The following is a 43,469-nucleotide window of genomic DNA, read 5'->3' on the forward strand; positions in this document are numbered from 1 at the left end:
TGTAAGCCCCGCGCAGCGCGCGCAGGCGCAGCACATGCTCGATGCCGTCGGCCAGACCCGATGGATCGATGACGAACAGCTGATGGATACCGTCACCGGCCTGTCCGGTTCCGGCCCAGCCTATTTTTTTGCCTTGGTCGAGGCCCTGGAAGATGCCGCCGTGGCGCAGGGACTTCCGCGCGAGGTGGCGCGCACATTGGCCGCCCAGACCTGTCTGGGTGCGGGGCGCATGATGGTGGAAAGCGGCGAGGATCCCGCCGTGCTACGCCAGCGCGTGACCTCCCCCAATGGCACCACCCAGGCAGCGCTCGATAGTTTCGCCGCCGACGGCCTGGCGCGAGTCGCCGCGCGCGCCGTCGCTGCCGCTACCCGCCGCGGCCAAGACATGGCCGCCGCGCTGGACAAGGAGCTGGGCGCGTGAGCTACCTGACCAATGCCATCCTGTTCCTGCTGGAAATTGTCTTCAGCGCCGCGGTAACCCTGATCGTCCTGCGCTTGCTCGCCGAAGCCTGCCGCGCCGACTTCAACAATCCGCTCAGTCAGTTCATCTATCGCTATACCAATCCGGTGCTGTCGCCGATCCGGCGGATCATTCCCAATTGGCGTCGAATCAACCTCGCTGCCGTGCTGATCGCATGGCTGCTGATGCTGCTCAAGCAGTTGCTGTTTTTCGTCCTGCAGGGCCGCATCCCCGGCATCGCTGGCCTGCTGGTGCTTTCGCTGGCCGATCTGCTCGATTTTGTCCTGGTGTTCTACCTGGTACTGATCTTCGTCTGGTCACTGATGAGCTTGTTCCAGGTCGATCGCTACCATCCGGTGCTTCGCCTCATGGGCAGCCTGATCGAACCGGTGTTGCGCCCGGTACGCGGTCGCCTGGTCGCCGGCGGCCTGGACTTCGGCCCTTGGGCCGTGATGATCGTGCTGGTGCTGTTACGGCTTCTTGTGGTTGCGCCGTTAACCGGTTTCGGTATGCAATTAGCTGTTTCCGGTTAACGATTCAAAACCGCACAAGCACAAGGGGCATTGACGTATGTCGGGTATGGCATGGATGGTATTGGCCGGTGTTCTGGCTGCGACGGGCGCGGACGATTCGGCGCAAACCATCGTGGAAGGCAAGCTCACGGTATCCGACGGCAGCGAACGGCCCGCGCAACTGGTCGTGATGTGCACGCCCGGCTCGGCCGGCGTGCTTTCGTTACAGTTGCAACTGCTCGATGTCCGTCGGCTCAATTTTGACCTGGACGGTTTCGACGGCTTGCCTACCGCCAGCCAAAGCGGCAGTCGGCGCGGCAAGCCGGCAGCCGCCACCAACAACACGCATCTGCGCGCGGGTGCGCAGGAAGCGGCCGTGGCCACACGTGGCTGGTATGGCGGCGATACGACCAAGGTGCCCTACACCTTCAGCGTGTCGCAGGCCGCCGGGCAAAAGGGCCCGTTGATCGCAATCGTCACGGCACTGAGCACGGCCGGCAATGAATTGGCGTGGACGCAGAACCCGGCGCGCACCAATAGCGGCCAACCGCTGGTCGCGCATTTTGTTCCTGACGTGAACCAGACCTACGCCATCGCGCAAGAGATCAAACCGTGCCTGCCGGTTCCGGAGGCGCCCGCCAAGGCTGGGCGGAAGCGTTCGCGCGCGAAGGGCTGATGGGGCATGGCTCGAGGGAACCTGCAAGACCTCTCCCGATCATCATCCCAGCGCATGCTGGGATCCCGTGCCCGGGCACTTCAACGCGTTAGAAGCACCAGGCCCCGGATCCGCTGAGGCAACGGTGAAAACGAGGTTTTTTAGAGACGCCCATTAGTTGCGGCATTCAGCGCGGCACGGCTCGACTCATCGATGGATGCCGAAAACTAAGCCGGCTGCTTCTCTGCCCAGGCGCGTATGACCGCATGGATGGCATCCAGCCCATCGAACAGCGCAGCCGGCCCTGGCTGCAAGATGAGCGGCGATTTGATCTCATGGAGCTCACCGTCGCGAACCGCGGGAATCGCACCCCAACCAGGGCGGGCAGCAACTTTTTCAGGACGAAAGCGCTTGCCGCACCAGGAACCGAGAATGATGTCCGGCGCCTGTGCAACGACTTCGGTCGGATCGCCCAGGATGCGATGTTTAGCCAATGACTGGCCGGCCTGTTCGGGAAACACGTCATCGCCGCCAGCAATGCGCACCAGCTCGGCTACCCAGCGAATGCCGGTGATCAACGGCTCGTCCCATTCTTCGAAATACACTTTGGGGCGGCGCGGCAACCGCGCGGCGCTGGCCTCGATGGCGGCAATGTGCTGCTCGGCTTTTTGTGCATAAGCCTCAGCCTTTTCCGCCACACCGACCATCGCACCCAGCCGGCGGATGTAGGCGAGAATGCCTGCCACGCTCCGGTGGTTGCTGATCCATACCTCAACGCCGGCCTTGATCAGATCCCTGGCAATGTCGGCCTGGATGTCGGAAAAGCCGATCGCCAGATCGGGCTCGAGCTTGAGGATTTCGCCGATCTTGGCACTGGTGAACGCCGATACTTTGGGCTTTTCCTTGCGCGCACGCGCAGGACGCACGGTGAACCCGGAAATGCCCGCGATCCGGTCCTGCTCGCCCAGTGCGTACAGCACCTCGGTGGGCTCTTCTGTCAGGCAAACGATACGTGTCGGATATGGATCTACTGACAGCATTTCCATCTTTACGCCATAGAGCAAACGAATCTACCCAGATTATAACGTCACGCAAAGAGGACATCCGCCCGAGAGCCCCACTGACAAGGATGGTTCATGAAGTACTACCTGCGCCCACTCAGCTTCTTATTGGCCTGCGCGTTTGCAACGGCTCACGCGACCGAGTTCCGAACCGATTTCGAGTCCGGCAGCATCGGCACCGTCACTCCCCTCGACACCGAAGGGCTGCGATGGCAGCTGGCATTGCGCGACGACAACGACGACGCCAGCCTACCGAACAACTTTCGCACCTGGTGGTATGTACGCGCCCTGGATATAAGCACTACGCAGCCGACCACGCTGTCCTTCACGCGGATTGGCTGGAACTACGATTTCCGCCCTGTTTATTCCTACGACAATAAGCATTGGCAATATTTCGCGGACGACGAGGCGCAGTTCGCACCGGGATGCAACGTCGCCGTTCCAGACAGTTGTCGCATGACGATCACAAAAACCTTCGATCGTCCCGAAGTCTGGATCGCACGTACGTTTCCATACCCTTATTCACAGATGCAGGATTACGTAAACACGTTATTCCGATCGCCTTATGTCTTCCGACGAAACATTGGGATGTCGCCGCTGCTACAGCTACCCATCCCAGCGTTGACGATTTCCGCTCCCAGCCAGCTCCCGCGGCAGCGCGTAGTCATTCATGCTCGCACGCATCCGGCAGAGACGGGACCGTCCTATGTTCTAGAGGGACTGATCGACGCTGCGATCCGTGACGACGAACTGGGACGGCGTTTGCGTTCGCGTTATGTGTTCGAGATCGTGCCGATGCACAACGTCGATGGCGTGCAACTGGGTAACTACCGCACGAATGCGACCAGCCTGAATCTGGAAAACAGATGGTTTGTGGAAAGGTACAACCATCTTCCGCTTTATCTCATGCCAACGGCTCCTTTGGAGAACCGCATTCTCAATCACCAGGTTTTTGCCCCACTAGCGATCGATCAACGCATGCCGACCGTGCTCGCACTGAATCTGCACTCGAGCAACTCCGCACCGAATACCCAGGCGTTTTTCTTTCCGCATTTCGGCAGCGACCCCGTGCGGTACACGCCACAGCAGATCGCGTTATGGCACAAACAGTTGGACTTCATCCGCGGCACTGCCCTCCATTACGACGGCCGAGTCGAACAACCGCCTGCCGATGGCGGCAGCGGCTTTCTCAACTCCTCCTTCATCGAAACGTGGTGGTGGCAGCTTCGCCAGGACCAGGTCAATGCGATCACGCTGGAAACCACTTATGGACGCGCTGGCTTCGATCACTGGATTACCCAGGACGATCTGCGCGAGCTAGGCGTCGCGCTGGCCAAGGCTATCGACGATATGGGCCGACCCGCCATGCGTCTGGCCGATCCTGCACGGGCCAATGATGTCTTCAGGGCGCCTTTCAAGCCGGAGATCTATACGGACGAGCTCGACCACTAAACCGACGCTAGTGTCCTAGCACCGTCACGGTGATCTGCCGCTTGTGCGCGTCGTGACGGTGCTCCCATAAATAGATGCCCTGCCACCGTCCCAACTGCAGCTTGCCGCCATGCACCGGCACGACGAGGCTGACGCCGGTCAGGATGGCTCGCACGTGGGCCGGCATATCGTCCGGCCCTTCGGCGTCGTGGCGATAAATCGGATCGCCGTCGGGTACGGCCCGGGCAAACCATCGCTCCAGATCGCCGCGCACTGCCGGATCGGCATTTTCGCTGATGATCAGCGAGCAGCTCGTATGTTGTACGAAGATGTTGACCAAGCCCGTGTGCACGCCCGCCGCAGCGACCGCGTCGGCCACTTGCTGAGTGACCTCGACAAAGCCACGCCCCAGGCTATGGATCGATATCGATGCCTGGGCGACGTGTTCGACGGGCTTGGCGCGGGTAGTCATGGATAGAGCAGCCGGTGAGTCCAGGTTTGACCATGGCGGTTCCAGCGCACCCGCTCGTGCAGGCGGTATTCGGCGCCGTACCAGAACTCGACCATGTCCGGTTCCACCACATACCCGCCCCAGTGTGGAGGCCGCGTCACGTCGCGCTCGGCGAACTCGTGCTCATAATGGGCTACGCGTTGCTCGAAGGTCGCCCGGTCCGGGAGGGTCTGCGACTGCAGGGAGGCCCAGGCGCCGATCTGGCTCAGCCGTGGACGACTGGCGAAATACGCATCCGATTCGTGCTCCTGCAACTTGCGGGTGGTGCCCTCGATACGAACCTGCACGCCGTCGCGCAGCGCCTTCCAATGGAAGCACAGCGCGGCTTGCGGGTGTTCCGTCAACTGCTGGGCCTTGTCGCTGCCATAGTTGGTAAAAAAACGGAAGCCGCGCTCATCGACGCCTTTCAGCAGTACGATGCGCGAACTGATGCGACCATCGGCATCGACGGTCGCCAGGGTCATGGCGGTGGGTTCGCGCTCGCCTGCCTGGCCGGCTTCGTCGAGCAGTCGCTGGAAACTACCGAGAATTTCTTGATTGAGCATGGCGTTATAAGGAACTGAAACTCTTGATTCGTGGCCGTCTCGCGCCATCATGGCGCGCATGAATATCGATGCTAGCACGCAGAATTCGGCACTGGCCGAACACCTGCTCGACCAGTATGCCGGCCGCATAGCACGAGCCCGGCGGCCTTACCTCCTGGGCCTCTCGGGCCTGCAGGGCAGTGGCAAGAGCACCCTGGCTCGGGAAATGAAGGCGCAGGCCGAGGCTCGCGGCTGGCCGACCGAAGTGCTTTCCCTGGACGATTTCTACTACTCGCGCAGCGAACGCGAGGCGCTGGCGCATCAGATCCATCCGCTGCTGAAGACCCGCGGCGTGCCCGGCACCCACGAAATCGAACTCCTGATGTCGGTGCTGGCCGCACTGCCGCATGCGTCGGAAAAGCTACCGGTGAGCTATCCGCGGTTCGACAAGGGACGAGATACCCGGGTTCCGCCTTCGCGCTGGCCCAAGGTGACGCGAGCGCCGAAGCTGATCGTCCTGGAGGGCTGGGCGCTGGGGATTCGTCCGCAGCTGCAGGCCGCTCTGGATATCCCGGTCAATGCGCTCGAACGCGAGGAGGACCCGGAAGGCATCTGGCGCCACTGGGTCAACAAGCAATTACGCGGCTACCAGCCGCTATGGCGCAAGCTGGATGCGCTTATCGTGCTGCAAGCGCCCAGCTGGGACATTGTCCGGCAGTGGCGCAGCCAGCAAGAAGAAGAACTGCTGGCCCGGCACGCCCCGCTAGCTATGGACGCCAAAGCGATGGTGCGTTTCCTGGCTCACTATGAGCGGCTTAGCCGGCATGCTTTAAAGAGCTTGCCTGCGCTAGCCGACAGCACGGTCGAATACGACACCCAACGTCATGTTACTGGCGTAACGCACAACTAGCGTGCCTAGGCCGAGCATTTGAAGGCCTTCGATGGCATATACGCCGCACCGACCAACGCGCCAATCCGCGTTGGGCGCTCCCCGCCGGCAGCCCTGCGACAAAATCACCGGCACCGCCGATCCAGCCGACGCCATCTTCGAGCTCGTCGGGCTGACGATCCTTGCACCGGGCTGGGGTACACCGCTGCCGGCCGACGCCCAAAATCTCAAACCTTAGCCAACGGGTTCAACCCATACGGCCGTGCCATAAGCCAGGACCTCGGTCACGCCTTCGGCGACATCGTTGGCATCGTAACGCATCGCGACCACCGCATTGGCGCCGTGCTCGGCTGCGTGCTGCAGCATGAGCTCAAAAGCCTCCTCCCGCGCCTTTTCGCACAATTCGGTGTAGATGGTGATGTTGCCGCCGACCAGGGTCTGCAATGCCGCGCCGAGATTGCCGATTACGCTGCGCGAGCGCACGGTGATGCCGCGCACAATGCCAACCGGACGGACGATGCGAAAGCCGGGAATCTCGTTGCCGGTGCTGACCAGGTGCGGCTGAATACGCAAAGACATGGGGCAAGCGCTCCTTGTTGGGAATGGACATCGTATACGCCGGCCACACGGCAGTCGCCATGTGTCTTCCGTGCTACGTGCTCTCCTGACGCAACAGTGCGGCGTAGCCCGCGCGCGCATCCGGCCAGTTCGGCGCGAAACCGCTTGCGCGCAGAAGCGCGTTGCTGAGCCGCTTGCTGCCGACACCCGCCGGTGCCGGGCCATCGGGCGGCCGAGGCACACCCATCCGATCGGCCAGAAAGCCGTAGAGCACATCCAGCGGTAACGGTGTGTCGTCCACACCGAGATAAAGCGGCAAGACCTCATTTCGCATCAGCAAGTGAACGATGGCGGCTGCCGCGTCGTCGACATGGATGCGATTGGCCCAATGCGGCACCTCGCGCGGCGCCTTCGCTTGGCCCTGCCGCAGACGGTCGATCAGGTGCAAACGCCCTGGGCCGTAAATGCCCGCAAGCCTTAACGTCACCGCCTCAGGCACATGTGCCGCCAACCAACGTTCCGCCTCCAACAGCACGCGACCGTTGAAGCCGGGCGGGTCGGGCGGCGTGCTTTCGTCGACCCATGCATCACCATGCTCCCCGTACACCGCGCTGGACGAGACAAATACGATGCGGCGGCAAGCGGCGCGATCCAACGCGTCGAGCAGGTGCCCAAGCCCATCGAGAAATACTGCCCTGTAGCTTGCCTCGGTGCGCGCGTCCGGTGCGGGCGAGAACACGACCCGGGTAATTCCGGAGGGCAGGCGCAGGCTGGAGGGGTCGGCCAGGTCGCCCTGGAGCCACGATAGCGAACGGTCGCCGGCGGGCGGGTGCCGGCGCAAGGCTAGGACACGCGCGCCAGCGGCGGAAAGACGTTGCGCCACACGCTGTCCCAAATCGCCGCAGCCGGCGATCAGGACGCATTCGCTGCTAAAGTCCACGCAATGAACCCCTCGTGTAATCTCTTCATCGTCGGGCCGACCGGTGCCGGCAAGACCTCGGTCGGCCGACGTCTTGCCTCGCATTATGGGCTGCACTTCATCGATCTCGATCAGGAGATCGAACAACACTGCGGTGTCGATGTGAGCACCGTCTTCGAAATCGAAGGCGAAGCCGGCTTCCGCCTTCGCGAATCGACGCTGCTGGAGGAGTTCAGCCTGCGTCAGGGCATCGTGCTGGCTACCGGCGCCGGTGCCGTGCTGGCGCCGGATAATCGGCGCATTCTGTGCGAGCGCGGCTTTGTCGCCTGGCTCCAGGTCAGCATCGAACAGCAGCTGGATCGTCTCGCACGCGATACCAAGCGGCCGCTGCTGGCCGGGGTGGACCGTCGCGAGCGCCTGGAAAGCATGGCGCGGATCCGCTCAACGCTTTACCACGAGGTAGCCGACCTGGCCGTTCCGGGAGAATCCGAAGGCGTGCCGGCCGCGAGCGAGCGTTGCATCGCCCTGCTCGACCGGTACTGGCAACGCCCGCCGCTTGCGGCCGATGCCGGCAACGGCATGTAACAACCCAACTTTACGATGACCATGTCCGATTCCATCCGCCATATCGACGTCGCACTCGGCGACCGCTCTTACACCGTCTCCATCGGCCCGGGCCTGATCGACGATACCGCACAGTGGCGCAAGGCATTGCGCGGCCGGCACGCGATGGTCATCAGCAACTCGACAGTGGCACCGCTCTATCTGGAACGGGTCACGCGTGGCCTGGATGGGCTGAGCTGGTCTTCGTTCCTGATCGACGATGGCGAGACACACAAGAGCTTCGCCAATGTCGGCCGCGCGCTCGAAGCGCTGGCGCACCTGGGCGCCACACGCGATGCGTGCATTATTGCCCTCGGCGGTGGCGTGGTCGGCGACCTGGCCGGTTTCACCGCGGCCTGCTGGATGCGCGGCATCGACTTCATCCAGATGCCCACCACCCTGCTGGCGATGGTCGACTCCTCGGTCGGCGGCAAGACCGGCGTCAACCTGCCGGCCGGCAAGAATCTGGTCGGTGCGTTCCATCAGCCGCGCGCTGTGATGGCAGACACTCATACGCTCGCCACATTGCCCGAACGCGAGTACCGCGCCGGCCTGGCCGAAGTCATCAAAGGTGCCGCAATCGGCGATCGCGCCTTCTTCGAATGGCTGGAGCGGCATGCCGACGCCCTGGCCGCGCGCGATAGCTACGCCCTTATCGAAGCGATCGCGCGCAAAGTTGCCTATAAGGCCGGCGTGGTGTCGCGCGACGAAACCGAGCAAGGCGAACGCGCCTTGCTCAACCTCGGACATACCTTCGGCCATGCCCTCGAGACGGCGGGCAATTACACCGCCATGCTGCACGGCGAAGCGGTGGCGATGGGCATGCTGTTGGCCGCGCGCCTGTCCGAGCGGCTGGGCATGAGCGAGGCCATCGATACCACGCGCCTGCATGCACTGCTCGAACGGGTCGGCCTGCCCACGACGATCCCCGCCGGAATGCAGGCGGACGTGTTGCTGGCTTTGATGCGCCTGGACAAGAAGACGCTGGCCGGAAGCCTGCGCCTGATCCTGTGGCGCGGCATCGGACGTGCCGAAATCGTCGCTGGCGTGGACGAGGCCGCCGTTACCGCCGTGCTGACCGAAGCCTGCACGCACTGACGGGGCGGCGCGGCGCACAACCGGCTAAACTGTCGACCCTATGCGTATCTATATGCAAACCGTGCCAGGCTCCGCCGAAGCGCCACGCTATGTCCAGATCGCGCTCGAGCAGGATTTGCTCGGCGGATGGACGCTTTACCGCGAAACCGGCACCCAGGGTGGCCGCGCCACACTCAAGCGCGACCAGTTCCTGGAACGCGAAGAAGCGATCGCCGCCTTCGAAAAAGCACGTGACGCACAACTCAAGCGCGGTTTCCGCGTGATGTTCAGCCAGGGCCAGGATGGTCCTTACGGACGGTGATATGACCGCAGTGTTGAAGAACGACCGTTTTTTGCGCGCCCTGCGCCGCGAACCGACCGATACCACGCCCATCTGGGTCATGCGACAAGCCGGGCGTTATCTGCCCGAATATCGCGCTACCCGCGCTCGCGCAGGTAGCTTCATGGCGTTGGCGCAGAACCCAGAGCTGGCCTGCGAGGTGACCTTGCAGCCGCTGCAACGCTTCGAGCTGGACGCCGCAATCTTGTTTTCGGACATCCTCACCGTGCCCGATGCCATGGGTCTGGGGCTGTCTTTCGCCGCCGGCGAAGGTCCGCAGTTCGCCCGTCCCGTGCGCACTCGCGCCGATGTCGAACGACTAGGCGTGCCGGACATGGAGGGCGAGCTGCGCTATGTCATGGATGCGGTCCGGGTTATTCGCAAAGAACTGAATGGGCGCGTGCCATTGATCGGCTTTTCCGGCAGCCCCTGGACTCTGGCCTGCTACATGGTAGAAGGCGAAGGCTCGCGCGATTTCGCCACGCTCAAGGCCATGTGCTGGAACGAGCCGCAGATAGCGCATCATTTGCTGGACGTACTGGCACGCTCCGTGGCCGCCTACCTCTCTGCCCAGGCTGCTGCCGGCGCGCAGGCTTTGATGATCTTCGATACCTGGGGCGGCCTGCTCGGGCCTGCACCTTTTCGCGAATTTTCGCTGCGCTATATGGCGCAGGTAGTCGACGCGCTCAAGGCAGACGCGCATGCTCGTGACCTGCCAGTGATCCTGTTTGCCAAGGGCGCCGCGCAACACTTATCGAACATGGCCGACACGGGCTGCACTGCGCTTGGCGTCGACTGGACCTGCGACTTGGCCGATGCGCGTCGCGCAGTGGCAGACATGGTGGCGCTGCAAGGCAATCTCGATCCGGCAGTACTACGTTCCAATCCGGAAACCATCCGCCGCGAAGCACGCGCCGTACTGGATAGCTATGGCAATTCCCCAGGCCACATCTTCAATCTTGGCCATGGCATTACGCCGGAAGTCGATCCGGAGCACGTCAAGGTGCTGGTCGACGAAGTGCATGCGTATGGGCGTAGTTTGCGCGGCGCAGTTTCTTGAGAAGTGAGCAGGAGGAATGAGGAACAGAGAGGGCGAGCCCCTCCGCTCAGGAGCGCTTTACCCTATTCTCGCCACTAGCCTTCCTCGAGCGTGGCCTCTTATATTTCCCTCTAGCCGGTACTTGGACCGGCCACAGGGGAAAGCATGGAAGACTATTCGCCGTACGAACGGCCCACGAGTGCCGTGGCCGAACAGGAACCCGCGCGACGCTTTCGCGATCCGCAAGGTATGACGCGGTTCTTGCAGCTGATGTTGGTTGTGTATGCCTGCCTCTATGCCGTGTTGGGATTGCTGGACCTGACCGATGTATCTGTCGCTTCGGGTTCATACGTACTGTGGGAATGGCGCAATTGGATGCTCAACCCGCTCTATTTCCATTTGTTTCGCACAGCGAAATTCTTGACGATACCCACGCTGTGCGCCTGGCTATGGCTCGTCGACGCCAACCAGCGGGCACTGCGCCGTCGCTCGGCACATCACTTCATCTTGCTCGTCCTGACCGGCGTGTGCGTCACCAGCCTGGACACTGTTCAAACGCTATTGCAACCCGTACCGGAGTTGCGGGCCATTGCCGCCATCGCCTTGGCTGGTACCGGTTATCTCGCATGGTTTATGTATCACGCACTGCGCAGCACGTCGCCCGATCGGCAAGCGCCGCTTTCTTTTCGCCTTTGGTGCGCGGCTCTGCTGGCCGAAGCGCTGGTGCCCTTATGGTTGAGATGGATCTACACACGTACGAGCGATCCTGACGACATTTATTTGAGCAAGAGCGCCTCCGGACTGTTGACCGCCACGGCCATCCTGATGCTCACCGCTGTCGTGGGCCAACTGGCCCGGCAACAACGGCTCCGCACTCGGCGAGCGCGCGTAGGGTCGATCGGCAACTGACGCGCTTGTATCCATAGGGAGAGCGGCGCATGATTAAATAATCGCCAGTCACAAAAACAGGCGAATTAAACGACCGGTGTTACGCGCCGGCAGGGGACCGACAAAGGGGATGTCGACTATGCAGACGGAAAATCCGTACAGCGCGCCCGACAGCGCGTTGAATGGCAGTGAATTGTTGAACGAAGTAAGCAGCCGTTACCCGTTTCGCCCGGCCGATGCCTTGGCCAAGGGCGTCTATATCGCCGTCGGCGTGCATATTCTTGGATTACTTGCGACGACTGCCGTAACTATTTACGAACGCAATATCCTCGGACAGGTGCAGAGCGGAGCGGCGGCGCTCGAAGCGGTTCGGCTAAGCCTGCTGGCGGGAGACCGTTGGCTGGTGCTCGCCAACGCGCTGCAAATGCTGGCACTGTTGGTGTGCTATGTGATTGGCGGCATGTGGATCTACCGCGCAGCATGCAATGTGCGCTCGCTCGGAGCACGTGGTCTGGACGACAGCCCCGGCTGGGCGGTCGGCTGGTATGCCGTGCCGTTTGCCAATCTGGCCATGCCGTTTCGCGCCATGAAGCAGATCCGGCTAGCGAGCGAATCACCTCACGGGTGGCGCTCGCGCAATACTCCTGTGCTGTTGACTACTTGGTGGACACTGTTCCTGATCAACGGACTGGGCGGTTACGCGGTCGCACGGCTTGGTGCCGAGAAAACGGTCGCGGCTCTTGCAATCATGCAAACCTGGCTGATCGTCTATCACGTGTTCAGCATCCTGGCGGCGGTCTCTTTCATCAAGGTGGTGAGCGAAGTCACCGGGCTGCAAGCCAGCACCCATGCCAATCCGCCATCGGCGCCCGCGGCACTGTCCGACAATCCGTTGTTCGCCAATCCCTAAAGAACCGGGAGTTCTGCACGGAGCGCCACGGCTACGGCCGTGGCGCTCTGTTTTTTGCTCGCCGCAGGCTGACCGTGCCGAATGTTTTCGATGCAGCGCAGCAGGCGGGGTCGCCCCGACTGCACGAACGCTTGGAATAACGACGTACCCCTTCCATGCCGCGCCCCAGCAGGCCTTGCGGGTGGGCACCACTTTCCGGTCCCCGTTCAAATGGACTTGAATCGATCCAAATAGCACCGCGATTTTATTGCGCCGCAAAATCACCCCTTCAAAACTTCTCACAGAAAATCAATGCATTAAACGCTAAGCAAGTTTTTTAGATCGAGTGAATTTTTTATTGACAACGTTGTCGGGCGCCTTCAAGAATGACGCCGCCGGTGGCGTTCGACGTATGCCGGACCGCGGTCAGGATCGCCGCGATGCCCTCCCTCTTAAGTTCGCGCGGCGCTCCCCCACCCATCGCGCGGCGAACCCGGAGAGTTGAGAGCAAAACTTCAGGGGAATGCCGATCCCTCTCGCTGGACGCGAACACCAGATCGACTGCAAGCGAACGAAAACACCGCCGCAAGGCAGTGCGGATTCGCTCGTCAAAAAAACGGACACGCGCACAGCGCGATGTTCTTCCGATCAGTCAGTTGCACGCACGTCTTATAAGTTAGGGAGGTTGGCGTGAATTACCGTAAGAGCGCTCTTTCGTTGGGCATTACCGCAGCATTGTGGTTCAGCGGCGTCGCCATCGCCCAGGACGCCAACAGCAACCCGCCGGCCGCCGGCCAGGCCAAGAGCGATACGCAAGCTCCGAACCAGGACAAGGCGACACAACTGGAAGGCGTTACCGTGACCGGCATCCGCGCCAGCCTGCAGAAGTCGCTGGACTTGAAGCGCAATGCCGACTCCATCGTCGATGCAATTTCCGCCGAAGACGTAGGCAAGTTCCCCGACACCAACGTGGCTGAATCGCTGTCGCACCTGCCGGGCATCAGTGTGGATCGCAACTTCGGCGAAGGCGACAAGGTGTCGATCCTCGGTACCGATCCGGCGCTCAACCGCCTGCTGCTGAATGGCCAGACGCTGGCTTCGACTAACTGGACGTCCGATCCGAACAATCCCGATAGCCGCTCGTTCGACTACAGCCTGCTGACCTCGGAAATCATAGGCACCGCCGAGGTCTACAAGACACCGCAGGCACGCATCGACGAAGGCTCGATCGGCGGCACTGTGATCATCAACACCCGTCGACCGCTGGACCTGCCGGCAAACACGCTGACCGGCAATGTCAGCTACGGCTATAACGACCGCGCCGACAAAGGCAAGCCGAACGCTTCGGTGTTCTACAGCTGGAAGAACAACGACAACACCTTCGGCGTGCTGGGTTCGGTGATGCATTCGGACAAGGTGATCGATCGCGAAGGTACCGAAATCTTCGGTTACCAGCGCGCCGGCGATCCGACCGATACCGATCCGAACCACCAGTTCCCCACCAGCGTGCTAGCCCCGGGCAAGACGGCGGTGTACCCGACCGCGATCAATACCGCGCTGTTCCAGCAGGAGCGCAAGCGCGACGGCGTATCCACCGGCATCGAGTGGGCACCGAACAAGAACTTCGAGTTGAACTTCACCGGCCTGTATGTCACGGAGAAGTTCAACAACTTCAACCAGAGCCATTATGGCGACTGGTCCGGTAGCGCGCCTTACGCCACCTCGTTGAACGTCAACGGCAACGGCCTGGCCACCAGCGGTTCGTACGGCGCCAACGCACCCACCTACCTGGACGGCTATGAGCGTTTCTCCAAGGTCAACACCGGCGCCGCGCAACTGCGCGCCGACTGGCACGGCGACGGTTGGAACGCTTCGAGCCAGGTCGGCTATACGGGTTCGACCGGCGGCTCGCAGGGCATCTATAACGTGCAGTTCCAGGGCTTTGGCGGCTACAACTGGAACCTCGCCGGCGAGCATCCGCAGATCAACTTCAACAGCCCCAACGATCCGACGCAGATGCTCGCGCACGGTGCCGGCTTCAGCTATGCGCCGAGTTTCGACCGCGAACGGTACTTCCAGGCCGATTTCAATCATGACCTGGCCCTGGGGCCGCTGAACGAGATCGAGTTCGGCATCAAGTCGAGCAACCACTACAACGGCCAGACCGGCTATGCGGCACTGATTCCCTCGCCGGATGGCAGCGGCGTTTCGCTCGCCGACCTGGACGGCGGCGGTACGCCCAGCGGTTATCTCGACGGGCTCAACGCCACCCAAAGCATGAGCAACTGGACGCAGATCAGCCAGGGCGCGCTGAAGAACTACGTGCAGACGCTGTACACCAGCGCGCCCATGGATCCCAAGGCGACTTACAGCATTGCCGAACAGAATCGTGCTTTCTATGTGCAGGGCGATTTCGGCGGCGATCATTACCGCGGCAATATCGGCGTGCGCTACTTCCACACGCGCGACACAGTCAGCGGTTACGAAAGCATCGGCGATAACCAGTACGCGCCGATCAACAAGCGCAGCAGCTACAACGACTGGCTGCCGTCGTTCAACATTGCCTATGACCTGCGTGACGACCTGACGCTGCGCTTTGCCGCAGCCAAGACGATCGCTCGCCCGCGCTTCCAGGAGATGACTCCGTATGTCGCGCTGGACGATCGCACCCTGACCGGCTCGGGTGGCAATACCGACCTGAAGCCCTACAAGTCGACCAACTACGACGCGACGGCCGAATGGTACTTCACGGATAACAGTCTGCTGTCGGCAGAGTTGTTCTTCCGCCGCATTTCCGGCTACATCCTCAATACCAATGTCCAGCAGACGCATTTCGATCTGACCGAGCTGCAGGACGAGGTGTACTCGATGGAGATCCCGGTCAACGCCGGCGTCGCCAAGGTCAAGGGTTTGTCGCTGACGTACCAGGGCAATTTCGGCCATGGCTTCGGCATGCTGGCCAACTACACCTACTCCGATGCCGATACCAGCAACAGCTTCCCGCTGCCGTATAACTCGAAGAATGCGTTCAACCTGACACCTTACTTCGAGCAAGGCCCATGGAGTGCGCGCGTAACCTATAGCTGGCGTTCGAGCTATTTCACCCAGATCGCGCAGCTGCAGTCCTCGCAGATCACCGGCATCTTCCGCGAGCTGGATGCTTCGATCGGCTACCAGATCAACGACCATATGCGCATCTCGCTCGATGGCACCAATCTGCTGGACGAAACCTATTTCGTCTACAACAACGTGCCGAGCGAGCCGTTGAACGCGTACAAGAACGGACGGACGTACACGATCAACCTGGGCCTCAAGTTGTAACCCCTCCCGGGCGCGTAATGCGCCCGGTTTTTTTTGTGCATGGTGTGGCCGGAGGGGTACACCGAAGTAAGTTTCATGCGATAAACATCTTTTCAGCTGGATGCGGAGCGCCAAGCCTTGTCACCCATGACACGCCTCTCCATCGGCCTGCTGGCCGCCCTCGTCTTCACCACGGGCGGCAGCGCCCTCGCCGCCACGCCGACGACGCGTGTGCTCGACAGTGGCTGGCAGTTCCGGCTGGCTCCCGCCAGCGAGCAAGCCAAGCAGCATCCGCAGCAGACGGCTTGGCTGGAGGCGAAGGTTCCCGGGAGCGCGCAGACCGACCTGCTCGCCAACGGCAAGATCGGCGATCCGTTCTATCGCGATAACGAGGCCAGCCTGCAATGGATCGGGCTGGCCGACTGGGACTATCGGCTCAGTTTCGATGTCGATGCGGCCGCACTCAAGCGTGACCACGTCGATCTCGTCTTCGACGGCGTGGATACCTTTGCCGACGTCGAGCTCAACGGCAAGCCACTCGTCAGTACCGACAACATGTTCCGCCGCTGGCGCCTGCCGGCAAAGGAGCGCCTGCATCCCGGCACGAATACCTTGGTCGTACACCTGCATTCGCCCATCGGCCGCCTGCTGCCATGGTTGCTGAAACAGCCTTATGCCCTGCCTGGCGAATTCGATACCGTGTTCGGCGATGAACCCAAGGGCAAGCAGACATCCAACTACGTGCGCAAGGCCAATTACCAGTACGGCTGGGATTGGGGTCCGCGCTACGTCACCGTCGGCATCTGGCAGCCGGTCAAGCTGGAAAGCTGGGACGCGCTGCGCCTGGCGGATTTCCATATAGCCCAACCGCACGTCGATGCCGACAAGGCCGAGCTCGCCGCGCAATTCCTGGTACATGCCGACAAAGCCGGCAACGCCAAGATCGACCTCACCTGGACGGCTCCGGACGGCACTCATGGCCAGGCTAGCCAGGATGTCACGCTGAAAACGGGCGACAACGCGCTGACCCTGCCATTGACCATCGCTCATCCGCAACGCTGGTGGCCTGCCGGCTACGGCGCACAGAATCTCTACCGCTTCCACGCCGACATCGTTGCCGGCAACGAGACCCTGGCCAGCAGCGATCGCGATACCGGCCTGCGCAGCGTGGAACTGCGCCGCGACCGCGATCGGTGGGGACGCGGCTTCGCTTTTGTGGTCAACGGCGTGCCGATCTTCGCCAAGGGCGCGGATCTGATTCCATTCGACAATTTCCCTGAGCGCGTCACCAACGCTCGCATCGAACAAATCCTCACTTCCGCGCGCGATGCCAACATGAACATGTTGCGCATGTGGGGCGGCGGGTACTACCAGACCGACGACTTCTACGCGATGGCCGATCGTCTCGGCATCATGATCTGGCAGGATTACATGTTCGGCGGCGCCATTCCGCCCTATGACGAAGCTTTCCGCAAGAACACCGAGATCGAGGCCACCGAGCAGGTAATGCGCCTGCGCGATCATCCCAGCATCGTGCTTTGGTGCGGCAACAACGAAGTCCAGACCGGCTGGGAATCGTGGCCGGATCGCGAAACCTTTCGCCAGTCGATCTCCGCCGAGGAACGCGCCAAGGTCGAACAGGGCATGAAAGAATTGTTCGGGCACACGCTGAGGAATGTGACGAACAAGCTGGCACCGGAAGTACCGTATTGGGCCAGCTCGCCTAGCACCGATTTCGACGGCCCGGCCAATGTGGTGACCGATGGCGACTATCATTACTGGGACGTCTGGTCTGGCTCCAAACCGATCGAGAACTACCTGGAAACCACACCGCGCTTCCAGTCCGAGTACGGCTTGCAGTCGTTCCCTGTGCTCGCGACGATCGACAGCTTCACCCGACCGGACGACCGCTCGCCGAACTCGCCGGTGATGCGTGCACACCAGAAGTTCGCCAATGGCAATGGCAACGACCGCGCTTTGCTCTACATCCGTGCACGCTATGGCGAGCCGAAGGATTTCGCATCGTTCGTGTACCTGAGCCAGATCATGCAAGCCGAAGGTATCGAGCTGGCGGCCGAGCACCTGCGCAGCGCGCGTCCGCAGAGCATGGGCTCGCTGTACTGGCAGCTCAACGATGTCTGGCCAGGTCCCTCATGGTCGAGCATCGACTATTTCGGCCGTTGGAAAGCGCTGCAATACCACGCGCGCCGCTTCTACGCGCCCGTCAGCGTGGTGCCGATACGCCGCGACGGCAAGACTTCGGTCTTCGTCGTATCCGACCGCACCGGCGCCTTCGACGCGCAGCTGCGTACTCGCGTCTACGACATGGACGGCAAGCTGCTGCATACGTCGACTGAGCCGGTGAAAGCCGCGGCGTTGGCGAGCACTGCGGCTGGCGCGTTCAGCGATGCCGAGCTCCTCCGTGGCGCCGATCCCAAGCACACCGTCGCGGTGTTCGAAGTGATCGAGGGCGGCAAGCCGATCGCGCGTCACTTGGTGTACTTCGGTCTGGCCAAGGATCTCGCCTTGCCTGCCAAGCCGGAGCTCAAGGCGGAATGGTTGGACGGTGGCAAACTGCTGCGCGTCAGCGCCAAGCGCCTTGCACGCGGCGTCTGGATCGACACAGGCGATGCCGACGTACAGCTCTCGGACAACGCCTTCGACTTGCTGCCCGGTGAGCAGGTGGATATCCGAGTCGATAGCAAGACCGCTGGCGACGTGCATAAACAGCCCACGCTGATCTCGCTGGTCGATGCCATCCAACCCGCCAGCGGGGGAGCCAAACCATGATGACTTCGCGTCGCAGCCTGCTGAAATTCCTGGCGCTGGCACCGGTGGCCGCCACTTTGGCGGGGACTGCTTTCGCCGTGCCTGCCAGCGGTAAGGCATCCTTCGCCAGCAGACGTCCGCCGGTCGGCAAACGCAAATTCGTCAGTCCCGCCGTCGAGCGCGCGATCGCACAGACCAAAGCGCGCATTGCCGATCCTGAGCTGGCCTGGCTGTTCGAGAACTGTTATCCCAACACGCTCGACACCACCGTCGAGGTCGGTACGCTCGACGGCCAACCGGACACTTTTGTCGTCACCGGCGATATCGACGCGATGTGGATGCGCGATTCCTCTGCGCAAGTCTGGCCTTATGTGTCGCTAGCGAAAGAAGACAAAGCGCTGCAGCGGCTGTTTCATGGCTTGATCCGTCGCCACGCGGTTTGCATCGGCATCGATCCGTACGCCAACGCCTTCATGCCCGACCCGAAAGCCAAGAGCAATCTGGACTGGGCACAGCACGACATCACCGATATGCGCCCTGGCGTTGCCGAACGCAAATGGGAGATCGATTCGCTGTGCTATCCCATTCGCCTCGCCTATGGCTACTGGCAGGCCACCGGCGATCGCACGCCATTCGATGACAGCTGGCACGCTGCCATGCGCAAGGTCGTGCAGACCTTTAAGGAGCAGCAGCGCAAAGACGGCCCTGGCCCCTATAAGTTCCAGCGGACATCGCAGAACCCGACGGAATCGCAGTTCCTGCAAGGCTACGGCAACCCGACGCGTCCGACCGGCATGATCCACGCAATGTTCCGTCCATCGGATGACGCCACACTCTATCCGTTCAATATTCCAGGCAATCTGTTTGCCGTGACTTCATTAGGACAACTGGCGACGATGCTGCGCCAACGCTTCCGCGACGAGACGCTGGCCGCCGAGTGCGAGGCCTTGGCCGCCGAAATCCGCCAGGCCGTGGAAACGCACGGTGTCATTCGCGATAGCCAGGGCGATCTATGGGCGTATGAAGTGGACGGTTACGGCAACCAGTTGTTCATGGACGATGCCAACGTACCGAGCCTGCTCGCCCTACCCTATCTGGGAAGCTGCAAGCGCGAAGACGCCCGCTATCGACGCACACGTGCGGCAGTATGGAGCGCGCGCAACCCCTATTTCTTCAAAGGGCGCGCTGGCGAGGGTATCGGCGGCCCCCACGAAGGCATGCGCATGATCTGGCCGATGTCGATCATGATGCGCGCTTTCACCAGCAATGACGAAGCCGAGATCGCGCAGAGCTTGCGCATGCTCAAGTCGACGCACGCCGACACCGGCTTCATGCACGAGGCATTTGACCAGGACAACCCGGCCACGTTCACGCGGTCTTGGTTTGCCTGGGCCAACACGCTGTTCGGCGAGTTGATGGTTCAGACTGTCCAGCATTACCCCGCCGCTTTGCGGCAGGTCTAACTCATATTTAGAGGAGTCACGCAACATGGTCACGCGTCGCCGCTTCATCCAAGGCATGGCCGCCCTCACCGTCATGGGCAGCCAGATCGGCGCGCTGCCCGCGTTCGCCGCCAAAGCAGCGGGCAAGAAGACCGCGCTGGCCGAAGGCGTATCGCGCCACGTCGATGTCTTCGTCGGCACGGGTGGCCATGGCCACACGTATCCTGGTGCGACGATGCCGTTCGGCATGGTGCAGCTCAGCCCCGATACCTATAGCGCGCAATGGGATGGCAGTTCCGGCTATCACCAGGGCGACGGTTCCATCATGGGCTTCTCGCATACGCACCTTTCCGGCACCGGTGCCAGCGACATGCTGGACGTGTTGGTAGTGCCGGCGATTGGCGAGGTGCTGCTGCAACCGGGCGATCGTGAGTACGACGGCGTAAACTATCATTCGCGCTTCGACGGCGTGCGGCCGGGCAAGAACGAGCCGAAGGGTTACAAGACCGGCGTCAAAGGGTACCGCTCGCGCTACACCCAGGAAGAAGCCCACCCTGGCTACTACCGTGTGCAGCTGACCGACAGCAAGGTCCTGGCCGAACTCACCGCCACCGAGCGTGCCGGCTTTCATCGCTACACGTTCCAGGAAGCCGATGCGCATCTGCTGGTCGACTTTGCGCACGGCTTCCATGACGATCCGAAAATACCTACCCGCGTTACCGATGCCAAGCTTCAGCTGATCGGCAACGACACCCTGGTCGGCTCGCGCGTGGTGCATCAGTGGGCAAACGGGCGGCACATCTATTTCGCGCTCAAGGTCTCGCGTCCGTTCCGCAAGGCATCGTTGTATTCGAACGATAAGGCGCTGACAGACGGCAGCACCCAAGCCGACGGTACCAACCTGAAGGCCGCACTGTTTTTCGACAAGGCCAATAGCGCGCCGCTGCTGGTCAAGGTGGGCATCTCCGGCGTGGATGTCGAAGGTGCGCTGCGCAACCTCTCCAAGGAAATTCCGGATTGGGATTTCGACGGGGTGCGCGCACATGCCGAAGCGAGCTGGGAGCAGGAACTCAGCCGCATTCACATCGACACCCGCTCGGACGATATCAAGCGCACCTTCTATAGCGCGCTATATCACACCATGCTGGCGCCGACGCTGTTCAGCGACACCGATGGCCGCTATCGCGGCATGGACATGCAGGTGCATCAGCTGCCGGCAGGCCGGCACAACTACAGCACCTATTCGCTGTGGGATACCTATCGCGCCGAGCACCCGCTGATGACGCTGTTCCAGCCCGAGCGCGTGCCCGACCTGGTCGACGGCTTGGTGCGGATGGCAGCCGAAAGCCCAGCCGGCCCACCCGTATGGCCGCTGCAAGGCATCGAAACGGTCTGCATGATCGGCTATCACTCGGCCGTGGTGATCGCCGAGGCACAGGCCAAGGGCTTCAAGGGTATCGACTACGCCAAAGCCTGGCCCATCTATCGCAAGCGCGCAATGGAAGACGATTACCTGGGCCTGGCCGACTACCGCAAGCGCGGCTATATCCCATCGGATCTGCACAACGAAGCTGTCAGCAAGACGCTCGAATATGCCTACGATGACTGGGTCATGGCTTCGATGGCCGACGCGGCCGGTGCGCATGACGATGCCGAACTGCTGCGCAAGCGTTCTCGCAACTATCGCAATGTGTTCGACAAGACGCAGAACTTTGTCCGTCCTCGCGGCAGCGACGGCAAGTGGCTGGAGCCGTTCGACCCGCGCGCCATGGGCCATTCGAAGAAGTGGCGCGATTTCACCGAATCCAATGCCTGGCAAGCGACGTTCCTCAACCAGCACGATCTTTACGCCTACATGACGCTGTTCGGCGGCGAAAAGGCGTTCGAAGCGAAATTGGATCAGCTCTTCACTACCGACTCCACGCTGCCTGCCGATGCGCCGCCGGATATCGCCGGCATGGTCGGCCAGTACGCGTTCGGCAACGAGCCGGCGCACCACATGCCCTACCTCTACGCATACAGCGGTTCGCACTACAAGACACAGGCGCGCGTGCGCATGCTGATGGAAACCATGTACCTGCCCGCCCCCGATGGCTTGCCCGGTAATGAGGACTGCGGCCAGATGAGCGCTTGGTACGTGATGAGTGCACTCGGCCTTTACGCGGTCGATCCGGTCAGTACCAACTATGTGTTCGGCAGTCCGATATTGGACCGTGCCGAGGTGCAGCTCGCCGGCGGCAAGCGCCTCGTGGTGGAGACCAAGGGCAACGGCAAGGGGCGTCCGTACATCCAGTCGGTCACCTGGAACGGCAAGCCTTGGACGCGTAGCTGGATCACGCATAGCGAGCTGGCTGCCGGGGGCACGCTGGTCTTCGTCATGGGCGATAAGCCCAATGTTTCGTTCGGTTCGGCCCTGACTGACCGACCGCCCGCCTTCGGGCTGCCCGCCGACGCCAAGGTCGACGTGACAGCTTGAGGACCGCGCCGATTGGCGGGCTGCCCTCACGGTCCGTCAATCGGCGTATTTTTTCAGCTTGCATAGCTATTGCCGCTGCCAAGGTCATGCATGAAGCCATCCATGGCTTTCCTTGAGGGGAAGCCTAATGAGCGAGCCATTCAATCCGTATTCGGCGCCGATGGCGCGCGTGGCCGATGCGCCGCGAGACGATGCCAATACCGAGCAGGTCCTGTCCGGGCAAAAATGGGTGATCTACGCGATCCTGCTCTATTTTCTGACTGCGGCTATACCGAGCCTGCCATGGGGGGCGCTTGGGGCTATCGCAGCGGACGCAATGCTTCTGATCGCGCTGATCATGGCGTTGATCGGTGTCCGGCGATTGCGTTCCGGGCTGGGGTTTCACCCCGCACTGAGCGTGTTCTGCCTGGTGCTCATGTTTGCACCTCTGCTCAATATCCTGCTGCTGGTCCTGAGCAGCCAGGCCAATAGCCGCCTGCGCGCCGCAGGCTACAAGGTGGGTCTGCTCGGCGCCAGGCGCTAGCTGGGGATGTCCGGGGCGGAGCGGGCCCTTTTTGGCAGGTCCGGCCCCAGCCTTTACAATGGGAGTTTGACTGCCCTTTCGCGCGCGCCGGACCGGTGCGCCCATCCGAGTCCCCCCATGGAAAAGAGTTTCGAGCCGCGCCCGATCGAATCCAAGTGGTATACCCGCTGGGAAGCCAGTGGCGACTTCAAGCCCCCGGGCCAAGGCACGCCCTACTGCATTCTGCTGCCGCCGCCGAACGTCACTGGCACGCTGCACATGGGCCACGCGTTCCAGCAGACCGTGATGGACATGCTGATCCGCTACCACCGCATGCGCGGCTTCAACACGCTCTGGCAGGTAGGTACGGATCACGCCGGCATCGCCACGCAGAAGATCGTGGAGAACCAGCTGGCAGCTGACGGCAAGACACGCCACGACCTGGGTCGCGAGCCTTTTGTCGAACGCGTATGGCAGTGGAAAGAAGAGTCGGGTTCGACCATCACCAACCAGATGCGTCGCCTGGGTGTCGCCGCCGACTGGTCGCGCGAACGCTTCACCATGGACGAGGGCCTGTCCGCCGCGGTACGCAAAGTGTTCGTGGAGTGGTATCGCGCCGGCTTGATCTACCGGGGCAATCGCCTGGTGAACTGGGATCCGGCGCTGCAGACCGCCGTGTCGGACCTGGAAGTCACCAACGTCGAGCGTGACGGCCACCTGTGGTCGATCCGCTATCTCACCGCCGACGGCAGCGACAGCGTCGTGGTCGCGACCACGCGTCCGGAAACCATGCTGGGCGACGTGGCCGTCGCCGTGCATCCGGACGATGAGCGTTATAAGCACCTTGTCGGCAAGATGCTGCACCTGCCGCTGTCGGGCCGGGAAATTCCGGTGATCGCCGACGATTACGTCGAGCGCGAATTCGGCACCGGTTGCGTGAAGATCACGCCAGCGCACGATTTCAACGACTACGCCATCGGCCAGCGCCACAAGCTCGCGCCGATCGAGATCTTCACGCTCGACGCCAAGGTCAACGACAACGCGCCCGAGAAGTACCGCGGCCTGGATCGCTACGAGGCACGCAAACATGTGCTCGCCGACCTGGAGGCTTCCGGCCTGCTGGTCGAGACCAAACCGCACAAATTGCAGGTGCCGGTAAGCCAGCGCTCGGATGCGGTGATCGAGCCGATGCTGACCGACCAATGGTTCGTCGATCTCACCTCCGACGCACAGGCCGATGGCCGCCCCGGCGGACGCAAGGCGATCACGGAGCCGGCGCTCGACGCGGTGCGCTCCGGTGAGATCAAGTTCGTGCCGGAAAACTGGACCACCACATACACACAATGGCTGGACAACATCCAGGACTGGTGCATCAGCCGCCAGCTTTGGTGGGGACACCGCATTCCCGCATGGTACGACGAGGCCGGAAATATCTTCGTCGGTGAAGACGAGGCCGATGCCCGCGCGCATGCCACCACCGCACCGGTCGGTGCGTTGCGCCAGGATGAGGACGTACTCGACACCTGGTTCAGCTCTGCGCTGTGGCCCTTCTCCACGCTCGGCTGGCCCGCCGACGGGCCGGTGAAGAACGAGCGCGGCGAGATCGTCGCCAACTGGGAGCACGACAAGCTGTTCCTGCCCAGCGCCGTGCTGGTGACCGGCTTCGACATCATCTTCTTCTGGGTCGCGCGCATGGTGATGGCGACCAAGTACTTCACCGGCCAGGTGCCGTTCCGCGAGGTGTACATCAACGCCATCGTGCGCGACGCCGAAGGCCAGAAGATGTCCAAATCCAAGGGCAATACGCTGGATCCGCTGGACCTGATCGACGGGATCGAGCTGGAGCCGCTGGTGGAAAAATCCACTAGATCGCTGCTGATCCCGCAAGTGCGCGAGAAAGTGGAAAAGCGCGTGCGCAAGGATTATCCGGGCGGCATCCCCGCCATCGGCACCGATGCGCTGCGCTTCACTTTCGCTGCGCTCGCCAGTTATAGCCGCACGATCAATTTCGATATCAAACGCGCCGAAGGCTACAAGGCGTTCTGCAATAAGCTGTGGAACGCGGCGCGCTTCGTCTTGATGAACCTGCCCGAAGGCGAGCTTGTCGCCACCGGCGCACCGGCGACCGAAGCAGAGCGCTGGATCCTCACACGCCTGAAGCGGACCTTGACCGAAGTCGAGCAACATTTCGTCAGCTATCGTTTCGACCTGCTGGCACAGGCGCTGTACGAATTCGTCTGGAACGAATACTGCGACTGGTTCCTGGAACTGTCCAAGCCGGCCCTGAGTGGCGATGACGCCGCTGCTTCCGCATCGACCCGGCGCACCCTGCTGGTAGTGCTGGAGACGATCCTGCGTGCGCTGCATCCGATCATCCCGTTTATCACCGAAGAGATCTGGCAGATCGTCGCACCCAAGCTCGGTTTGACTGAAAACGCTTTGCTGCGGCGTCCGTGGCCGCAAGCCGGGAATATCGTCGGCGACGATACAGCGACTGCCGAGATCGAGTGGTTCAAGAACGTACTGAGCGGTATTCGCCGCATCCGCTCGGAAATGAACATCGCTCCCGGCAAGACCATTCCGCTACTGCTGGCCGATGGCGACGCGACCGATCGCGCGCGCGCGACCAAATTCGCCGCTCAGATCGCTTTCCTGGCTCGTGTGGAATCGCCGCAGTGGATCGACGCCGGCGCTGACGAACCGGCGGCTGCGGCTGCGGTCGTCGGTTCGATGCGCGTGTTGATTCCGCTGGCAGGCTTGATCGACGTGGGTGCGGAAAAAACGCGCCTGGCCAAGGAGATCGGACGCATCGAAGGCGAGATCAAGAAGTGCGAGGGTAAATTGGGTAACGCCAACTTCGTGGCGAATGCGCCTGCCGCCGTGGTGGAGCAGGAGCGGCAGCGTATCGCGGACTGGAATGTGCAACTGGATGCGTTGCGGGAACAGGCAAGGAAGTTGGCCTAGCTGCCAGGGCTTGAAATGCCGAGGGCCTGCGTAGAGTCGCTGGGACCCAGCGACTTCCGGCTCACCTCGGTTACTCCTTGACTCCCTGCTCCCCCATCTCCAACGCCATCACAATCGCATCCTCACGCCCATCCTTGGCGGGGTAATACTTCGGCCGCTGGCCGATCTGCGCAAAGCCCATCGATCGGTAGAGCGCCTGCGCTACCGGATTGGATGGACGCACCTCCAGGAACACCCGTTCGGCCGCATGCCAGCGCGCAATGTCGAGCAAGCGGCGCATCAAGTGCCGCCCCAGACCCAGGCCGCGGTGCTTCTCGCCGATGCACACATTGAGGATATGCGCCTCGCCCGCACCGACGGAGAGGATGCCGTAACCGACCACCTCCTCGTCCAGGCACATCACCCAGCATGGGTGGCCCGCACGCAAGCAGTCGCCGAACACACCCGGCGACCAGGGAAATTCGTAGGACGCGCGCTCCAACTCGGCGACGGTATCCAAGTCGTCGCGTCGCATCGCGCGCACCTGCGCATGCGGCCGCGCGACCGCCACCATTACGGCTGGCCTCCGTCCGCCAGGGCACGACGCAAACTGCGTAGCGCGTTCCATAGCCGGCGCTTTCCTTCGCCGCTGGTGCGGATCGCATGCGGCTCGTCGGCCAGCACAATCTGTGCGCGATGCAGCACAGCCGCCGGCAACACGCGGCCCAACGCATGTGCCTGCGCTTGACCGAACACCAGATAGGCCCGCGCTTCGGGCACATGCCCGAGCTGGCCGTCCGCGCCCACTTCAATGCGCGCCGCCCGCGCCAATACCGGGCCATAGGCCTGGAACGCCCGTCCGAGCAAATCGAGTAACGGCACCGGGCAGCCCGCCGGCAGGAGCACGACACTGTCGGCACTGCCAGCATCGATCGCAGCGGGCGCGGCAACCGGCGCGGCATCGGTCAATCGATGGCGCCGCACCCACGGTGTGACCCCAAGCGCGCGCAGCAGGCGCGCCCGATGCTCAACCGGTACCGGCGCCGATCCGCTCATGCACCGCCTCGGCGGCGACGGCGCGTCGCCACGCCCCAGAGCGTTACCACCGGACCGGACAGGGCATAGAGAAGGAAAACCACAAAAAGCACACGCGGCGGATCGACGAAAAACGGGATCAACACCAGCACGCCGGCGATCATCCACAAGAACGACACCGGCCCGCCCTGCCCGGGCAGCGATTTGAAACTGAAATAGCGGAAGCGGCTGACCATCAGGAGGCCCACGATAACCGCCATCGGCAAGGTCAGCGGGGATACGTCCGCGCCGGCGACACCGAACTTGTCCATGCTCCAGACGAACGCCATGCAGACGGCCGCCGCTGCCGGACTGGCCAGGCCCTGAAAATAGCGCTTGTCGATCACTTTCACCTGGGTATTGAACCGCGCCAGGCGCAAGGCGGCGCAGGCCGCATAGATAAAAGCTGCCGCCCAGCCGATCTTGCCCCAGGTCGGCCCGAAATCCTTCAACGTGGACAGCGACCAGGTGTACATCACCAAGGCCGGCGCAAGGCCGAAGCTGACCAGGTCGGAAAGCGAGTCGTACTGCACACCGAACTCGCTTTGCGTGCCCGTGGCCCGGGCGACGCGCCCGTCCATGCCGTCCAGCAGGGCAGCAATGAAGACGGCAATGGCCGCATCGCTGTAGTTGCCGCCGATACTGGTCACGATCGCGTAAAAGCCTGCGAACATGGCGCCAGTGGTGAACAGGTTCGGCAGGAGGTAGATGCCTCGGTGCCGCGGCGTGCGAACGGGGGTGCTATCGCTCATGAATCAATCCGTGACGGGATACGCGAAGTTTAGAGCCTGAGGGAGTCCAGGTTCCAACCCGGCTTGAGTCGGGCCGGGGCCAGGGTGTTAACTTAGCGACTGCATCGCATTCCGCCCGGAGACCTCCATGCGCCGTCCGCTGCTCGCCGCCGCGCTGCTTTTGCTCGCACCATCGCTTTTCGCCCAAGCCTACAAATGGACGGATAGCGCCGGCACGGTGCATTATTCCGAAACGCCGCCGCCGACGGGGACGAAGTTCCAGAAGATCACCACGGTAGGCACCGCCGAGCCAGTGGCCCAACCGGCACAGAACACCGAAAGCCCGGCCGAGGCGACCCCCAAGCCTGCGCCGGCCGCCCAGCCGATGGCCGATACACCGGCCAATCGCGCCAAATTCTGCGCTTCGCTCAAGTCGAACCTGGACCTGCTGCAAGGCGAAGGCCCGGTCGCGGTACAGCAAGGCGATGGACAGCAGCAGAACCTCGACGACGACCAGCGCAAGAACCAGTTGGCGACCGCACAGGCCCAATACCAGAAGTATTGCGGCAAATAACCGGCAACCGACGGCTATAATCGAGGTTTTTATACGCCGGATCCGCTCAAATGCGCCTTAGTCAATTCCACCTGGCTACCGTCAAGGAAGTCCCCGCCGACGCGGAAATCGCCAGCCATCGCCTGATGCTGCGCGCCGGCATGATCCGCAAGCTCGCCGCGGGACTGTATACCTGGAGCCCGCTGGGGCTGCGCGTCTTGCGCAAGGTCGAGGCGGTGGTGCGCGAGGAAATGAATCGCGCCGGTGCCATCGAGATGCTGATGCCCTCGGTGCAACCCAAGGAGCTATGGGAAGAAACCGGCCGCTGGCAGAAATTCGGCGGGCAGTTGCTGAAAATCAAGGACCGCAAGGAACAAGAGTTCTGCTACGGCCCCACGCATGAAGAAGTCATCACCGATTTCGCGCGTAACGAGCTGAAGAGCTACAAACAGCTTCCGGTTAATTTCTACCAGATCCAGACCAAATTCCGCGACGAGATCCGCCCACGCTTCGGCGTCATGCGCGCGCGCGAATTCCTGATGAAGGACGCCTACTCCTTCCACCTGGACCCGGCCTCGCTGGCGGCCACTTATGATGTCATGTATCAGGCGTATTCGCGCATTTTCACCCGCCTGGGCTTGACCTTCCGCGCGGTGCAAGCCGATACCGGCGCTATCGGCGGCAATGCCAGCCACGAGTTTCAGGTGCTGGCCGATTCGGGTGAGGATGCCATCGCGTTCTCCGATCAGTCTGATTACGCAGCCAATATCGAGAAAGCCGAAGCGCTTGCACCGACTCACCCGCGACCGGCTCCCACGGCGCCGCTGGAACGCGTCGATACCCCGCGCGTGCGCACCGTCGAAGAAGTGGCCACGCATCTGGGCGTACCCCCTGGCCGCGTGCTCAAGACGATCCTGGTACGCGGCAAAGAAGGCCTGGTCGCCCTGTGCTTGCGTGGCGACCACGACATCAACGATGTCAAAGCGAGCAAGCTCGCCGAACTGCCGGACGAATCGGTGCTGGCCAGCGAGGAGGAAATCCTGGCCGCGACTGGCACACGGCCGGGCTTTATCGGCCCGGTGGGTCTGCCGGCCTCGATTCCGGTCATCGTCGACCGCAGCGCGGCCGTCATGGCCGACTTCGTCTGCGGCGGCAACCGCAACGACACGCACTACGTCGGCGCGAACTGGGATCGCGATGCCTATATCGCCCGTGTAGAGGACCTGCGCCAGGTGACCGCCGGCGACCCCTCCCCCGATGGCAAGGGCCAGTTGCGGATCGCACGCGGCATCGAAGTGGGCCACGTCTTCCAGCTAGGCCAAAAATACGCCGAGGCTCTCAAGGCGACCGTACTCGACGACCAAGGCAAGCCGCAGGTCATGTACATGGGCTGCTACGGTATCGGCGTCAGCCGCATCGTCGCCGCGGCGATCGAGCAGCGCCACGACGATGCCGGCGTGATCTGGCCGGAACCGATGGCCCCATGGCGCGTTGCCGTTTGCGTGATCAATCCGAAGAATGCACCGGACATTGCCCAGGCCGCGGAATCGCTCTATAACCGATTGAACGAGCTCGGTGTCGAGACGGTCCTGGACGATCGCGGCCTGCGCCCTGGCGCCATGTTCGCCGATATGGAGCTGATCGGCATCCCGCATCGCGTGGTGGTCAGCGAACGTGGCTTGGCCGCTGGCACCTTGGAATATCGTGCCCGCCATGAAAGCCAATCCAGCCAGGTAACCCAAGAGCAATTACTGGCTTTGCTAGGACATTAAGTCCGGCAACAATATCTTTCGCAAGTTTTACAAAGAGGCCGCTTATGCGGCCTTTTTTGCGCCGCATGCAACCCGATGATAATCAGAGCGATTACCTTACAGGACATTCTGGAACCGACCGACAATTATAACCTTCGTAGTAGCCAAAGGACTTGAAAGCCGACTTTACAATCGGGTAAGGGTTCGGGGAAAATCGACCCTGCAATTGGGACGCCAATTGCTTTCAATACAAATTAAATCAAAAAGCTGTTTTTCACTCACTCACCCGGGAGTTTCAATCATGGCCGTCGATATCAAGAGCCTCAACCACAGTCAGCTCAACGATCTGATCAGCAAGGCGCAGATACGCCAGAATGAGCTGCGCAAGGAAAAAGTCGGCAAGCTTCGCGAAAAAATCCACGCGCTGATCAAGGCAGAAGGCTACTCCTTCGACGATATTTTCGGCGGCAAAGTCGCCGGCAAGCGCCGCTCGGGCGGCATCGTTGCACCGAAGTACAAGAATCCGGCCAATCCGGAGCAGACCTGGTCCGGCCGCGGCAAGCGCCCACGCTGGTTCAACGATGCGCTGAAGGCCGGCAAGTCCGAAAAGAGCCTGTTGATCGGATAATCCCGCAAGATGCTCTGCAAGAACGCCGGCCCTGCGCCGGCGTTTTTTGTTGCATCGGGGCCGTTATCGAGCCGGCGATGGGTTCGATCAAAGCGATCGCCGCGGCGAGACCAGCAAATCGCCAAAAAGCAGCCCCGCAACCAACGACACAAGCAATGTCACCAGCAACAAGCCGGTGTCCATGCCCAACTCCGTATCCCGCTCCAGCAAATACGAAACGCTGCGAAAACCTACACTTCCCGGGACGAGCAGGATAATCCCCGGCTCGCGCACCACAGCACCGGGACGGTGCATGAAACGCGCATAGACGTTAGCGAGCGCGCTGAGAAGTAAACCGCCCAGGAAAACCCCGAACGGCGCCTTCGGCAACGAGCCGGCGATTTGCCCGCCCCAGCGCGTGGCCAAGTAGCCGGCGATCACCGCCCCCATGACGGTCAGCCAATCGCGGCGCGCCGCGCGAAATGCGATAGCCCACGCAAACGCGCCGACGATCAGCGCTACGGTTTCGGTCCATACAGGTAGCGGCGCCTGGGCAAAATCGCGCGCCTGAATGCCCAGGGCAGCGCAAAGCTGGGTGGCTGCCACGGTCCCGAAGGTGAGCTTGAGCAAGGTCGAAATCGCCCCGCCCATGCGCGCCATGCCGGCCACCAGGTGCTGACTGGAAATTTCGCGGACCGCCGTGGTCAGCGCCATGCCAGGAACCAGCACGATCAAGCTGGCCAGGATCACCGATTTCAGCGCCAGCGGCACAACGTAGGCACTGACCGTAATAGCCACGGTCGTTGCCACCAGGGCGCTGATCGCCTCGCTGGCGACAGCCAGACGCGGGCGCGTCGCCGACGAAACCATGATCAGGCCGATGATCGTGCCGATGACACCGGCGACGACCAGGTCCGTCCACGCAGCGCGCAACAGCAGCGCGACCACGCTGGCGGCGGCCAGGCCATACGTCGCGATCACAGTGGCCTGGGCCTTGCGCGTATCCGGCTTGCCCAACTCACGCAATAACCGGAACCCTTCGCGCATGTCCAATTCGCCAGCGGTCACCCGGTCGGCAATGGTGTCTACTTCGCATAAACGCGCCAGATTGACGTCGCCAGGCGACAAGCGCATGACCTGGGTGACTTGGGCCAGCGCCTCTTCGCCCTTGGAAATCTCGGCGAACGACATGATGATCGCGGTAGGGCTCGACCAGACATCGGCCTGCAGGCCGAAACGCTGCGAGACACCCGTAATCGCCATTTCCAGGCGTGGCGTGGAGGTGCCGTACTGATGCAGGCGCCGCGCCAGCTCCATGACGAAGACGATGCGTGTCTGCAGCTCAGTATCTTCGAAAGACGGTCGGAACGCCTGCGGTGGACGGGCGCTCCAAGGTACGTGGGTTGGCGAGGGAATGCGGTGCATACTGCATTGTTACCGGAAGGCGCGTGGTTTTGACACCGGGCCATGCCTTCGCAACCGTCGGCATGTGACGTATAGCATCGCCCCCGGGCGCCTGGCGGCGCTTTACGACACCGCCTTGACCCTGAGCACCGTGCCGTCGACAGATTCGACCTCCACGGTCGTGCCTTGCGGTAGATCCGGCCCGCTGACCAGCCATTGGCCATCGCCGACACGAGCCTTGCCGCGCCCATTGACGATCGACTCGATCAGCACATAGCGCTGGCCGATCAACTGCTCGCCGCGCCGGTTCAGACGCTCGTCGCCCGGCTCGACACGTTGCAAGCGAGGACGCACCGCATACCAGTACACGGCACAGGAAGCAAAAGCGAGCACAACGAAAATCACGGACTGCGCCAGCACCGAGCTTTCCGGCCAAGCCAACACCACCGCACCGGTCACGGCCGCGGCGATGCCGATCCACAGCATGAAATACCCCGGCAGGACAACTTCGACGGCAATCAATACCAGCGCAAGCATCCACCACAGATAATGTACGGCGACGTTAGCAAGCATGCGCTCCCCCTTGCGTTCTCAATAGTTGCCTGGCGCGGGCGGCGGCGTACGGCGGCCGGCCGCCAGCTTTTCCTGCTGCTGGCCCAGCGACTCCTTGGCCAGCTCCGCAATGCCTGCCAGCGATCCCAGGACTCCTGTCGCTTCCATCGGCAGCAACAGCATTTTCTGGTTCGGCGAATGGGCCATTTCCTTCAGCGCTTCGACGTACTTGTTGGCGATGAAGTAATTAAGTGCGTTGACGTCGCCGCTGGCGATCGCATCGGAGACGAGCTTGGTCGCCTGCGCTTCGGCCTCGGCCAAGCGAATGCGCGCCTCGGCTTCACGGAAAGCAGCCTCCTTCCTGCCTTCGGCGGCGAGGATCGCCGATTGCTTCTCGCCGTCGGCCTTGAGCACTGCGGCCTGGCGAAATCCTTCGGCCTCAAGGATATTCGCACGCTTCTCGCGCTCGGCCTTCATCTGCCGCGCCATCGAGTCGACCAAGTCGCGCGGCGGTGCGATGTCCTTGATCTCGATACGGTTGACCTTGACGCCCCAGGGGTGAGTCGCTTCGTCGACCACGGTCAGCAGCTTCGCATTGATCGCGTCACGCTGGCTCAAGGATTCGTCCAGGTCCATCGAGCCGAGCACGGTACGGATATTGGTCATGACCAGCGCAAGGGCCGCCTGCTCGAGGTTGGATACCTCATAGGCAGCCTTGGCAGCGTCCAGTACCTGGTAGAACACCACGCCGTCTACGCGCACTACCGCGTTATCCTTGGTGATCACGTCCTGGCTAGGCACGTCGAGCACTTGTTCCATCATGTTCATCTTGCGACCGATGCCGTGCATGATCGGAATCAGAAAGTGCAGGCCCGGCGAAAGCGTGCGGACGTACTTGCCGAATTGCTCGACCGTCCATTCGTAACCTTGCGGCACGACGCGAACCGCCTTGGCCACGATGATGACGGCGAGCACGGCAATAGCCAATGCAAAGAGCTGACCCATGGTACGACTCCGTTCGATAGTTATGATGGAGTATAGGAGAGCCGCCCGGGGGACGGGGGTTAAGCCGTTGTAAGGCGAAGCAATCAGGTCGCCGGCTGGGGCAACATGAGCGTCACGCGCAGCCCGCCTTCTTCCCGGTTCGCCAGCGTGATCCGGCCGCCGTGCGCTTCGGTAATCTCACGCGCCAGCGCCAGACCCAGGCCAGTACCCGAACGCTTGGTCGAATAGAACGGGAGCAACGCCTGCGCCAATACCGTTTCGCTCATACCGGGGCCGTGGTCGGCCACTTCGATGCGCAGCTCTTGCCCGACCAGGGACAGCGACAAGGTCACGCCGTCGTCGGCACTACCCGATTCGTGTGCGTTCTTGATCAGGTTGATCAGCACCTGTTCGATCTGCGCGGCATCGAAACGACCGGGATGCTTGGGCGGTTCGCCCACCAGATGAAACTGGCAGTGCAACGCCAAGCCCTGCAAAAACTGCGTCCATTCGATCTTGACCGGTTGCGGCGCCGGCAGCTTGGCAAAACTCGCATAACCCGCAATAAAGCCGTGCAAATGGCGCGCGCGTTCGCCGATGGTGGCGAATACGCCTGGCAGGCGCTCCGTGTCGCCACGACGTGCAAGCTCGGCACCGGAATGGGCCAACGAGGAAATCGGTGCCAGCGAGTTATTCAGTTCGTGACTGATGACGCGGATCACGCGCTTCCATGTCGCCACCTCCTGGCGTGACAACTCGCGTGTCATGCGGCGGAACAGCAGCAGCCGATGCGGCCTTCCCTGCAGGCGGAAGTTGCGCTGCGACAGATGAAAAGTCTCTTCGCTGCCATCCATGTCCACAGTCAGCAAGGCATCTTCGCCGCCCAGGGCGGCGCGGCGCAGCGTCTCGGGGGTGCCTTGCAGCAGGTCGGTGAAATCCAGCCCCTGCAACGATTTTCCTTCGTTGAAAAGATGACGCGCAGCGATATTGGCATAGACCACGCGATTGCTCGCATCGGTGAGCACCAGCGCCACCGGCGTGTTCTGCACCACGGTATCGAGCAGCAACTCGCGCTGCGCCAGATTCTGCCGTTGTTCGCGCAGGGTCTGGCCCAATGTGTTGTGCATGCGGATCAGGTCGCCCAGTTCGTCGCGTCGCTGGGCGGCGATGGAAAAACTGAAATCGCCGTCGCGGTAACTTGCTACCGCTCCTTCGAGCGCACGCAGCATGCGTGCGACCGGCGCCATCACAAGATGTCCCAGCCACAATGACAATGGCAGCAAGACGACGACAGTCACGATGAAGCCGCTGTAGGGGCCGGTAGGCATCGGCACCGTCAACGAAAGATCTTTCTTCATCCAGGCGATCCATTGCGGCAGCGGCCAATGGGTCACGCCGTAGTAGATCAAAGCCCCGGCGATACCGACCATGCCCAGCAGCACGGTCAGACGCACCTGCAGGGTCAAACTACGCGCCATGCCGTCCCCTTATCTAGGCGCAACGCGCTCAATGGCATTTGGACTGCCGCGGGTCGGTCGCGCAGTTGGCGGCCGGGCGCTCGTTATCGCCAAATACGCTGTTGTCGTTGATCGCCTGCGGACGGTTCGGATCGGGCCGCACGCCATCCTGCACATGCGGTTTGGAGTCCTTGAACTTGAACGGGCTCGATTGGGCCTGGCTACCGCCCCGGCTATCGCCGTATTTCACTGTGCTCGCGCTGGCCGGCTTGCTCCAGCTGTCGCTGGCCTGGGATGTGGATTGCGCGCTGGCGACTTGGGCCGAGGCGGCAAGTACAAGAGAAGCAAGCAGAATCATCGAACGACGCATGACCGGGCACCTTTCAGCGTTGCGGATGAGCCGATCTTAGAGCCAAGGCCGCGTTGGCGCATAGGCCACAAGGGCCGGCTCATTGGCACCGCATCAAGCTTGCGCAGCCAACCCGTAACGCTCCATGCGCCGATAAAGCGCCTGCCGCGACAGACCGAGCGCTTGCGCGGCACGGCTGACCACACCATCGGCTTTATCCAATGCAGCCTCGACCGCTTCACGGCTGGGTTCGTCCAGGTTGCGCGAAGGTGCGATGGCCTGCTGGGGCAGATTGAGCAGCTCCGGAGCGATGCGGCCATCGGGTGCTAACAGGGCCGCACGCTCGATGGCGTTTTTCAGCTCGCGCACATTGCCCGGCCAGGGATAGGTCAGCAGGGCTTCTCGTGCCGCATCGGTCAGCTCCGCGCGACCGTCGAGGAAATGCTCGGCCAGCGGCAGGATGTCATCGATACGCTCGGCCAGCGGCGGCAGGTTCACTTCGATGACGTTGAGGCGGTAGTAAAGATCTTCGCGGAAGGTTCCCGCACGAATCATGCTCTTCAGATCGGCATTGGTCGCGCTGAGCACACGCACTTTGACCTGACGCGTGCGCCCCGAGCCCAGGCGTTCGAACTGTCCGGTCTCCAGCACGCGCAACAGCTTGACCTGGCCAGAGAGCGGCAGGTTGCCGATTTCATCCAGGAACAAGGTGCCGCCGTCGGCCATCTCGAACCGGCCCTCGCGCGCCTTGTTGGCTCCGGTATAGGCACCGGCATCGGCGCCGAACAGCTCCGCTTCGATCAATTCGCCCGGCAGAGCACCGCAGTTGACCGCAATGAACGGACCGCGCTTGACCGGCGAATTGGTATGCACGATGGCCGCGATGCGTTCCTTGCCGGCGCCATTGGGTCCGGTGATCAGGACCGGCACTTCGGACCGGGCCACCTGACAAGCCAGTTCCAGGGTCCTGGCCATCGGTTCGGAAGCGAACACCAATCCGTCCAGGTCATAGCGGCGCTGAAGATCCTCACGGCGCTTGCGTCGCTCGTTGCGTGCCCGGCTGACCTCGCGGGTGGATTCGGACAGCTCCAGGAGGTTTTCCACCGTGGCAAGCAGCTTGGCATCGTCCCAGGGCTTGGCCATGTAATCGGCCGCGCCGGCCTTGACGAGCTCCACCGCGGTTTCCAGGTGAGTCCAGGCCGTCAGCAGAATGACCGGCAGATCGGTGTGTCGCTGGCGGATCGCCCTGAACAGCGCCACGCCCTCTTCGCCGGAAGTGGTATCGGCGGTGAAGTTCATATCCTGGATCACCACATCCACCCGCTCGCGCTCAAGCATCTCCAGGCCTTGTTCCTGGGTGAGCGCCACCAGCGGCCGAATCTCGTGCAGCGAAAGCGCCAGCGAGAGCGCCTCGCCGACGGTAGGGTTGTCATCGATGATCAGGACAGTTCGCATTCGTCGTCTGCACATGTGGGCATAGATGCGTACCTATGCCGAATGGTTTAAAGAGGAGGCCCATAACTGGACGACCGGTAGAGCGTAAAGGGAAAACTGCCGGAGAAGACCGAATCGGCGCGCCTTTCCGCTTTACTGGCCTCAAAGTAGCCGGCCTCGCCCTTTACGGACCACGCCGGCTACCGACTTTACCGCACTCTCAGACCGAACGCGTCGCCACCACAGGCGGCACCCGCGAAGCACGTAGCGCCGGGCCGAACACCGCGACCTGGCCCAATAGCCAGAGTGCGACGGCGCCGACCGGCAGATAGGCAAGCGGCATGCGGGGAACTTCGTAAAAGCGCATCAGCACGAGGTTGAGCACGAACGCCATAACCATGCCCACAGCGATACCGCCGCCGACAATCAGGAAGTTCTCAGTCTGGAAATAGCTCAGGATATCGCTGCGCCGTGCGCCGATCGCCCGGCGTATGCCGATCTGCCGGCGGCGCTGCTGCACCCAGAAGCTCGCCAGGCCGACGATCCCCAGCGCCGTGACGAGCATCATCGCCACAATAATGCCGCAAAGAATCCCTGCCATGGCGCGTGTGCTGGCGAAGTAAGCATCGCGCAACGCGCTAAGCGTATCGGTATAAGTCTCGTCGATCACGACCTCCGGAGCGAGGCGCTCCGTTGTATCGATCGCCGCGCGCAGTACTTTGTCCCGATTGAACGGCTCCGTACGCATCACGAAGACCGTTCCCACTACCTGCTCTCCGGTGATGAGCGCTGTATTGTACAAGGCCGTCGGTTCTGGATTGGGCCTTATCAAGTCGCCGATCAAGCCGACCACCTGCCGCTGCGCGCCATCGGTGTACAGCACCTGCCCGAGCGGCGCTTTTCCTGGCCACACGCTTTGCGCATACGAGCCTGTCATCAGGATAGATGGCCCGGAAGGCAGGAACGTGTCCGAGCGCGCCTCCTCCGCATCGCCTAGCCAGCGGCCGGCGACCAGATGCAACCCCATGGTCGCGACGAAATCGTTGTCGGCCACGTAGAAGTGACCTTCATGGTTATAACGCGGATCGTCCATATCGCTGCGAAATCCCATCTCGCCCGTCTGCGCGGTGAATGGCACCGCGTTGGTCATACTCACCGACTCCACACCGGCAATGCCGCGCAGCGCCTGTTTGATACGCAAAAGCGTATCGGGAAGCAAATCCTTACCATTACTCTTGAGTGTCAACACGACCAGATGCGTCTCGTCCACGCCCGATGCCTTCCGCATGAGATCCAGGCGGTTGCTCAGCATGAACAAGGCATTGCACAGTACCGCGCACGCCAGCGCGACCTGCAGGCCGATCAGCATGGTCGCGATGCGGTGACGTCGCAGCGCGGCAAGAATGGGTTTGACATGAATAGCCATCGTCAAGTCACCTTGATTTGCAGAGCTGGCGGAACGCGACTTGCGCGGATCGCGGGTAACAGGCCTGCCGCCATGCTGGCACCGATCGCGAGCATGAGCGTCAGCACGAGCATGCCCGGATCGAGCGTGGCAAGGTCCGCATAGGCCACCTTTTGCTGTCGCACCAGCCAAAGCCCGACCCAGGAGAGCAACAGACCGCCCAGTCCTCCTACCGCCCCCACCGTACCGGCCTCGACCAGGCATTGCATGAAGATGTCGCGACGCGACGCTCCCATGGCCCGGCGAATACCGATTTCCCCGCTACGTCCAAGGAACTTGACCAATAACAGGCCGACCGTATTGCAGATGCATATGGCCAGGAACCCGAAGGCCAGCCACGTTTGCAGCTGCACGTCCTGCGGCACCACACGGCTGAAGTCGAGCCATTCCATCAGCGACATCATCCGAATATTCGGAGCATGGTCGAAACGCCCCAAGGCGCGCTGTTCGGCATCGTAATGCGCCAGATATTCGCGGTAGGCGGTGCGCTGCGCCGGGCTGTCCAATTGCACCCATAATCCGACCCATTCGCACTTGGCGGCGTCCATGTGCTTCAGGTCGACATCGCCCCAGCAGTTGAACCAGTCGAATTGCGATTGCGCATCCAGGGCGGTGGGCAAGGGCATCATCACTCCTTGCGGCGGCTTGTAGAAATCGCTCGTATCAGCAGCGGCGTGCCCACCGGCGATGCTATAAAACCGCGGCGACGGACGCCATTTATCCAATACACCGACGATACGCAGGTCGTTACCGTCAATGCGGATCGTCTGTCCGACGCTATTGGCGCCTCCAAACAGATGCCGGTTGAGATCGGCATCGATCACCGCCACGCGTGCGCGCGCTTCTTCGTCTTCCGGTCTCCAACCGGCGCCGTACTTGAAAGGCACATCGAACATGGGAAAGAAGTCGCTGGTCGTCGCCAACGCTTCGATCATCATCGGCCGTTTGCTGGATTGCTCCGGCTGCAGCTTGACAATGGCTCCGGCGACCATCGTCTGCCGCGTGGCTTTGTGGCCGCTCCAGAGATCTCTTGCACTGATGTAGTCAAGAAGGTCGGCCGGATGGCTGCGCACCATGCTCTTGCCAGTCTCCGCATCGAGCTGCGGGTAATACAGATGCGAACTACGCCCAGGCAATGGATCGCCCGAGAGTAGGTACATCACCGTCATCGTCGTCATGCTCGCGCCGATCCCGACCGAAATGGCGACCACCATAAGGACGGTCAGCACACGGTTCCGCTTGAGGCTACGCAGTGCCAGTTCGAGGTAATAACCAAACATGCTTGGGTCTCTCCTTCTCAAGCGGCTCGGGTTGCCACAACAGGAGGGACTTCCGACGCGCGCATCGCAGGCCCAAGTACAGCCACCTGCCCCACGGTCCACAACGCCAATGCTCCGATCGGCAGATAGAAACCGGGCATCCGCGGCAATTCGTAATGCACCATCAAGAACAGGTTGATGCCATAGGCGAGCACCATGCCCAGACCAATTCCCATCGTAGCCAGCAAAAAGTTTTCGGTCTGGAAATAGCGCAGGATATCGGCACGCGTGGCTCCCAGCGCACGCCGCACACCGATCTGCCGGCGACGCTGTGCTACCCAGAAGCTGCCCAGGCCGACAATGCCTAGCGCCGTGACCACCAGCAGAGCGACACACACGCCGACCAGCAGGCCGGTCATGGCGCGGTCGTCCTGAAAGAAACGCGCTCGGATATCTTCCATCGTGTCTTTCTTGAGTATCACTCGATTGGGATCGGCAGCCTTGAGTTTCTCCACCGCCGCCTTCAAGACGCGATCCCGATCCTCTGGCACGGTGCGGATCAGGTATTGGCCGTCCGCCACCCGAACCGGCATGATCAGCGAATACTTCGCATAGGCATCGTTCCAGATCGCCGGCCTGACCAGATCCTTCAGAACGCCCACCACATAGAGCGGCGTCTTGTCGAAGTAGATCGGTTTGCCCAGGGGATTCTGTCCCGGCCAAAGGCGATCGGCCACAGCCTGGGTGATCACGATCGACTTGGGCAGGGCCTTGTCGTCGCCTTTGGACAACGCGCTCGTGACGACGTTCAGGTCCACATATTCATCGGACCTCAGGTTCCGCCCGGCGGCAAGTTGCACGCCTAAAGTTTCAGCGATATGGGTGCCGTAGTAGGTCGTCGCATTGAGCGCCGACTTCTTTTGATTCGGATCGGTCTTGATACCCGTGTTGTTCGATTCATTACCGAATGGGACCTCGTTGACGGATGCAACCTCAGTAACGCCCGGGATCTGCCGCAGCAAAGCCACGTCTTCCGAATCGCGGGGATATTTCTCTTCGGACGTGCCACCGATGCTCGCCAGGCGCACGCGAACGAGCTCCTGTTCGGCCACGCCGCTGGTCATGTGCATGCGTTCCATGCGCTGAGCGATCAGGAACACTGCGTTGCAAACGATCGCGCATGTCAAGGCGACCTGCAGTATCAACAATGTAGCGGTGATCTTGTGCCGCCGCAGCGTCGATAGAATCGGCAGAATATCCATGAACGGCCTCACTGACTCTTCAGTTGAAGGGCGGGCGCGATCTGGCAAGCACGCCAGGCGGGCAGCAGACCCGCACAGACGGCGCTGAGCACGGCCAGCATGAACGTAAGCATCAACATGTTGATATCCAGATGAGCCAGCGAGGCATAGCTGGACGGTTGGCGACGCACCAGCCACAGCCCCCCATAGGCAAGCAGTAACCCGCCCACACCTCCGGCAAGACCGATCATGCTCGACTCCACCAGAAGCTGCATGAAGACATCGCGCTTGGAAGCGCCAAGCGCACGCCGCACGCCCAGCTCGCCCGCGCGCCGCAGAAACTTGGAAAGCATCAGACCCACCGTATTGACCAGACAGACCAGCAGAAAACCCAGTGCAAGCCAGGTCTGCAAACGCACATCGCCAGGCACCACCTGCTTGAAGTCCAGCCACTGCATGACATTCATCAAGCGCACATTGGGTTCGCGCTCGAAGCGTCCCAGGCGCTTCTGCTCTTGCGAGTAATGCACCAGAAACTCCTTGTATGACGCCACCTTCGCCGGATCATTCAGTTGCACCCAGAATTGCATCCATACGCAAGGAGCCGTTTCGAAGTGGTCGGCGTCGCCGCCACTACCCCAGCAATCGGTCGATCCCATCAAAGGCAATTTGCCGTCGCGCGAGGTCGTCAAAGGCAAGAAGACATCCTCGGCTTCGGCATAATCCCCAACGTTCAGATCGTAGAAATGCGGGTTGACACGCCAATCGCCAAGCACGCCGACGATCTGGAATCCAATGTCATTCATGCGCAACGTCTGGCCCGTGCTGTCTTTGCCACCAAACAGCTTGTCGTTGAGCAGCTTGGAGATCACCACCACGCGTGCCTTGGCATCGTCCTCGCGCGCGGTCCAGCCATGCCCGTACTGAAAAGGTACGTCGAACATGGCAAAGAAATCCGCAGTGGTGTAGCGGGCGTCCGTATAAAAGGGATCGATCGCCGACTGCGTTGGCTGTATCGGCACGGCGCCCCCGGTCATCAGGGCCTGGCGGTCGGCGCGCGCCGCATGCAACAAGTTCATTCCGTCGATCCAGGTGACCTGCTCTGCCGGCGGCCTGCCCGGCTCATAACCATCCAGGGAGAAAGGGTCGATCTGGGGATAGAACAGCGACCCGCTGCGCTGTGGCAATGGATCGCCCGATAGCACGTGCAGCACCGTAAGCGTGGTCATACTCGCTCCGATACCCAATGCGATGGCCAGGACCATCAAGGCCGTCAACATGCGGTTGCGTTTCAGACTGCGCAACGCAAGATCCAGGTAATACCCGAACATAGAGTTCCTTCCCCCACTTAAGCGCAAATAGCGGAATCGTCATCAGACCGAGCGCGTCGCCTCGACCGGCGAAACCTTGGACGCACGCATGGCTGGGGCCAGTACCGCTGCCTGGCCGAGAAGCAGCAGAACGATCACGCCCGACAGCACATACATCGTCGGCAAGCGCTGCATCTCGAAGCGCGTCACCAACCAGAGGTTCAGGCCAAGTGCCAGCAATATCCCGAGCAACGCACCGCCACCGCTGATCAGGAGATTCTCGGTCAGGAAATAATTGAGGATATCTCCGCGCGTCGCGCCCAATGCACGTCGCACGCCAATCTGTTTGCGGCGCTGCCCCACCCAGAAACTGGTCAAACCGACGATACCCGCTGCGGTGATCGATAGCAGGACGACGCAGACAATACCCATCAGGACGGCCATGCCGCGATCGCGATCGTAGGCCTCCTGACGAATCTGCGAAAACTTCTTGATGCCGTAATCGCCATTGATGATGCGCATCGGGTTCTGCGCCATCAGCGTCTTGGCCAGCTTGCCGATGACTGCATCGCTCTGCCCGGGTTGGGCGCGGACTAGATAGTAGTTGCCCCAGTCGGACAATAGCCGGCGCGGCAGGAGCGTCGTTTGCGACGCGAATGCAGCGGCCCAGCGGTCGACGCTGTGCGGCTGCAGGACATCGACGATACCGACGATGACCGTCGGATTCGAACCGTCCAGGTAGAAGGTCTTTCCCAATGCCGAACCGCCAGGAAAAAGCCGGTCGGCCAATGCCTTGGTCACGATAGCCGAAGGCGGATCGAGCTTGTCGCGTACATCCATGCCGGCGATCTCGTCCGGACGGAAGTTGCGACCGGCGATCAAACGGGTCCCGACGGTATCGATGAAATGCTCGTCAGAGAAGAACAACGCCGTCGAAGTGGTCTTCTTCACCTGGTCGGGCTTCAGCATGATGTAGTCATCCCAGCCGTTGCCGCGCAACGGGTAGGCATTGGAAATCGTAGCCTCCCGTACGCCGGGAATCTGACGCAGTGCTGCCAGATCGGCATTGACCTGGGCCTCGACCTGCTGTGTTCCCATCGGCTGAACCCATTCGTTGTTCACGACAATAAGGTTGGCCTCGTCCACGCCGGTGGGTTGCGATAGATGCGAAAGACGCTGCTGAATGATCGAGAAAGCATTGCAGATGATCGCCAGCGTCAATGCGATCTGCAGGGCGATCAACACGGTGCCGGCCTTGTGGCGATGCAGCGCAGTGAGAATGGGGCGGATCTGTAGCATAAGGATCTTCCTCAATTCGACTTCAGCTGCCAGGCGGGCTGTACCTGCGCCGCCTTCCAGGTCGGGTAGAACGCTGCAACGACCGTGGCGACTATGGCCACCAGCAAGGTCAAGGCGACCAGGCTCAGATCGAGATGCGCCAGCTGGGCTATCTGCGGCGTAAAAATGAGCCCCACGCCGAACATGCCTGTGGCGGTGAATATCAATCCAA

Annotated in this window: 39 protein-coding genes and 1 pseudogene; 20 read left to right on the plus strand and 20 right to left on the minus strand. The window is 61.8% G+C overall.

What is annotated here, in order from left to right; all coding sequences use genetic code 11:
• The 3 genes from VIM98_RS13070 to VIM98_RS13080 all read left to right on the plus strand — a co-directional run.
• Positions 1-421: pyrroline-5-carboxylate reductase family protein (locus VIM98_RS13070; RefSeq protein ID WP_331993550.1), on the plus strand; the 421-nt coding region annotated here is incomplete at its 5' end.
• A complete protein-coding gene (locus VIM98_RS13075; protein WP_331993551.1) occupies positions 418-993 on the plus strand; it encodes a YggT family protein in 576 nt (191 codons plus the stop codon). The genes VIM98_RS13070 and VIM98_RS13075, both read left to right, overlap by 4 nt.
• A gap of 37 nt (positions 994-1,030) precedes the next feature.
• Positions 1,031-1,648 (plus strand): hypothetical protein, encoded by a 618-nt coding sequence (locus tag VIM98_RS13080; RefSeq protein WP_331993552.1) that lies wholly within the window; start codon positions 1,031-1,033, stop codon positions 1,646-1,648.
• A gap of 206 nt (positions 1,649-1,854) precedes the next feature.
• Here VIM98_RS13080 and VIM98_RS13085 read toward each other — a convergent pair whose 3' ends face one another.
• A complete protein-coding gene (locus VIM98_RS13085; protein ID WP_331993553.1) occupies positions 1,855-2,673 on the minus strand; it encodes a cobalamin-binding protein in 819 nt (272 codons plus the stop codon).
• 90 nt (positions 2,674-2,763) lie between these two features.
• Here VIM98_RS13085 and VIM98_RS13090 point away from each other — a divergent pair, with 90 nt between their 5' ends.
• Positions 2,764-4,140, plus strand: coding sequence for a M14-type cytosolic carboxypeptidase (locus tag VIM98_RS13090; protein ID WP_331993554.1), 1,377 nt, complete (start codon positions 2,764-2,766; stop codon positions 4,138-4,140).
• Between the two features lie 7 nt (positions 4,141-4,147).
• Here the strand turns inward: VIM98_RS13090 and VIM98_RS13095 are convergent, their stop codons facing one another.
• Entirely contained in the window at positions 4,148-4,591 is a 444-nt protein-coding gene (locus VIM98_RS13095; protein ID WP_331993555.1) for a secondary thiamine-phosphate synthase enzyme YjbQ, read from the minus strand.
• Positions 4,588-5,175: a pyridoxamine 5'-phosphate oxidase gene (gene pdxH, locus VIM98_RS13100; protein WP_331993586.1), complete on the minus strand. Its 588-nt coding sequence runs from the start codon at positions 5,173-5,175 to the stop codon at positions 4,588-4,590. Before pdxH ends, VIM98_RS13095 begins: the two co-directional genes overlap by 4 nt.
• Before the next feature lie 58 nt (positions 5,176-5,233).
• Here pdxH and VIM98_RS13105 point away from each other — a divergent pair, with 58 nt between their 5' ends.
• On the plus strand, positions 5,234-6,064 hold the full coding sequence (locus VIM98_RS13105; RefSeq protein ID WP_331993556.1) for a kinase: 831 nt from the start codon (positions 5,234-5,236) through the stop codon (positions 6,062-6,064).
• A 213-nt stretch (positions 6,065-6,277) separates the two neighbouring features.
• On the opposite strand, the gene VIM98_RS13110 is transcribed toward VIM98_RS13105, so the two are convergent.
• On the minus strand, positions 6,278-6,622 hold the full coding sequence (locus VIM98_RS13110; RefSeq protein ID WP_331993557.1) for a YbjQ family protein: 345 nt from the start codon (positions 6,620-6,622) through the stop codon (positions 6,278-6,280).
• A 73-nt stretch (positions 6,623-6,695) separates the two neighbouring features.
• Complete coding sequence (locus VIM98_RS13115) at positions 6,696-7,541, minus strand: SDR family oxidoreductase (protein WP_331993558.1); 846 nt, start codon at positions 7,539-7,541, stop codon at positions 6,696-6,698.
• A gap of 3 nt (positions 7,542-7,544) precedes the next feature.
• Here VIM98_RS13115 and VIM98_RS13120 point away from each other — a divergent pair, with 3 nt between their 5' ends.
• From VIM98_RS13120 to VIM98_RS13175, 12 genes are all read left to right on the plus strand, one after another.
• Positions 7,545-8,105, plus strand: coding sequence for a shikimate kinase (locus tag VIM98_RS13120; RefSeq protein WP_331993559.1), 561 nt, complete (start codon positions 7,545-7,547; stop codon positions 8,103-8,105).
• Between the two features lie 21 nt (positions 8,106-8,126).
• Positions 8,127-9,221: a 3-dehydroquinate synthase gene (gene aroB, locus VIM98_RS13125; RefSeq protein WP_331993560.1), complete on the plus strand. Its 1,095-nt coding sequence runs from the start codon at positions 8,127-8,129 to the stop codon at positions 9,219-9,221.
• A 40-nt stretch (positions 9,222-9,261) separates the two neighbouring features.
• Positions 9,262-9,522 (plus strand): WGR domain-containing protein, encoded by a 261-nt coding sequence (locus VIM98_RS13130; protein WP_331993561.1) that lies wholly within the window; start codon positions 9,262-9,264, stop codon positions 9,520-9,522.
• Between the two features lies 1 nt (position 9,523).
• Positions 9,524-10,600, plus strand: coding sequence for a uroporphyrinogen decarboxylase (hemE, locus tag VIM98_RS13135; RefSeq protein ID WP_331993562.1), 1,077 nt, complete (start codon positions 9,524-9,526; stop codon positions 10,598-10,600).
• Positions 10,601-10,744: 144 nt separating this feature from the next.
• Positions 10,745-11,488, plus strand: coding sequence for a hypothetical protein (locus VIM98_RS13140; protein ID WP_331993563.1), 744 nt, complete (start codon positions 10,745-10,747; stop codon positions 11,486-11,488).
• A gap of 118 nt (positions 11,489-11,606) precedes the next feature.
• Positions 11,607-12,377 carry a DUF4328 domain-containing protein gene (locus tag VIM98_RS13145; protein ID WP_331993564.1) on the plus strand — a complete coding sequence of 257 codons (771 nt, stop codon included), beginning with the start codon at positions 11,607-11,609 and terminating at the stop codon, positions 12,375-12,377.
• Positions 12,378-13,046: 669 nt separating this feature from the next.
• Positions 13,047-15,677: a TonB-dependent receptor gene (locus VIM98_RS13150; RefSeq protein WP_331993565.1), complete on the plus strand. Its 2,631-nt coding sequence runs from the start codon at positions 13,047-13,049 to the stop codon at positions 15,675-15,677.
• 126 nt (positions 15,678-15,803) lie between these two features.
• On the plus strand, positions 15,804-18,446 hold the full coding sequence (locus tag VIM98_RS13155) for a beta-mannosidase (RefSeq protein WP_331993566.1): 2,643 nt from the start codon (positions 15,804-15,806) through the stop codon (positions 18,444-18,446).
• Positions 18,446-19,888 carry a glycoside hydrolase family 125 protein gene (locus VIM98_RS13160; protein WP_331993587.1) on the plus strand — a complete coding sequence of 481 codons (1,443 nt, stop codon included), beginning with the start codon at positions 18,446-18,448 and terminating at the stop codon, positions 19,886-19,888. The genes VIM98_RS13155 and VIM98_RS13160 overlap by 1 nt, the downstream gene beginning before the upstream one ends.
• Before the next feature lie 25 nt (positions 19,889-19,913).
• Entirely contained in the window at positions 19,914-22,343 is a 2,430-nt protein-coding gene (locus VIM98_RS13165; protein WP_331993567.1) for a GH92 family glycosyl hydrolase, read from the plus strand.
• 127 nt (positions 22,344-22,470) lie between these two features.
• Positions 22,471-22,866, plus strand: a complete 396-nt coding sequence (locus tag VIM98_RS13170) for a hypothetical protein (protein WP_331993568.1) — start codon at positions 22,471-22,473, stop codon at positions 22,864-22,866.
• A 117-nt stretch (positions 22,867-22,983) separates the two neighbouring features.
• Positions 22,984-25,809, plus strand: a complete 2,826-nt coding sequence (locus tag VIM98_RS13175) for a valine--tRNA ligase (protein ID WP_331993569.1) — start codon at positions 22,984-22,986, stop codon at positions 25,807-25,809.
• Between the two features lie 70 nt (positions 25,810-25,879).
• Here VIM98_RS13175 and rimI read toward each other — a convergent pair whose 3' ends face one another.
• The 3 genes from rimI to VIM98_RS13190 are packed head-to-tail and all read right to left on the minus strand — an operon-like array spanning position 25,880 to position 27,614.
• Positions 25,880-26,362, minus strand: a complete 483-nt coding sequence (gene rimI, locus VIM98_RS13180; protein WP_331993570.1) for a ribosomal protein S18-alanine N-acetyltransferase — start codon at positions 26,360-26,362, stop codon at positions 25,880-25,882.
• Positions 26,362-26,844, minus strand: a complete 483-nt coding sequence (locus tag VIM98_RS13185; RefSeq protein WP_331993571.1) for a hypothetical protein — start codon at positions 26,842-26,844, stop codon at positions 26,362-26,364. The genes rimI and VIM98_RS13185 overlap by 1 nt, the downstream gene beginning before the upstream one ends.
• Positions 26,841-27,614, minus strand: coding sequence for a phosphatidylcholine/phosphatidylserine synthase (locus VIM98_RS13190; RefSeq protein ID WP_331993572.1), 774 nt, complete (start codon positions 27,612-27,614; stop codon positions 26,841-26,843). The genes VIM98_RS13185 and VIM98_RS13190 overlap by 4 nt, the downstream gene beginning before the upstream one ends.
• A gap of 127 nt (positions 27,615-27,741) precedes the next feature.
• Between VIM98_RS13190 and VIM98_RS13195 the strand changes: the two genes are divergently transcribed.
• The 3 genes from VIM98_RS13195 (at position 27,742) to VIM98_RS13205 (ending at position 30,525) form a co-directional block, all read left to right on the plus strand.
• The gene (locus VIM98_RS13195; protein WP_331993573.1) at positions 27,742-28,167 is read left to right on the plus strand and encodes a DUF4124 domain-containing protein; all 426 of its coding nucleotides are present in this window, start codon (positions 27,742-27,744) and stop codon (positions 28,165-28,167) included.
• Positions 28,168-28,217: 50 nt separating this feature from the next.
• Complete coding sequence (locus VIM98_RS13200) at positions 28,218-29,918, plus strand: proline--tRNA ligase (protein WP_331993574.1); 1,701 nt, start codon at positions 28,218-28,220, stop codon at positions 29,916-29,918.
• A 280-nt stretch (positions 29,919-30,198) separates the two neighbouring features.
• Positions 30,199-30,525 (plus strand): H-NS histone family protein, encoded by a 327-nt coding sequence (locus tag VIM98_RS13205; RefSeq protein ID WP_331993575.1) that lies wholly within the window; start codon positions 30,199-30,201, stop codon positions 30,523-30,525.
• 87 nt (positions 30,526-30,612) lie between these two features.
• On the opposite strand, the gene VIM98_RS13210 is transcribed toward VIM98_RS13205, so the two are convergent.
• The 12 genes and pseudogenes from VIM98_RS13210 to VIM98_RS13265 form a co-directional block, all read right to left on the minus strand.
• On the minus strand, positions 30,613-31,821 hold the full coding sequence (locus VIM98_RS13210) for a threonine/serine ThrE exporter family protein (protein WP_331993588.1): 1,209 nt from the start codon (positions 31,819-31,821) through the stop codon (positions 30,613-30,615).
• 210 nt (positions 31,822-32,031) lie between these two features.
• Positions 32,032-32,481: an NfeD family protein gene (locus tag VIM98_RS13215; RefSeq protein WP_331993576.1), complete on the minus strand. Its 450-nt coding sequence runs from the start codon at positions 32,479-32,481 to the stop codon at positions 32,032-32,034.
• Between the two features lie 18 nt (positions 32,482-32,499).
• Positions 32,500-33,465 carry an SPFH domain-containing protein gene (locus VIM98_RS13220; protein WP_331993577.1) on the minus strand — a complete coding sequence of 322 codons (966 nt, stop codon included), beginning with the start codon at positions 33,463-33,465 and terminating at the stop codon, positions 32,500-32,502.
• Positions 33,466-33,548: 83 nt separating this feature from the next.
• The gene (locus VIM98_RS13225) at positions 33,549-34,922 is read right to left on the minus strand and encodes a sensor histidine kinase (protein WP_331993578.1); all 1,374 of its coding nucleotides are present in this window, start codon (positions 34,920-34,922) and stop codon (positions 33,549-33,551) included.
• Between the two features lie 28 nt (positions 34,923-34,950).
• Positions 34,951-35,271 (minus strand): hypothetical protein, encoded by a 321-nt coding sequence (locus VIM98_RS13230; RefSeq protein ID WP_331993579.1) that lies wholly within the window; start codon positions 35,269-35,271, stop codon positions 34,951-34,953.
• Positions 35,272-35,364: 93 nt separating this feature from the next.
• Entirely contained in the window at positions 35,365-36,705 is a 1,341-nt protein-coding gene (locus tag VIM98_RS13235) for a sigma-54 dependent transcriptional regulator (protein ID WP_331993580.1), read from the minus strand.
• A 199-nt stretch (positions 36,706-36,904) separates the two neighbouring features.
• Positions 36,905-38,110, minus strand: a complete 1,206-nt coding sequence (locus VIM98_RS13240) for an ABC transporter permease (RefSeq protein WP_331993581.1) — start codon at positions 38,108-38,110, stop codon at positions 36,905-36,907.
• A 2-nt stretch (positions 38,111-38,112) separates the two neighbouring features.
• Positions 38,113-39,429, minus strand: a complete 1,317-nt coding sequence (locus VIM98_RS13245) for an ABC transporter permease (protein ID WP_331993582.1) — start codon at positions 39,427-39,429, stop codon at positions 38,113-38,115.
• A 17-nt stretch (positions 39,430-39,446) separates the two neighbouring features.
• Positions 39,447-40,670: an ABC transporter permease gene (locus VIM98_RS13250; protein WP_331993583.1), complete on the minus strand. Its 1,224-nt coding sequence runs from the start codon at positions 40,668-40,670 to the stop codon at positions 39,447-39,449.
• 8 nt (positions 40,671-40,678) lie between these two features.
• Positions 40,679-41,980 (minus strand): ABC transporter permease, encoded by a 1,302-nt coding sequence (locus VIM98_RS13255; RefSeq protein ID WP_331993584.1) that lies wholly within the window; start codon positions 41,978-41,980, stop codon positions 40,679-40,681.
• A 42-nt stretch (positions 41,981-42,022) separates the two neighbouring features.
• The gene (locus VIM98_RS13260) at positions 42,023-43,258 is read right to left on the minus strand and encodes an ABC transporter permease (protein ID WP_331993585.1); all 1,236 of its coding nucleotides are present in this window, start codon (positions 43,256-43,258) and stop codon (positions 42,023-42,025) included.
• Between the two features lie 11 nt (positions 43,259-43,269).
• Positions 43,270-43,469 (minus strand): annotated as a pseudogene (locus VIM98_RS13265) (ABC transporter permease); the annotation flags it as partial.

The sequence above is a fragment of the Dyella sp. genome (assembly GCF_036568765.1).
Taxonomy (GTDB): Bacteria; Pseudomonadota; Gammaproteobacteria; order Xanthomonadales; family Rhodanobacteraceae; genus GSA-30.

Coding starts and splice junctions, on each gene's coding strand:
- VIM98_RS13255 (WP_331993584.1), bottom strand. CDS start 41,980: ATGTTCGGGTATTACCTGGATCTTGCGTTGCGCAGTCTGAAACGCAAC.
- VIM98_RS13090 (WP_331993554.1), top strand. CDS start 2,764: ATGAAGTACTACCTGCGCCCACTCAGCTTCTTATTGGCCTGCGCGTTT.
- pdxH (WP_331993586.1), bottom strand. CDS start 5,175: ATGCTCAATCAAGAAATTCTCGGTAGTTTCCAGCGACTGCTCGACGAA.
- VIM98_RS13245 (WP_331993582.1), bottom strand. CDS start 39,429: ATGTTTGGTTATTACCTCGAACTGGCACTGCGTAGCCTCAAGCGGAAC.
- VIM98_RS13110 (WP_331993557.1), bottom strand. CDS start 6,622: ATGTCTTTGCGTATTCAGCCGCACCTGGTCAGCACCGGCAACGAGATT.
- VIM98_RS13225 (WP_331993578.1), bottom strand. CDS start 34,922: ATGGCGCGTAGTTTGACCCTGCAGGTGCGTCTGACCGTGCTGCTGGGC.
- rimI (WP_331993570.1), bottom strand. CDS start 26,362: ATGGTGGCGGTCGCGCGGCCGCATGCGCAGGTGCGCGCGATGCGACGC.
- VIM98_RS13120 (WP_331993559.1), top strand. CDS start 7,545: ATGAACCCCTCGTGTAATCTCTTCATCGTCGGGCCGACCGGTGCCGGC.
- VIM98_RS13200 (WP_331993574.1), top strand. CDS start 28,218: ATGCGCCTTAGTCAATTCCACCTGGCTACCGTCAAGGAAGTCCCCGCC.
- VIM98_RS13190 (WP_331993572.1), bottom strand. CDS start 27,614: ATGAGCGATAGCACCCCCGTTCGCACGCCGCGGCACCGAGGCATCTAC.
- VIM98_RS13230 (WP_331993579.1), bottom strand. CDS start 35,271: ATGCGTCGTTCGATGATTCTGCTTGCTTCTCTTGTACTTGCCGCCTCG.
- VIM98_RS13165 (WP_331993567.1), top strand. CDS start 19,914: ATGGTCACGCGTCGCCGCTTCATCCAAGGCATGGCCGCCCTCACCGTC.
- VIM98_RS13155 (WP_331993566.1), top strand. CDS start 15,804: ATGACACGCCTCTCCATCGGCCTGCTGGCCGCCCTCGTCTTCACCACG.
- VIM98_RS13260 (WP_331993585.1), bottom strand. CDS start 43,258: ATGCTACAGATCCGCCCCATTCTCACTGCGCTGCATCGCCACAAGGCC.
- VIM98_RS13145 (WP_331993564.1), top strand. CDS start 11,607: ATGCAGACGGAAAATCCGTACAGCGCGCCCGACAGCGCGTTGAATGGC.
- hemE (WP_331993562.1), top strand. CDS start 9,524: ATGACCGCAGTGTTGAAGAACGACCGTTTTTTGCGCGCCCTGCGCCGC.
- VIM98_RS13085 (WP_331993553.1), bottom strand. CDS start 2,673: ATGGAAATGCTGTCAGTAGATCCATATCCGACACGTATCGTTTGCCTG.
- VIM98_RS13235 (WP_331993580.1), bottom strand. CDS start 36,705: ATGCGAACTGTCCTGATCATCGATGACAACCCTACCGTCGGCGAGGCG.
- VIM98_RS13160 (WP_331993587.1), top strand. CDS start 18,446: ATGACTTCGCGTCGCAGCCTGCTGAAATTCCTGGCGCTGGCACCGGTG.
- VIM98_RS13105 (WP_331993556.1), top strand. CDS start 5,234: ATGAATATCGATGCTAGCACGCAGAATTCGGCACTGGCCGAACACCTG.
- VIM98_RS13205 (WP_331993575.1), top strand. CDS start 30,199: ATGGCCGTCGATATCAAGAGCCTCAACCACAGTCAGCTCAACGATCTG.
- VIM98_RS13220 (WP_331993577.1), bottom strand. CDS start 33,465: ATGGGTCAGCTCTTTGCATTGGCTATTGCCGTGCTCGCCGTCATCATC.
- VIM98_RS13130 (WP_331993561.1), top strand. CDS start 9,262: ATGCGTATCTATATGCAAACCGTGCCAGGCTCCGCCGAAGCGCCACGC.
- VIM98_RS13095 (WP_331993555.1), bottom strand. CDS start 4,591: ATGACTACCCGCGCCAAGCCCGTCGAACACGTCGCCCAGGCATCGATA.
- VIM98_RS13170 (WP_331993568.1), top strand. CDS start 22,471: ATGAGCGAGCCATTCAATCCGTATTCGGCGCCGATGGCGCGCGTGGCC.
- VIM98_RS13140 (WP_331993563.1), top strand. CDS start 10,745: ATGGAAGACTATTCGCCGTACGAACGGCCCACGAGTGCCGTGGCCGAA.
- VIM98_RS13185 (WP_331993571.1), bottom strand. CDS start 26,844: ATGAGCGGATCGGCGCCGGTACCGGTTGAGCATCGGGCGCGCCTGCTG.
- VIM98_RS13080 (WP_331993552.1), top strand. CDS start 1,031: ATGTCGGGTATGGCATGGATGGTATTGGCCGGTGTTCTGGCTGCGACG.
- VIM98_RS13240 (WP_331993581.1), bottom strand. CDS start 38,110: ATGGCTATTCATGTCAAACCCATTCTTGCCGCGCTGCGACGTCACCGC.
- aroB (WP_331993560.1), top strand. CDS start 8,127: ATGTCCGATTCCATCCGCCATATCGACGTCGCACTCGGCGACCGCTCT.
- VIM98_RS13195 (WP_331993573.1), top strand. CDS start 27,742: ATGCGCCGTCCGCTGCTCGCCGCCGCGCTGCTTTTGCTCGCACCATCG.
- VIM98_RS13210 (WP_331993588.1), bottom strand. CDS start 31,821: ATGGAGCTGGCGCGGCGCCTGCATCAGTACGGCACCTCCACGCCACGC.
- VIM98_RS13215 (WP_331993576.1), bottom strand. CDS start 32,481: ATGCTTGCTAACGTCGCCGTACATTATCTGTGGTGGATGCTTGCGCTG.
- VIM98_RS13175 (WP_331993569.1), top strand. CDS start 22,984: ATGGAAAAGAGTTTCGAGCCGCGCCCGATCGAATCCAAGTGGTATACC.
- VIM98_RS13250 (WP_331993583.1), bottom strand. CDS start 40,670: ATGGATATTCTGCCGATTCTATCGACGCTGCGGCGGCACAAGATCACC.